Source organism: Shewanella sp. SP2S2-4 (assembly GCF_031932025.1).
Classification (GTDB): domain Bacteria; phylum Pseudomonadota; class Gammaproteobacteria; order Enterobacterales; family Shewanellaceae; genus Shewanella; species Shewanella baltica.
On sequence record NZ_JAUOER010000011.1, the window covers coordinates 112,065 to 162,424 of the forward strand.

41 protein-coding genes and 1 tRNA gene are annotated in these 50,360 nt (G+C 46.5%); 22 read left to right on the top strand and 20 right to left on the bottom strand.

All coding sequences use genetic code 11. The features are described from left to right. The first annotated feature begins 174 nt into the window (after positions 1-174). Together Q4Q54_RS11090 and Q4Q54_RS11095 are read left to right on the top strand one after the other, a co-directional pair. Entirely contained in the window at positions 175-465 is a 291-nt protein-coding gene (locus tag Q4Q54_RS11090) for a hypothetical protein (RefSeq protein WP_311988467.1), read from the top strand. Positions 466-609: 144 nt separating this feature from the next. After that, positions 610-810 (top strand): PspC domain-containing protein, encoded by a 201-nt coding sequence (locus tag Q4Q54_RS11095; RefSeq protein ID WP_107946549.1) that lies wholly within the window; start codon positions 610-612, stop codon positions 808-810. Between the two features lie 137 nt (positions 811-947). Here Q4Q54_RS11095 and Q4Q54_RS11100 read toward each other — a convergent pair whose 3' ends face one another. Continuing rightward, positions 948-1,685, bottom strand: coding sequence for an enoyl-CoA hydratase (locus tag Q4Q54_RS11100; protein WP_006083031.1), 738 nt, complete (start codon positions 1,683-1,685; stop codon positions 948-950). Positions 1,686-1,718: 33 nt separating this feature from the next. On the opposite strand from Q4Q54_RS11100, the gene Q4Q54_RS11105 reads away from it, so the two are divergent. From Q4Q54_RS11105 to Q4Q54_RS11115, 3 genes are read left to right on the top strand one after another with little or no spacing between them, the layout of a single operon-like run. After that, positions 1,719-2,201 (top strand): copper chaperone PCu(A)C, encoded by a 483-nt coding sequence (locus Q4Q54_RS11105; protein WP_311988468.1) that lies wholly within the window; start codon positions 1,719-1,721, stop codon positions 2,199-2,201. 11 nt (positions 2,202-2,212) lie between these two features. After that, positions 2,213-3,181 (top strand): DUF2333 family protein, encoded by a 969-nt coding sequence (locus tag Q4Q54_RS11110; RefSeq protein ID WP_006083029.1) that lies wholly within the window; start codon positions 2,213-2,215, stop codon positions 3,179-3,181. Positions 3,182-3,183: 2 nt separating this feature from the next. Then, a complete protein-coding gene (locus tag Q4Q54_RS11115) occupies positions 3,184-3,921 on the top strand; it encodes a TIGR04219 family outer membrane beta-barrel protein (protein WP_006083028.1) in 738 nt (245 codons plus the stop codon). Positions 3,922-4,011: 90 nt separating this feature from the next. Here Q4Q54_RS11115 and tolC read toward each other — a convergent pair whose 3' ends face one another. Next, a complete protein-coding gene (tolC, locus tag Q4Q54_RS11120) occupies positions 4,012-5,319 on the bottom strand; it encodes an outer membrane channel protein TolC (protein ID WP_006086047.1) in 1,308 nt (435 codons plus the stop codon). Between the two features lie 244 nt (positions 5,320-5,563). On the opposite strand from tolC, the gene nudF reads away from it, so the two are divergent. The 7 genes from nudF to parC are packed head-to-tail and all read left to right on the top strand — an operon-like array spanning position 5,564 to position 13,509. Beyond that, positions 5,564-6,166, top strand: a complete 603-nt coding sequence (nudF, locus tag Q4Q54_RS11125; protein ID WP_006086045.1) for an ADP-ribose diphosphatase — start codon at positions 5,564-5,566, stop codon at positions 6,164-6,166. Between the two features lie 6 nt (positions 6,167-6,172). After that, positions 6,173-6,613 carry a DUF1249 domain-containing protein gene (locus tag Q4Q54_RS11130; protein WP_006083025.1) on the top strand — a complete coding sequence of 147 codons (441 nt, stop codon included), beginning with the start codon at positions 6,173-6,175 and terminating at the stop codon, positions 6,611-6,613. Positions 6,614-6,628: 15 nt separating this feature from the next. Beyond that, positions 6,629-7,468, top strand: coding sequence for a 3',5'-cyclic-AMP phosphodiesterase (gene cpdA, locus Q4Q54_RS11135; RefSeq protein WP_311988469.1), 840 nt, complete (start codon positions 6,629-6,631; stop codon positions 7,466-7,468). A gap of 26 nt (positions 7,469-7,494) precedes the next feature. Further along, a complete protein-coding gene (locus tag Q4Q54_RS11140; RefSeq protein ID WP_311988470.1) occupies positions 7,495-8,070 on the top strand; it encodes a YqiA/YcfP family alpha/beta fold hydrolase in 576 nt (191 codons plus the stop codon). Positions 8,071-8,126: 56 nt separating this feature from the next. Next, positions 8,127-10,013, top strand: coding sequence for a DNA topoisomerase IV subunit B (gene parE / locus Q4Q54_RS11145; RefSeq protein WP_006083022.1), 1,887 nt, complete (start codon positions 8,127-8,129; stop codon positions 10,011-10,013). Between the two features lie 54 nt (positions 10,014-10,067). Continuing rightward, on the top strand, positions 10,068-11,240 hold the full coding sequence (locus tag Q4Q54_RS11150; RefSeq protein WP_006083021.1) for a PQQ-dependent sugar dehydrogenase: 1,173 nt from the start codon (positions 10,068-10,070) through the stop codon (positions 11,238-11,240). Beyond that, positions 11,233-13,509, top strand: a complete 2,277-nt coding sequence (gene parC, locus Q4Q54_RS11155) for a DNA topoisomerase IV subunit A (RefSeq protein ID WP_006083020.1) — start codon at positions 11,233-11,235, stop codon at positions 13,507-13,509. The genes Q4Q54_RS11150 and parC overlap by 8 nt, the downstream gene beginning before the upstream one ends. A 174-nt stretch (positions 13,510-13,683) precedes the next feature. Here parC and Q4Q54_RS11160 read toward each other — a convergent pair whose 3' ends face one another. Continuing rightward, positions 13,684-14,733, bottom strand: coding sequence for a porin (locus tag Q4Q54_RS11160; protein ID WP_063882254.1), 1,050 nt, complete (start codon positions 14,731-14,733; stop codon positions 13,684-13,686). 435 nt (positions 14,734-15,168) lie between these two features. Continuing rightward, a complete protein-coding gene (locus Q4Q54_RS11165) occupies positions 15,169-16,233 on the bottom strand; it encodes a porin (RefSeq protein WP_311988471.1) in 1,065 nt (354 codons plus the stop codon). 426 nt (positions 16,234-16,659) lie between these two features. Between Q4Q54_RS11165 and tcdA the strand changes: the two genes are divergently transcribed. After that, positions 16,660-17,469, top strand: a complete 810-nt coding sequence (gene tcdA, locus Q4Q54_RS11170; protein WP_311988472.1) for a tRNA cyclic N6-threonylcarbamoyladenosine(37) synthase TcdA — start codon at positions 16,660-16,662, stop codon at positions 17,467-17,469. A gap of 86 nt (positions 17,470-17,555) precedes the next feature. Here the strand turns inward: tcdA and Q4Q54_RS11175 are convergent, their stop codons facing one another. After that, complete coding sequence (locus tag Q4Q54_RS11175; RefSeq protein ID WP_311988473.1) at positions 17,556-19,187, bottom strand: ATP-binding protein; 1,632 nt, start codon at positions 19,185-19,187, stop codon at positions 17,556-17,558. 168 nt (positions 19,188-19,355) lie between these two features. On the opposite strand from Q4Q54_RS11175, the gene Q4Q54_RS11180 reads away from it, so the two are divergent. Then, positions 19,356-19,967: a superinfection exclusion B family protein gene (locus Q4Q54_RS11180; RefSeq protein ID WP_063882249.1), complete on the top strand. Its 612-nt coding sequence runs from the start codon at positions 19,356-19,358 to the stop codon at positions 19,965-19,967. Positions 19,968-20,108: 141 nt separating this feature from the next. Here the strand turns inward: Q4Q54_RS11180 and Q4Q54_RS11185 are convergent, their stop codons facing one another. Further along, complete coding sequence (locus Q4Q54_RS11185) at positions 20,109-20,240, bottom strand: DUF3149 domain-containing protein (protein WP_006083014.1); 132 nt, start codon at positions 20,238-20,240, stop codon at positions 20,109-20,111. Between the two features lie 311 nt (positions 20,241-20,551). On the opposite strand from Q4Q54_RS11185, the gene Q4Q54_RS11190 reads away from it, so the two are divergent. Continuing rightward, positions 20,552-22,141, top strand: coding sequence for a bacteriohemerythrin (locus Q4Q54_RS11190; protein ID WP_311988474.1), 1,590 nt, complete (start codon positions 20,552-20,554; stop codon positions 22,139-22,141). Between the two features lie 146 nt (positions 22,142-22,287). Continuing rightward, positions 22,288-22,374: transfer RNA gene (locus Q4Q54_RS11195), tRNA-Leu, on the top strand. Positions 22,375-22,461: 87 nt separating this feature from the next. Here Q4Q54_RS11195 and modC read toward each other — a convergent pair. The 3 genes from modC to modA are packed head-to-tail and all read right to left on the bottom strand — an operon-like array spanning position 22,462 to position 25,041. Next, a complete protein-coding gene (gene modC / locus Q4Q54_RS11200) occupies positions 22,462-23,547 on the bottom strand; it encodes a molybdenum ABC transporter ATP-binding protein ModC (protein ID WP_311988475.1) in 1,086 nt (361 codons plus the stop codon). After that, entirely contained in the window at positions 23,541-24,248 is a 708-nt protein-coding gene (modB, locus tag Q4Q54_RS11205) for a molybdate ABC transporter permease subunit (protein WP_311988476.1), read from the bottom strand. The genes modC and modB overlap by 7 nt, the downstream gene beginning before the upstream one ends. Before the next feature lies 1 nt (position 24,249). Then, positions 24,250-25,041 (bottom strand): molybdate ABC transporter substrate-binding protein, encoded by a 792-nt coding sequence (gene modA, locus Q4Q54_RS11210; protein ID WP_311988477.1) that lies wholly within the window; start codon positions 25,039-25,041, stop codon positions 24,250-24,252. Positions 25,042-25,246: 205 nt separating this feature from the next. Here modA and Q4Q54_RS11215 point away from each other — a divergent pair, with 205 nt between their 5' ends. The 4 genes from Q4Q54_RS11215 to Q4Q54_RS11230 all read left to right on the top strand — a co-directional run bounded on the left by Q4Q54_RS11215 (position 25,247) and on the right by Q4Q54_RS11230 (position 31,161). Continuing rightward, a complete protein-coding gene (locus Q4Q54_RS11215; RefSeq protein ID WP_311988478.1) occupies positions 25,247-26,026 on the top strand; it encodes a TOBE domain-containing protein in 780 nt (259 codons plus the stop codon). Between the two features lie 437 nt (positions 26,027-26,463). Further along, positions 26,464-27,696, top strand: a complete 1,233-nt coding sequence (locus Q4Q54_RS11220) for an efflux RND transporter periplasmic adaptor subunit (RefSeq protein WP_311988479.1) — start codon at positions 26,464-26,466, stop codon at positions 27,694-27,696. Between the two features lie 2 nt (positions 27,697-27,698). Continuing rightward, complete coding sequence (locus Q4Q54_RS11225; protein ID WP_311988480.1) at positions 27,699-29,702, top strand: MacB family efflux pump subunit; 2,004 nt, start codon at positions 27,699-27,701, stop codon at positions 29,700-29,702. A gap of 7 nt (positions 29,703-29,709) precedes the next feature. Further along, entirely contained in the window at positions 29,710-31,161 is a 1,452-nt protein-coding gene (locus tag Q4Q54_RS11230; RefSeq protein ID WP_311988481.1) for an efflux transporter outer membrane subunit, read from the top strand. A 141-nt stretch (positions 31,162-31,302) separates the two neighbouring features. On the opposite strand, the gene Q4Q54_RS11235 is transcribed toward Q4Q54_RS11230, so the two are convergent. The 10 genes from Q4Q54_RS11235 to Q4Q54_RS11280 form a co-directional block, all read right to left on the bottom strand. Then, complete coding sequence (locus Q4Q54_RS11235) at positions 31,303-32,445, bottom strand: site-2 protease family protein (RefSeq protein WP_012586842.1); 1,143 nt, start codon at positions 32,443-32,445, stop codon at positions 31,303-31,305. Between the two features lie 224 nt (positions 32,446-32,669). Beyond that, positions 32,670-33,047, bottom strand: a complete 378-nt coding sequence (locus Q4Q54_RS11240; RefSeq protein ID WP_006083004.1) for a DUF4144 family protein — start codon at positions 33,045-33,047, stop codon at positions 32,670-32,672. A gap of 229 nt (positions 33,048-33,276) precedes the next feature. Next, entirely contained in the window at positions 33,277-34,965 is a 1,689-nt protein-coding gene (locus Q4Q54_RS11245; protein WP_311988482.1) for a FapA family protein, read from the bottom strand. Between the two features lie 479 nt (positions 34,966-35,444). Further along, entirely contained in the window at positions 35,445-36,488 is a 1,044-nt protein-coding gene (locus tag Q4Q54_RS11250; protein WP_311891541.1) for a methyltransferase, read from the bottom strand. 172 nt (positions 36,489-36,660) lie between these two features. Continuing rightward, entirely contained in the window at positions 36,661-37,980 is a 1,320-nt protein-coding gene (locus tag Q4Q54_RS11255; RefSeq protein WP_311988483.1) for an alkaline phosphatase, read from the bottom strand. A gap of 74 nt (positions 37,981-38,054) precedes the next feature. Next, complete coding sequence (gene gshB / locus Q4Q54_RS11260; protein ID WP_063884004.1) at positions 38,055-39,008, bottom strand: glutathione synthase; 954 nt, start codon at positions 39,006-39,008, stop codon at positions 38,055-38,057. A 91-nt stretch (positions 39,009-39,099) separates the two neighbouring features. Then, positions 39,100-39,831 carry a 16S rRNA (uracil(1498)-N(3))-methyltransferase gene (gene rsmE / locus Q4Q54_RS11265; RefSeq protein WP_006082999.1) on the bottom strand — a complete coding sequence of 244 codons (732 nt, stop codon included), beginning with the start codon at positions 39,829-39,831 and terminating at the stop codon, positions 39,100-39,102. Positions 39,832-39,839: 8 nt separating this feature from the next. Next, positions 39,840-40,616 (bottom strand): endonuclease EndA, encoded by a 777-nt coding sequence (gene endA / locus Q4Q54_RS11270; RefSeq protein ID WP_006082998.1) that lies wholly within the window; start codon positions 40,614-40,616, stop codon positions 39,840-39,842. Between the two features lie 173 nt (positions 40,617-40,789). Next, complete coding sequence (locus Q4Q54_RS11275) at positions 40,790-41,449, bottom strand: SprT family zinc-dependent metalloprotease (protein WP_311988484.1); 660 nt, start codon at positions 41,447-41,449, stop codon at positions 40,790-40,792. A 247-nt stretch (positions 41,450-41,696) separates the two neighbouring features. Next, positions 41,697-42,866 (bottom strand): hypothetical protein, encoded by a 1,170-nt coding sequence (locus Q4Q54_RS11280; protein WP_311988485.1) that lies wholly within the window; start codon positions 42,864-42,866, stop codon positions 41,697-41,699. A 333-nt stretch (positions 42,867-43,199) separates the two neighbouring features. Here Q4Q54_RS11280 and blaOXA point away from each other — a divergent pair, with 333 nt between their 5' ends. Beyond that, complete coding sequence (gene blaOXA, locus Q4Q54_RS11285) at positions 43,200-44,087, top strand: OXA-548 family class D beta-lactamase (RefSeq protein WP_311900893.1); 888 nt, start codon at positions 43,200-43,202, stop codon at positions 44,085-44,087. On the opposite strand, the gene Q4Q54_RS11290 is transcribed toward blaOXA, so the two are convergent. Continuing rightward, complete coding sequence (locus Q4Q54_RS11290; RefSeq protein WP_006082994.1) at positions 44,084-44,995, bottom strand: LysR family transcriptional regulator; 912 nt, start codon at positions 44,993-44,995, stop codon at positions 44,084-44,086. The genes blaOXA and Q4Q54_RS11290 overlap by 4 nt on opposite strands. Before the next feature lie 121 nt (positions 44,996-45,116). On the opposite strand from Q4Q54_RS11290, the gene Q4Q54_RS11295 reads away from it, so the two are divergent. Further along, positions 45,117-49,670, top strand: coding sequence for a biotin carboxylase N-terminal domain-containing protein (locus Q4Q54_RS11295; protein WP_012088323.1), 4,554 nt, complete (start codon positions 45,117-45,119; stop codon positions 49,668-49,670). Positions 49,671-50,360: the final 690 nt, after the last annotated feature.

Below are 50,360 nucleotides of genomic sequence, written 5' to 3' on the forward strand. Positions count from 1 at the left end.
TTTGAGTAGTATTTTTCACCACTTGTTATTTTCCAATCCATCCCTATATCTCATCTTATCCACATAAAATTTTTTTAAATGATTAAAATCATAGTCTTAAAAATATTTTTATAAGTTGGCACGCAGTTTGTAATACTCCTTTCGTCAAGTTAATTAATCGAAAGGGATGCCATCATGTTTACGTTAACCATTAAAAAATCAGTACAAATGAGTGTGTTATTAGGTGCGTTAGTCGGTAGCGTTGCAGTACACGCAGAAGCCGCGCCAATATCGGATGTTGTCGGAACCATTGAGCAAACGCTAACTACCCAAACACAAGAAATGTTAGTCAGTGCTAAGCATGAGTTTGTGATGTCATTGCAAACACAACTCGCTGAAAGTATTTATGACTTCAACAGTCAACTTGGCTTAAGCGCTGAGAATGAAGGTGAGTCGGCAAGTGCCGATGAATATAGCGCTAAGTAGGGGATCTGCTTATGTGGTTTGTAGCACCTTTAATGACTTTGCTACTGTTACCTGTAATTAGTCTTGCGTTGTTTTCAGGCATTATTTGCTGGTTTCAGTGGCATAGTGATAAATAAATTACAATCAATTGAGTCGAGGTTTGAGATGAAACGAGTAAAAGCACGTATGGAGAGCCCAGAGCGATTAGTGTGTGGTGTTGCCGCTGGTATGGCATGGAAATTTGGTTGGTCTTGCTTTTTGACTCGAGTGGTGTGGGCTGGCGCGACGGTATTTATGCCTGGCGTGAGTTTGTTGATTTACTTTGTTTTAGCACTGTTAGTTGATCAATGGAAAAGACCCGTTTAAGCCCGCAGTGATACTTATATTTGAGGCTTGTCTTGATTGAAAAATTGAAAGAATATTTTAAAAAATAGGGTGTTAAACCTATCAACAAGAGGGCACTTTGACCCTCATGCGACATGTATGTGCATACTGCTTGCAGACTACTTCTTCAAAAAAGCCTGAAATCTGCTCTTGGCTTCATCACTTTTTAGCCTAGCGCTAAATTGTTCTAATTCTTGATGCATTTGGTGTTGTACACGATTTTTATGCGGACGCATTAATTGACGTGTGATTTGTAGGGCTTGTGGCGGTTGATTTGCCAACTTTTTAGCCTGAGACAATGCATAACTGAGTAGGTCTTCATGGGCCACAATTTCGTTGATCATATTGAGTCTGTGGGCCGTCTCGGCATTAAAACTTTCGCCGAGTAGCAATAGCTCTGCCGCTTTTTGATAACCCACGAGTTCAGGTAACAGTAGGCTAGCCCCCGCTTCTGGCACCAGTGCTAAGTTGACGAAGGGCAGTTGAAACTTCGCCGTGTTATCGGCGTATACCAGATCGCAGTGCAGTAGTACGGTAGTGCCAATGCCGACGGCGGCGCCAGAAACGGCGGCAACCAGTGGTTTTTTGAGTTCCAGCAGGCAAAATAGGAAACGTACAGCGGGGTGATTTGGCCCTAAGTCACTATTTTTCAAAAAGTCTGCAACATCATTGCCTGAGGTGAAGCAATTATCTTGGCCATGGAGCATAAAGGCACGAATGTCGTTGTCTGCTTCACCTTCGATCAGGTATTCTGTCAGTTGTTTATACATATTAAGATCAAGTGCATTGCGTTTATCGGGGCGATTAAAGCTGATAATACGTACGCCCTGATCATCCTGAACCTGTATATGACTCATGGGTTGTTTCCTTTACGACGACATTGGGTAGACATGGAGTTTAAGACATTGAAACCAATATTCAAACAGCTGTTTAATTGTCTAGTTTTATCTTGTGCATCATTTTCAGCGTTGGCGAGCGTGATAGTGACAGAAGGCCATGTACGCGCCATGCCTGAGACAGTACCAAATACTGCCGCTTACTTTACGCTTGAAAACCACACAGATAAAGCGGTTCGTCTTATCGGCGTCAGTACTAATGTGGCAAAGGATGCCCAATTACACACTATTATCGAAGACCAAGGCATGGTGAAGATGCGCCATGTTGAAGGTTTTGATATCCCATCCCATGGCGCATTAACGTTAACGCCGTCAGGGGATCACGTCATGTTGCTAGGTTTAAAAGCGCCATTGGTGTTAGAGCAGCAAGTTGAACTGCAATTAGAGTTTGACGATGGCGAGAAAATGGCGATTACACTGCCTGTCAGTAAAGAAGCAGAAAACGCCGCAGAGCAAGAGCATCATCACCATCATTAAGGAGTCGCTTGATGCAAATTACATGGAAAAAAGTTACCGGTGTCGGTTTATTTTTAGTATTAATCGGTTATGGCCTGAGTGTATGGTGGAGTATCGAGCCCGATCCTATCAATCCTCAACAATTGACGGCTACCGATAAAAATGTGGTCGGATACGCAACCACCACTTCGCTGATCCTCACGGTCGAAACATTACTGGATAAGCAAGGCGGTTGGTTATCAAACGATGTGATGCCACCTTCTATCTTTATGGATAACATGCCCGCATTTGAATACGGCGCATTAGAACAAGCCCGCGATTTAGCCTTGATTATGCGTAAAGAGTTTAGTCGCTCGCAGTCTCAATCGGCAGCGGATAAAGATTTAGGCGAAGCCCAATCTAAGCTCAATATCGATCACACGAGCTGGTTAGTGCCAAGTGCTGAAAGCGAATACCGCGATGCCATTAAATTGCTGAAGCTGTACCGTGCTCGCATGATGGACCCTAACAATCAAGATGCACAGTTTTATGCCCGCGCCGACAACCTCAATGAATGGTTGAAAGAAGTGCAGAAGCGTCTGGGCAGCATGTCACAACGTTTATCGGCCAGCGTTGGCCAAGAGCGTTTAAATACCGACTTAGCCGGCGATAATGCGGCGCGTCAATCCACACCTAACTTGGCAAGCCATCAGGTGAAAACCAGCTGGTGGAAAATTGATGATGTTTTCTATGAGAGTCGTGGTGCTTCATGGGCCTTGCTGAACTTTATGCGCGCCGTTGAAGTCGATTTTGCCGACGTCTTAAAGAAGAAAAATGCTGAAGTGAGCCTAAGACAGATCATTCGTGAACTGGAGGCGACTCAGCAAACTGTCTGGAGCCCTGTTGTGCTTAATGGCAGCGGTTTTGGCTTAGTCGCTAATCATTCATTGGTTATGGCTAACTATGTGTCGCGTGCGAATGCCGCGGTGATTGATTTAACGAACTTGCTATCTCAAGGTTAATTATGAAAAAAACTCTCCTCGCCAGTGCGGTATTAGGATTATGCATGGCCACATCAGCCCAAGCGGCCACTGTGGTCGGTTTCACAATTGGCGGTGACTACTGGCGCGCCGATACTAGCGGTACTTTTGCCGATAAAGGTCAACCACAGCAAACATTTGATTACAGTTCATCGGCTCAAGGTAGCTACTGGATTGCGGTTGAGCATCCATTGCCATTTGTCCCTAATATTAAAATCCGTGAAAATAGCTTAGATCAGAAAGGCAGCATGTCAGGTGCTGATTTCAACTTCAATGGTCATGATTTTAAAGGAAATGTGACTGCTTATACCGATCTAAGCAACACAGATTTCGTGCTGTATTACGAAATATTGGATAACGACATAGTGTCATTGGATCTCGGTGCTGCTTACAAGTTAATGAATGGCTCACTGCGCGTGCAAGACCCTGGTCACCCTGAAGAGAAAGATGTCGATAGCGGCATTGTAATGGGTTATGCCAGTACGCATGTGGGTATGCCTGGCTTAGGTTTGTACGGTTTTGCTGATTTGATGCAGGGCGTAAATGAATCAAGCGTTCACGACTATGCGATTGGTTTAGGCTGGCAGTTCGATGGTTTGGCTGTCGATACCCGTGTACGTGTAGGTTACCGTGAGTTTTTATTCGACGTGAGTAACTTCTCGGGTGTGAGTGCCGATACTAAATTTAAAGGTTACTTCGCAGGTGTTGAAATCAACTTCTAATCTGTTGATTTAGCGTTTGAGTATAAAAAAACCGCCTATCGGCGGTTTTTTTATCTGACAACTTTATATAGCTGAGAACCGAGAGTGAGATTACTCTGCAATTAAGCCATTGTTGATGGCAATCACGTCATCTTCATTCAATGTACCCGCTGCTTGCTTCAAGGCAATGACCGAGTTGATGTAGCTATAACGTGCATCTGATAATTTACGTTTTGAGTCGTACAAGTCACGAGTACGGTTCAATACGTCAACTATAGTACGCGTACCGACTTCGAAACCCGCTTGAGTGGCTTTCAGTGCACTTTCTGATGAAATAACCGATTGCTCATAGGCTTTGATTGAGCTGATAGAAGCGCCTACGTTGTTGTAGTTATTACGGACGTTTTTCACTACACCGCGGTAAACTTGCTCAAGTTTTTCACTCGCTTCAACATATTGAAATTGCGCTTGATTAACTTGTGAGCTCACTTTAAAGCCTTCGAAAATCGGAATGCTTAAGTTGACACCGACACTGACGTTATCAAAGTCAGGCTCATTGATATTACCGGTTTTTTGCTCAAGACCTTTGTTGTAACCTGCATTCAAGCTTAAAGAAGGCATGTGGCCTGCTTGATAAAGCTTAATGGTTTCTTGAGCGATATCTTTACCGATACGTTGAGTCATCAAATCGACGCTATTGGTTTCAGCAATCTTCAACCATTCGTTTGACGACGTTGGCGCTGGCGTAACGGCCGAGAAACGGTTGGTATCTAACACGTTAATTGTCTTGTGATCGATGCCAGTGATTTCACGTAAGGCTTCATAGCTATTAGCGAGTGTGTTTTCAGCTAAAATTTCAGTGGCTGAGGCTAAGTCATATTGAGCTTGGGCTTCATGCACATCGGTAATTGCGGTTAACCCCACTGCAAAACGTTGTTTAGTTTGTTCAAGTTGGCGTTCGATCGCGCGTTTTTCTGCACCTTGGAACTCGTAGTTGTCTTTCGCCGTTAATACGTTGAAATAGGCTGTAGTGATACGAGTAATCAGGTTTTGTAATGCTGAAGCATAGGCAGAATCAGCTTGAGAAGCGGCTTTCTCAGCAAGGCTTAAACCGACCCAAGCACTGTGATCATAGATAACTTGATTTAATTTCAGGCTACCTACTAGACCACTTGAATCATCCTTCGGATCATTCCAAGCTTTGTCGTAACCGACGTTTGCACTAATGGTTGGCAACAGCGGTGCACGGTTTTGTTCAATTTGTTCAAACAAACCATTACGCTGGGCTTGGGCTTGCAATACGAGCGGGTCGCTGGTCAGTGCTTGTTGATAAATTTGCAACAAATCATCTGCTTGCACCGCTGAAGCGGAAGCCGCAAGTGTTAATGCTGCGCATAAATTATGGATCTTAAATTTCATTTGCTGTCCTTATTAGACAAAATCCCCCCACGGAGGAATATTTTAACTTCGTTTAGACTAAGTAATGCCTTTACCAAGGCGGTTTGCGCTTCCCGACGCTTCCCGATACAGCTAAAACTTAATGACCTAGAGTCTAAGAACTCTGACACTTTCAAGTCAAATTCGAAGTGTAACAGATTTTATTTTAAAAATGTGCTCAAATTGCCTTGATTATAAGCGCAAATTTAACTTTTAAGGATAGAGTATGAAACCCCCTGTTTTTTCGCAAACGGATATTGAGATCTTAGAAAAAAAATCCCTATACCAAGGATTTTTCTCAATGGACGAATACACTTTCAAACATAAATTATTTGCTGGCGGCTGGAGCAAACCTGTCACTCGCGAAGTGTTTGAACGGGGTCATGCCGTGGTCGTTCTGCCCTATGATGCCAGACAAGATAAAGTGGTACTCATCGAACAGGTACGTTTTCCTGCATTAGCAACCACTAAATCTCCTTGGCTTCTCGAGTTGGTCGCGGGTATGATTGCGCCCGAAGAAACGCCTCTGGACGTTGCGCACCGCGAATTAATGGAAGAAACAGGCTTAGTTGCTAAGCAAATGCACAGCGTGAATAGTTATCTTGCCAGCCCAGGTGGCAGCACAGAACGCTTCTATTTCTATTGGGCCGATGTCGATTCTAACGACGCCCGTGGATTGCATGGATTAGCTGAAGAGCACGAAGATATTCGATTGCATGTCATGAGCCGTGAGCAAGCTTATAATAGTGTGGTTGCGGGCGAGATCGATAATGCGTCGACCGTCATTGGATTACAATGGTTACAATTAAACTATCAACAACTGGTTTAAGTTGGGATGAATTTGGCTACTTCGAGTCTAAAACAGCGCTATAAACCTAACGTCAGTGATTTTCTAGCACTGTGCGGGCGAAATTATGGTTACATGTTGAAATGGTTACCGTTAGAGATAGCTATCGGTGAGTCATGGCGACTCGAAGGTGAGTTTGGTATATTAGTAGTACGAATTTTAGAAAATACCAAATATACTCAATTAGTTGAGATATCTCGTCCCATCGCAATTAAGGAGTTTGTCAATACTCCCAAGGTGTTAGTGAGAATTTATCACGATGCTAAATTAGCAGAAGTGTTAACTGGTCAACAGATTTACCAATTACGCCCAGTGTATGATTATCCCAATGTCCGTATGTATCAAAGTGATGAAAAGTACCAGGTGAATGCATTCCTGGAAGAGTTATTAAAGATTGGTTACCACCATAGTGTCGTGTGCCAGTCTTAGAATTGGGTATTCAATGTGCTGAAAGAGGCTGTCTCTTACTCCATAGCTGAAGGGGAAAGCGTGCGTATCGTGCAAGTCACAGATCCGCATCTTTTTGCTGATCCTGAAGCTCAGCTATTAGGAGTCAATACTGGCAAGAGTTTTGCTGCCGTATTAAATACAATTAGAGCTGTGGACTATCCCGCTCATTTGATGCTTGCCACGGGTGACTTAAGTCAAGACTACTCGGCTGAGTCCTATCAGCAATTCGTGAAAGCCGTCACGCCTGTTGGTTTACCTTGCCATTATCTTCCAGGAAATCATGATGATCCGCGGATCATGTATCTGCACATGCAGGGGGAACAGATTTTTGGACAGCAGCGTATTCTGGCGGGAAACTGGCAAATCCTCATGTTGGATTCAACTGTGCGGGGAAAGCCCGGCGGCAATATGGCCGAGACTCAGTTCGAATTAATTGATAAAGCCATTGCCGCACATCCCGAATGCCACACTTTATTGGTGATGCACCACAATCCCATTGTCGTGAATTGCACTTGGCTGGATCAGCATTGCATGGACAATGGCGCTGAGTTTATCGCGCGAGTGGCAAAGTATCCGCAGGTCAAAGGATTGCTCTGGGGCCATGTGCACCAATGTATCGATACCCACCACAACGGCCCCCATGGCAGTATGCAGCTGATGGCGACACCTTCCACTTGTATTCAATTTAAGCCGTTATCGCCTTATTTTGCCTTGGATAGCGTCCAACCGGGTTATCGTTTGCTGGAGTTGAAAGCCGATGGTAGCATCAACACTAAAGTGTATCGCGTACCGGGTAACCATTTTTCCCCCGACAACAATTCAAGCGGTTATTAACGCGAATAACCGCAGCCTGAGGAAATATGCTGCTTTATATTCACGGATTTAATAGCTCACCCTTTTCAGATAAAGCTGTGATAACGGCTAAGTACATGGCGCAGCATCACCCGAGTGTGCTCTTTCATCAGCCGCAATTGCCCAATACACCCAAGGCAGCCATGGCGCTGTTAACCACTTATGTTGAGGCGGCTCTCGATGCCAAAGAGCCATTAGCTTACATAGGCTCATCGTTAGGCGGATATTTTGCCAGCTATTTAGCCGAAACTTATGGCGGCAAAGCAGTGTTAGTCAATCCAGCGGTAAAACCCTTTGAATTGTTTGATGAGTTTATGGGGCCGCAATTTAATCCCTATACCGAACAGCATTATCTTGTCGTGCCCGAGCATAAGCGGGAAGTTGCTGAATTTAATACGGCTGTTATCCGCAATCCGGATCGTTTTTTGGTATTATTGCAGACGGGTGATGAAGTGCTTGATTATCGCGAAGCGGTCAATAAGTACCATCACTGCCAATTGCGAATTGAAGCGGGAGGCGATCACAGTTTTGTTGGCTACGAATCGCATCTGCAAACTGTAAGCCAATTTTTACACTTACCTTGACAAACAGACATGCCGAGCCGCAACATGGCCGGATATAACAACCTATAGCGTGCCCTATGACGAATCAATACACCTCTGACGCCATTGAAGTTCTCAACGGACTCGATCCTGTTAAACGCCGTCCAGGTATGTATACCGACACCTCCAGACCGAACCATTTGGGCCAAGAGGTCATAGACAACAGTGTCGATGAAGCATTAGCGGGCCACGCGACCAAAATTGAAGTTGTTCTACATACAGATAACTCCCTCGAAGTCACCGATGATGGCCGTGGTATGCCGGTGGATATCCACCCTGAAGAAGGCATTCCTGGAGTCGAGTTAATCCTGACCAAATTGCATGCCGGCGGTAAATTTTCGAATAAAAACTACCAGTTCTCTGGCGGTTTGCATGGTGTGGGGATTTCAGTAGTTAACGCTCTGTCGCGCCGTGTTGAAGTGACAGTTCGCCGTGATGGCCAAGTGTATGATATCGCATTTGAAAATGGCTTTAAGGTTGAAGAGTTACGCCCAACGGGAACTTGTGGTCGTAGAAATACCGGGACCCGAGTGCATTTTTGGCCCGACGCCAGCTATTTTGATTCGGCTAACTTTTCTAATTCAAAACTGATTTATCTGCTGCGGGCTAAAGCGGTACTGTGCCCAGGCTTACGGATTAAATTCACCAACAAACAGACAAATGAAGTCCATGAATGGTTCTATGAAAGCGGCCTAACTGATTATTTGAAGGCGGCGATTGGCGATAATTTAAGGTTGCCAGATGAGCCGTTTGTCGGCTGTTTTAAGGGCCAGCTAGAAGCCGCTGATTGGGCGATTACTTGGTTGCCAGAAGGCGGTGAATCCATTGGAGAGAGTTATGTTAACTTAATTCCGACTCCGCTCGGTGGTACCCATGTGAATGGTTTCCGCCAAGGCTTATTGGAGTCAATGCGCGAATTTTGTGAATTCAGAAACTTAATTCCTCGCGGCATTAAACTTTCACCCGAAGACATTTGGGATCGCGCCGCATTTATTTTGTCGGTGAAGATGCAAGAACCGCAGTTTGCTGGCCAAACCAAAGAAAAGCTTTCTAGCCGTCAATGCGCTGCGTTTGTGTCTGGCGTAGTACGTGATGCCTTTTCACTCTGGTTGAACTCAAATACCGAACTCGCTGAATCGTTAGCCGAAATGTGCATTAATAATGCCCAGAGTCGGTTAAAGGCCGCCAAAAAAGTTGCCCGTAAAAAGGTGACTTCAGGGCCTGCACTGCCGGGTAAGCTGACAGACTGTAGTGGCCAAGATCCAATGCGCGGAGAGCTATTCCTCGTGGAAGGGGATTCTGCGGGTGGCAGTGCGAAACAGGCCCGCGATCGTGAGTTTCAAGCCATCATGCCGCTGCGTGGGAAAATCTTAAACACCTGGGAAGTTGATGCTTCCCAAGTATTAGCCTCGCAGGAAGTCCATGATATTTCAGTCGCAATTGGTTGCGATCCCGATAGTAGTGATATCTCAGAACTACGTTATGGCAAGATTTGTATCCTTGCGGATGCCGACTCGGACGGACTGCACATTGCTACCTTGTTATGCGCGCTATTTTTGAAGCATTACCGTATCTTGGTTGAACAGGGTCATGTGTATATTGCCATGCCGCCGTTGTTCCGTATCGATATCGGCAAAGAGGTGTATTACGCCTTAGATGAGGCCGAAAGAGCGGGGATTTTAGATCGCATTGCCGCTGAGAATAAAAAGGGTAAGGTACAAGTCACCCGCTTTAAAGGCTTGGGTGAGATGAATCCTTTACAACTTCGTGAAACAACGATGGATCCGAACACCCGTCGTTTAGTACAGTTGACCATAGATGATATCGAAGAGACAGATGCTTTGATGGATATGTTGCTCGCTAAGAAGCGTTCGCCGGACCGTAAAAACTGGCTTGAAGATAAGGGTGACATGGCTTTACTTTAATGTTGTGCACTATATTGCCGATAACAATAAAACATAGGCATAAAGAAAATTACAATGTTGTGTATTAAAACTAATAATTATAATTGCTTAAAGGTGTTTTCTGCCGGTTTTACGCTCCTAGCGAGTGTAACGTTATTGTTCTGCAATAGCGCCTTTGCGGGGTCCCAATCGATCATGATTACCGTCGCTAAGGGGTTTGGCTTATCGCTATATGCTTCGGATATTGGAGATGCTAAGCAAATGGCGATGGGCGCGAATGGCACTTTATTTGTCGGCTCCCATAAGAGCGGCACTATTCATGCTTTAGTCGATAGCAATCAAGATGGTCGTGTCGATAAGCGCTACGTGATAGCCAAAGGGCTTGAATCACCCGATGCGATTGCATTTCACAATGGCGACTTATATGTCGCCACTGAAAATCAGATAGTGCGCTTTGTTGATATTGAGCAAAGATTGCGCCGCCCGAGTCGACCCAAAGAAATCTACAGTGACTTGCCTTACTCTGAGAAGAAGAGTTCTCGGTCAATTAATTTTGGTCCAGATGGTCGCTTATACGTGTCTATTGGTGCGCCCTGTAATGTCTGTGAAGCGCCAGTGCCTTACAGCAGTATCATAGCAATCAATATCGATACTGGCGCGAGTGAGCAGATTGCGGCCGGTGTACGTGATGCGAGTGGGTTTGATTGGTCGCCGCTTGACGAAAAATTATGGTTTGCCGATCAAGGCCGTGATTGGATGGGAGATAACCTGCCACCCGATGAGATTAACCGCGTCGATGTGATAGGGAGTCATTATGGCTTCCCTTACTTACATGCCAGTACTGTGGTTGAGCCTGCCTATGAAAAGCCAAAAAATCTAAAAATCACGCTGCCAGTATATGAACTGCCAGCCCATGTTGCACCCACAGGGCTCGCATTTTATCGCGGCAGTCAATTTCCAAATATTTACCATAATCAGTTGTTTGTCGCCGAAAATGGCTCGTGGAATCGTTCGAGTAAAGTCGGTTACCAAGTGGTTATGCTTAAGATTGAAGATCAAAAAGTGGTGAGTCGTGAAACGGTTGTCAGTTTCCTTGACGGTGAATTTCCCGTCGCTCGTCCCTTTGCGCTGTTATCGGCAGCCGACGGTGCTATGTACATCTCAGATGATTTAAAAGGTAACGTGTATCGCTTGTTCTACAAGGGCGATAGTACTGAAGAACCACAGGAACTAGAAGAAAATGAGTGACGCTATCAAGTTAAGTCTCGATGGGGTAGAGCAAATGCCATTACGGCGCTTTACCGAAGAGGCTTATCTGAACTATTCCATGTACGTCATTATGGACCGAGCCCTGCCACACATTGGTGATGGGCTTAAACCGGTACAGCGTCGAATTATTTATGCGATGAGTGAGTTAGGTTTATCGGCTCAATCTAAGCATAAAAAGTCGGCCCGTACGGTCGGTGACGTATTGGGTAAATACCATCCCCACGGCGATAGCGCCTGTTATGAGGCTATGGTATTGATGGCGCAGCCATTCTCTTATCGCTATCCGTTAGTCGATGGTCAAGGTAACTGGGGGGCGCCCGATGATCCTAAGTCATTTGCGGCTATGCGTTACACCGAAGCGCGTTTATCTAAATTCTCAGAAGTGCTGCTCAGCGAGCTGGGGCAAGGCACGGTCGAGTGGGGCGCTAACTTTGATGGCACGTTAAAAGAGCCAAAAGTACTGCCGGCACGTTTACCGCATATTTTACTTAATGGTATTACCGGTATTGCCGTGGGCATGGCGACGGATATTCCGCCGCATAACGTCAGGGAATTAGTCTCGGCCTGCGTAGCATTGCTTGATGATCCTAAGCTTGAGCTCGAGCAATTGATGGCCTTTGTTCCTGGGCCAGATTATCCGACCGAAGCCGAGATCATTACCCCGTCTGCCGATATTGCAAAGATTTATGAATCGGGCCGTGGGTCATTAAGAGCGCGCGCGGTTTACACTGTCGATGGTGGTGAAATCATCATTACTGCGCTGCCGCATCAAGCCAGTAGCGGGAAAATTTTAGAGCAAATTGCCGGTCAAATGCAGGCGAAGAAATTGCCTATGGTGGCCGATTTACGCGATGAGTCGGATCATGAAAACCCTGTGCGGCTGGTGGTCGTGCCGCGCTCAAATCGTGTCGATTGCGATCAGTTAATGGCGCATTTGTTTGCTACCACGGATTTAGAAAAGAGCTTTAGAGTTAACTTAAACGTGCTGGGTCTCGATGGCCGTCCACGGGTTAAAGGGCTAAAAACCTTATTAACTGAGTGGTTAGAGTTCCGAGTCGACACGGTTAAACGTCGTTTGGAATACCGTTTAGATAAAGTCGTGTCGCGGTTACACATACTCGAAGCTTTGATGATCGCTTTCCTCAATATTGATGAAGTGATTGAGATTATTCGTTTTCACGATGAGCCTAAAGCCGAGTTAATGGCCCGTTTCTCACTCAGTGATAAACAAGCTGAATCGATCCTCGAGTTAAAGTTACGTCATTTAGCTAAGTTAGAAGAATTTAAGATCACGGCCGAGCAGAATGAGCTTGAAGCCGAGCGCGAGAAACTCGAGCAGTTATTGGGCTCAGAGCGTCGCTTGAAGACCTTGATCAAGAAAGAATTAATTCAAGATGCCGAAACCTACGGTGATGATCGCCGCTCTCCAATAGTGCTGCGCAACGAGTCTCGCGCCTTAACTGAACAAGAGTTAACGCCGACTGAGGCTGTGACAGTGGTCTTGTCTGAGAAAGGTTGGGTGCGTTGTGCTAAGGGCCATGATATCGATCCGTTATCGCTCTCCTATAAGTCTGGCGACCAATACTTGTGCAGTGCCATCGGGCGTAGTAATCAGGCGGCGGTGTTTATTGATTCGTCTGGGCGGGCATTTGCGACCGACAGTCATACTTTACCATCGGCACGCAGCCAAGGTGAACCTATCACGACTCGCTTCAATATGGCGCCTGGCGAAACCATGCAGCATGTATTGATGGGTGAGGAAGACCAATGTTATCTGTTGGCAACTGACGCGGGTTACGGTTTTATTTGCTCGTACAATGATATGGTGTCGCGTAATAAGGCGGGTAAGGCCTTGCTGAGTTTGCCGACAAACGCTAAGTCATTAACGCCTAAGTTGATTGATCGCACTAAGGAAATGTCGCTCTTGGCGATCACGAACGAAGGTCGAATGTTGTTGTTCTCCCTTGAAGCCTTACCGCAATTATCCAAGGGGAAAGGTAACAAGATTATCGGCATTCCTACGGAAAGAGCCAAGAACCGTGAAGAGCTGATGACGCACTTACAATTAGTGCCGAGTGATACGCCAGTCACCTTGTGGGCGGGTAAGCGCAAACTCACACTTAAGCCTAGCGATCTTGAGCATTATCGTGGAGAACGTGGTCGTCGTGGCGCTAAGTTGCCTAGAGGCTTACAACGTGTCGATAGCGTTGAATTAGGTGACGGCGGCGAGCCATTACCGAGCATTTAATATTTTGATGGACTCAATGCTATAAAGCATTGAAGACATAAATGAAAGCCACCTGAGTTTACTTGGTGGCTTTTTTGTTTTTATCGCCTGAGTCTCGACTGCTTTTAGATTCGAGACATAAAAAAACCTACTGTATCGCTACAGTAGGTTTTTAATTATCTCTTGGTTAAGAGATTAGAAGTCGTAACGTACGCCTACAGAGAATACGTTGTCATCTTGTAGATCTGTTTTAGCATTAGCAACAGTAAAATCACCACGGTACATAGCGTATTGGCCGTATACCATAGTTGATTTAGAAATGCGGTAGTCAGCACCTACGTTGAAGTTTTGGAAGCTGATATCATCAGCACCCTTAACTCCACCTAATTTAGTATAGGTACTACTTAAACCTGCATCGTCAGCGCCGTATTCAGCTTTCAGGTTTACACCGTTCAGATCGTAAGAAACGTTTACGAAGTACGTATTACCATCGATATCATTGTTGAGAATATCTTCAGAGTTTTGGAATAAGCCACCGATTTTGAATTGGCCTAATTTAACTTGAGCGACACCACGATAAGCATCAACACCAGCAATACCTTTGTTATAGGCTACAGCGACGTAGTAGTTTTGTGCTTTAAATGCTTTATCGCCTAAAGTTGCGCTTAATGCATATAGACTTTCAGACGTTTTTTTGTCTTTAATAGATTGATTATCATCAAAAAGATAAGTCGCGTTCAGTGTTACTAAACCAGCGATTTTTGGCGAGTAGTACCAAACACCATCAGCGCTACGGGTTTGTGCAGTCACTAAGCGATCGATATCGGCGTTAGTGTTACCGAAAATATCCACACCGCCTTCGGCTTGTTTGAATACTGTGTCGTTACGGCCAACTAATACACTACCAGCATTAGTTTTTAAACCTAAATAAGTATTACGTGCTTTTAGAACATCGCCAGAACTAGAAGTATTTTCAACTTCGAATTCCATTTGGTAAATAACATCATAACCATCAGCGATTTTTTCTGAGCCTTTAACACCTAAATGTGAAAAGTTATTTTCTAGATAAGTACCGCTTTCACCAAGATCTACATTATTAGTTGTGCCTTGTAGGGTAGCACCAGTGTCCGTGTTGGTTAAAGCAAGCTCTAAACGACCATAAAAGCTTGGGCCTTCGGCTAGCGCACCGAATGAAGCCAATGCCAATACTGATGCAACTGATGCAGAGATGAATGTCTTTTTCATGTTTTGTGCTCCCTCGAACCTAAGTTCTTTTCCATTTTTCATGGTTTTTGTGTGGTTTAACGCATTTGTCACCTGAGTCGGTAACAAAGTTGCCGCCGATTTTTACAGTTTTACGACTCGCAGGCTGTGGTGCAGATCATGTTTTTGGCTCTCCTTGTCCATATTCGGGCTATTTCTAGGATATTTCCTTATACCTTGACTGCAAATTTACCTGAAAGGTGCAAAACTGTATTTTTCACTTACTACTTAAGTGGTAGGTAAGGCGGATTGCCTTAGACAGTGGGTCGGCGAGGGTAACTGTAGCATATACTAATACTGTAGCAAGTCTGTCATATCGGCTATGGATATGTGTTTGGGGACGATATCTAAGCAGAAAAAGCGGCCGAAGCCGCTTTTTTATCAAGAAATAACCTTATGGTTAGTTGATTAATCTATTTAAAAATCAACGCGTAAACCAACAGTAAAGATGTTGTCATTAAGGTCTTGCTTCACATCGGCCAACATAAGATCACCATCGAAGCGGGTGTAGTGACCATAGACCATAGTCTTAGTGCTCAGACGGTAATCGGCACCCACACTGAACTGTTGCAGGTCGACATCGCGAACCTGTTCCAAACCGCTGTTGTCTTGGTCACCGACATAACGGCTCACGTATTTACCTAAACCTGAGTCATCTTTGCCGTACATCATCTTCAATTTCAAGTCGCCAATTAAGTAGGCTGCGTTGACGAAGTAGGTATCACCTGAGAGATTGGCAAACTTATCATCCACATGTTCACTGTGTTGATATAAGGCACCTAAGATCACGTCACCGAATTTAGCTTGGGCCACACCACGGTAGGCTTCGACGTTATCAATACCATCACTATAGGCGGCAGCGACATAGTAGTTTTGTGCTTTAAAGGCTTTATCCCCTAAGGTGGCGCTCAGTGCATACATGTGATCTTTGCTGTACACCTCGTCGCCATTGCTATCGACTTGATCATAGTTATCGCTCATCAGATAGGTGGCATTAAGCGTCACCAGATCGGCAATTTTAGGTGAATAGTAAGAAATGCCATCGGCGGAGCGAGTTTGGCCTGCAACCAGCAAGTCGATATCGGCGTTGGTGTTGCCAAAGAGATCGAAGCTACCTTCAGCTGCTTTAAATACTGTGTCGTTACGGCCCACTAAGGCAGTACCAGCCGCGCTTCTGATACCAAGGAAAGTATTACGGGCGTTGAACGTCTTGTTTGAGTTATCAAAGTTTTCGACGCCAAATTCCATTTGATAAATGATGTCAAAATAGGGGCTTACAGCCTCAGAACCTTTTACGCCTAACCATGAGAAGTTGTTTTCAAGGACAGTGCCGTCCTTTTGGTTCTGAGTTGCGTAACCTGTGTCTGAGTTGGTAATGGCAAGATCAGCATGACCATAGAATTCAGGGCCATCGGCGAGTGCTGTGAATGAATAGAGTGTGAGGCTAGAAATAATAGCCGTAGTCAGCAGAGTCTTTTTCATCTTCATTTTCCTGTGCTTATCGCTGTTATATGCATGGATAACTTAAGTATCTATGCATGCTGTTGAGCTTTTGTGTGGCAAAGTCTGCACAGACTGTCAGCAATAAAGTGTGATCTGGATCAAGTTTTATATAAAGAGTGGTTTATTCAACATATTGTTTTACAAGTGAAATACAGGTTTTCATTATGTTGATTACCGAGTTGTTCGGTCATGCATTATGAGTCTTTGCATTTATTACGCTTGCTTGGCAATCGTATCTCTTTGCATCTGGCGTTATGTGTCTGCGGATCTGATTTCGATTTATGTCCAGATCGTTTAGAATCCACCGCACATTTTTAGTGCTGCTATTAAGCTGTCCCTGCTGGCATCACTTCGATGCTAGGGCAAGCGCTCCTGCTGTTATTGAGTAATATAAGGTAAGTATTTATGACTGAGGCCTATCTAAATCGATTTGGCGGAATTGGCCGTTTGTATGGACAAAAGGCTCTGGCTAAATTTGCTACATCCCACGTGGTGGTGATTGGTATTGGTGGCGTAGGTACTTGGGCGGCAGAAGCCTTAGCGCGAAGCGGCATTGGGCAGATAAGCTTGATGGATTTAGACGATATCTGTGTCACTAACACTAACCGTCAAATTCACGCGCTCAGTTCCACTATTGGCAGCTCTAAAGTCGCTGTGATGGCGCAGCGGATCCGTGAAATTAATCCCGATTGCCAAGTGAATGAAATAGAAGATTTTATTACATTGGGTAATTTAGGCGAGTATTTGCTCGGGGCTAAAGAGGGCGGCAACATTGATTATGTTATTGACTGTATTGATGCCGTTAAGCAAAAGGCTGCGTTAATTGCCTGGTGTAAGCGTCAAAAAATCAAAATTGTTACTGTCGGTGGTGCGGGTGGCCAGACAGATCCGACTCAAATTCAGTTAACTGATCTCGCTAAAACTTACCAAGATCCTTTGTTAGCCAAAGTGCGCAATATTTTGCGCCGTGAATATAACTTCTCTAAAAACGTGCAACGCCGCTTTGCTATCGATGCGGTTTTTTCCAGTGAGCAGTTAGTGTATCCGCAAGCCGATGGCTCAGTTTGTGGTACTAAAGCCGCGGCCGATGGCAGCATGAGAATGGATTGTGCGTCGGGTTTTGGCGCTGTCACTATGGTCACTGGGACATTTGGTTTTGTGGCGGCAAGTCGAGTATTAACGCGTTTGGCACTACAGGCTCAAGAAACGCTTTAAAGGGTTAAGGTTTTTCTACTCATGATTTCACCGCTCGTATGAGCGGTGAGTATCACTTCAATATTGGTCATTCCACTGCGTTATATCTAGATATAAAAATCGTGTTGGACACTGGGGGCCGTAGGCTCACATTGAGTGTACGGAAATTTGATATCAAATTGCGGGCCACCAAGTGTTGAGTCTGCGCGATAACTCATAGTGCCTTTCAACAGCGTCGCAGCATTAAAGGCTGCTGATAATCCTAAGCCCGTGCCGCCTTTATTACGATTGGTGGTGAAAAATGGCTCGAACATGTGTTCAGCGACATCGGCTGGAATTTCTAAACCATTATTTTGGATGCTAATTAGAATCGACTCTTCATCCACTGTGGCGCTGATGTGGATAAGATTATCTTCGCGTCCATGGAAAGCATGGGTAAAGGCGTTCGACAGAATATTGCTAACAATCTGATTCAATAAGCTGATATTGGTTTGAATATTGAGTGTGGGTTCTATGCTGATTTCAGTAACGGCGTTGACATGCGGATGCATAATCAATGTTGACTCCAAAATCTCGTGGAGTTGCTGACTTAAGTTACAAGGTTGGTGTTCTTCATGACTGCGATCGATGGCGATCGTCTTAAATTTTTGGATCAAACTACTGGCTTTGGTGATATTGCGGACTATGAGTTCACAGCTTTCTTGATACTCATTAAGGATCTCATTGATTTCGTCTAAGGTGGCTTGATCGCTGTGGATCAGATCGATCAGTTCTTCAATATGGCTCAGCTGTGCACTCGCCGCCGTCAAACAAATGCCAATCGGCGTGTTGATCTCGTGGGCAACACCTGACACCAAACCTCCCAAGGCCGCCATTTTCTCTTGCTCAACCAGCACTTGTTGCGCCCGTTTTAGCGCGCTAAGGGATTGTTCTAACTCTATGGTTCTCTCTTTAACTTGCCTGGCGAGTTCTTCTTTATAGCTACGTTCGAGCTTGAGTAGCCGCTCTCTGTCTTCTAGGGCCGTTTGCAGTTCAGCCTTAGATTTCTTTAAGGCGCCAAAGGAGCTTCTCAGTTGTACTTGCATGCTGTTGATGGAGTCGGCGACTTGTTTAAACTCATCAATTTTTTCTTGGCGGGCAAATTGCAACGGCTCGTATTCTTGATCTAGGTCGATATCTTTGCAGTATTGACTGAGTTTATCTAAGTGCTTGGTGATATTGAACCATACTAAAAACAGAATAAATCCAGCAACTAAGAAGGTCTTTATTCCATTAGAGAGCAGAATGATAATGGCTTTATCATACAAGCGCTGATAGATGGCATCGACATCGACTTGTATTTCAAGTGTGCCGACATTAATGCTCTCAGTCGGGGATTTATAAACTAGCGGGAAGGTTTTATCTAAGGAGTGTTCTTGTTTTTGCTCGCCTGCATTCCATGCTTGGCCGCTGTCATCTTTAATCGAAATGTAGTTAATATCGGGCAGCTGAATTAAGCCATTGAGCTGAGTGTTAATCAGCCGCTCGTCAATCACCCAAATACTGGCGGCGAGCACATCTAAATTCACTTTTTCCATATTGGAAAACACTCTGTCGATACGCACAACGTCATTGCGATAATCACTGATCAATTGATACGCAGTGGTGATTAAGGTGATAACAGAGCTAAAAAGTACAATAGACAAGGTCAGGTGCCTGCCTATGGGACTTTTGATAAGTTGGCTAAAGAATGTCAGCATCTTAAATTTTCTTTATGCAATAGCGGCTTGAGATGCTTATAAGCATAGACCTACAGATCCAGAAAGTGCATTTTCTCGCAGATAAAATCAATGAAATATGTCTTCATTTGTGGCATTAAATTTGCTTTGTAGCCAATAAGTTCAATTTTTTGTCACTGGGATAGCACTATGTTTAAACTCAAGCTGGATTCAGTTAAGTTTTTTAGCCCGAAGAAAATGATGTTTAGAGTCATGCTGTGGCTAATGGTGAGTTGTACTGTCTTACTCCTTATTCCTCCTAATGCGTTGGCAGTGCTGGCGCTCGATAAATTTGTGCCCGAACATGCTCATTTTGTTGGATTAGGTCTAATCATCTCTATCGCCTATTTTTTGAGTCAGCTGATTAACTTAGGCTTAGATGAATCAATTCGTCATTTAAGTGATAAGCGCGTTATTGAGACGATTGAAGCTAAAGTGAACTTGCTTGATCCCGCTGAGCGAGCATTAGTCAGAGAGTTTTTTCTTCAGGGCGCCACGATTTTGACTCTGCCGCAAAATGAGCCTGCCGTAAAAAGTTTATTGAATGCCTGTATCTTAGAAAAGCTAGGTAACGAGCGCCATTATGCGATTCAGGGACCGACAGCCGATTATAAGATTGCTATGAAGGCTCGCATGTACCTCAACCGCGATGTGCTGCGTTTACCTGCGGGTGAGCCGAGCCAAGAGGAAATGCAGTCGTTGATTAAGGCACGTCCGCAGTTTTTAAATGGCCTAGTACAAAACAGAAAACACGCTGCATAGGCGTGTTTTGTCTCGCTCGCATGAGTACTGGCTTAGGTAAGTTGCACTAATCGGAAAAGTGAGATAACAAAAAATGGGGGTGATAAAAACCCCCTAGATTTTGCATTTATACAAGAACATGAAGAACAACTGGAGCAAAAACTATTGTTTCGGTGCCGACTTCACAATGAACATCCAAGTGATATAAGACACTATCCCTATTGTGCTAAAGATAACGATCATTGAAAGTAAGCCTATGGGGTTACCAAACATTAGATCTAACCAAAATGCCATGACTGAAATCCTCTTTCCTGTGAAGTCCTCGCTAAATTAGCGGTATTCGATAGCTAAAATACTGATCTCGATCAATAAAAAATCGACATAGGAATACAAAGTCATAACCCTTAGTTAACTCTGTGATCTTGGTCAAATTTAAGGATGTGCTTAACAGCGACGAGTTCAAATAATTTAGTTTTGTTTCTTCTTCCGTTAGCGTCTAGGATTAACCTATTCAACTCGATCGATATTCAGTTAACGCGCTATTCCATTTATTCGTTCTTGTTTTTATATGAAGGCGCGATATTAGTTTTTTAAAGGAGTAAAAAATGGATTCTAAAAAAAGTCACAAGGATTCAATGGGATATAATTCTATCTTTGCGCCACTATTGTTGCTGATTTATCCCCTCTATTGTTTGGTGATCACTGGGCACTTTGTCGCCATTTTATGTTTAAGCGCGCTCGCCGCCATTTTAGTGTTCAACATCAATAAATTAATTCGTAATTTGAGACAACTTGAGCGTGCAGCACACCACTTAGGCGAGGGAGATTTGAGTTATCAATTGGAAGAGAAAGATGCGGGTGTGTTCATTAAGGTAGTACATAACATTAATCGCATGGGTGAGGATGTCAGCCGTACGATTTTGTCTTTATCTGATACTTGTGAAGGGATGAAAAAAGTCGCCTCGGATATCAAGGTTATCAGTGAACAGGCAAAGCAAGGCGTGTTAGAGCAAGAGCATCAAACGGAACTGGCAGCCAGTGCGATGACGCAGATGGTTTCAAGCGTGCAAGCGGTATCGCAGAATGCAGTCAGTGCGGCCAAGGCCGCCGATATTGCCCAAAGTTCTGCTAAGCGCGGTGATCAAATCATGAATGGCATAGTCACTAAAATTGGCGCTATGTCGCAACAAATCCATGATACTCGAACCGTGATCGAGCATTTGGCCGCCGATAGCAACAATATCAGTAGTATTATTGAAACCATTTCGCAGGTGGCCGAACAGACTAATTTACTCGCTTTAAATGCTGCCATTGAAAGTGCGAGAGCGGGTGAACATGGTCGCGGTTTTGCTGTAGTCGCCGATGAAGTGCGTAATCTCGCTAAACGAACATCCGAAGCCACGGTTGAGATCCAGCAGCAAATCGCCGCATTACAAAAAGGTGCACAACATGGTGTTGAAGTCATGTTGAAAAACGTGGCTATTGCCGACGAAACCGCTGATATGGTTGATCAAGCCCACAGCGCGCTCGGGCAGATTGTCGCTCAGGTGGAGACCATTACCGATATGTCCCATCAAATCGCCACGGCATCGGGGCAACAACACACAGTTGCTGAAGAGATTAATAAAAATATCACTGTGATGGCAGAACTCGCGCTGAGTAATGCATCTCACACCAACAACACTAACTTATCGAGCTTGAAAGTGTATAACATGTCGCAGGAAATCGGCTCCTTGTTGCATCGATTCCATGTGAATGCGGCTTTCTTTAATTCGACTCAGGCACAAAATAAACTGTTTGTGAAATGGGGGCCTGAATTAGACATAGGGATGCCAGAGATCAATCGTCAACATCAGCGCTTAGTCTCATTGATCAATGAATTACACCGTACATTAAATGAAGACTATGGGCTCGAAGCCATCAAACGTATCGTGCAAGGGCTGGTGGATTACACCGCCAATCACTTTGCCTATGAAGAAGAGCTCTTTGCCCGTTTTGGCTACCCACAAACCGACAGTCATAAGGAAAAACACGGCAAGTTAGTCGGGCAAGTACTTGATTTTCAAAAGCGGGTTGTAAAAGGGGAAGATGTTGCCGACGAATTAATGACTTTCTTGAAGGCTTGGTTGGTTAACCATATCCAAAAAAGTGATAAAGAATATACCGCCTTTTTGTTATCCCATGGCGCAGAATAACCCCAAGAGCATGATTTTTGAGCGGTTAAATGCAATTTGTATTAAAGTCGCGGCAAAAGACTTGCCATTGTCATGGGCAAAGGTATAATTCCCAGCACTTAGAGACAGCCAGTTGTTTTGATTGCTTCTAAGTGCATATTTGATATGCCAGTGTGGTGAAATCGGTAGACACAGGGGATTCAAAATCCCCCGCCCTTAAAAGCGTGCCAGTTCGAGTCTGGCCACTGGTACCAAATCCTTCTGATGAAGGAACTAAAACCGACCTAGAGTCGGTTTTTTTGTGCCTGAAATTTGGTTTTTGCTCGGTGCTTTAGGGTGAGCTAGTGAGATTCGGCGATATCAATTTGCGTCATAGTCACACCTTTGATTTGTGCATAAATCGCTTTGCCATGGGTGAGTTGCAGTTCATCGCAGGCCCAAGGTGTGATGTTGGCCCAAAGTTCATCGCGGCCTAGGGCGATTTTTAATTGGATTTGCTCACCATTATCGCTGGGGTATAACTCTTTAATTTCTCCCTTCAATAGATTACGGATACTTGATCCTTTGGGGACCTCAGTGCAAACCGAGACATGGTTTGCCTGAATACGTACTTTGAGTTTCTTAGTCGTTTCAGCCAGATAACCGCTTACCCATAGATGGTTACCATCATCCATCACGAGTCGCGTCATGGGGTAGTCGGGATGTCTGTCGGCAACCTTAGCACTGAGGAGTGAGCTGAGTTCCTGCAATGGCACCCAAGGGCGCATTTGCTCGCTATTCCACACTTCACTTAAGGCCCCTTGGGCGATCAATTTTCCCTGATGCAGCACCAGCATATAATCCGCCAGTTGTAAGATCTCATCTAGGCTGTGGCTCACATACACTATCGGCAGTTTTAGTTCCTGCGATAAGGTTTGCAGGTAGGGCAGTAACTCGCGTTTACGGGGTAAGTCGAGTGACGCCAGCGGTTCATCCATCAACAGCATGTCGGGCGATGTGAGCAGGGCACGGCCAATGGCAACCCGTTGTTTTTCTCCGCCCGATAGCGTGCTGGGATAGCGAATGAGCAGTTTTTCAATTCCCAGTAGTTGCACAATTTTATCGAATAACACTGGGTTGGCTTTACGCACACCGTAGTTGAGATTGCCCTTCACGCTATAGTGTGGAAACAGCCGTGCCTCTTGAAATACATAGCCAATATGGCGCTTTTCTGGGGAAAGGTTCACTTTGCCTTGCTGATAAAGCAGTTTGTCACCGAGGCGGATTTCACCGCTATCTGGGGTCGAAAGCCCGCCGAGCAGGTTCACGAGCGAGGTTTTACCCGCACCCGAGCGGCCAAAAACGGCGGTCACGCCTTGCAATGGCAATTGGGTATCGACTTTCAGTTGCAGTTGTCCGAGTCGTTTTTCAATATTGATTGTTAACATACGCTTGCCGTCCTCTGCAGGACTTTTTTACTCAGCCATTGGGAGGCAAGTAAAGACGCGAGTGCGATCACTATCGAGATAATGCACAAACGCATGGCCTGATATTCGGCACCCGGAGTTTCAATAAAAGAGTACATGGCGAGCGGAATCGTACGAGTTTCACCGGGAATATTAGAAACGAAGGTAATGGTCGATCCAAATTCCCCTAGGCTGCGGGCAAAGGCGATAATCATGCCCGACACTATCCCTGGAGAGGTAAGCGGCAGTGTGATGGTGAGAAATACCCGCCATCGACTGCTACCTAACGTGCGTGCGGCCTGCTCGAGTCGAATATCTACAGTTTCAAAGGATTGGCGTATGGCTCTGACCATCAGCGGGAATGACACGATCGCCGCCGCGAGGGCCGCACCGCGCCAACTAAAGCTAAAACTGATGCCAAACCAATTATATAACCACTGGCCGATAAAACCTTGGCGGCCCATGCTGATTAGCAGGAGGTAACCCACTACCACGGGCGGTAACACCAGTGGTAGATGGAGCACACTGTCGAATATAGCCTTGCCAGGAAACTCGACTCTTGCCAGCACCCAAGCACATAAAATGCCCAAGGGTAAACTGGCGATAACGGCAACGGATGACACCTTTAAGCTGAGCAGCAGTGCGGCAATTTCATAGTCGCTTAGTAGAGAACCACTCAGCACCCTAATTCACTCCAAAGCCATATTTTTCAAACACATTTTTTGCGCTTGGGCCTTGCAGATACTCATTGAACGCTTTGGCGCTTGCCGTCGATTCTTGTTTGACTAAGGCGATAGGGTATTCAATTGGGCTGTAGCTCGTCTCTGGGAAGGTGGCCACGATTTTGATCTTCTGGGCGACTTTCGCATCGGTTGAATACACTATGCCTAGCGGCGCTTCACCTTGTTCAACTAAGGCGAGTGCGGCGCGGACATTGTTAGCGCGGGCGAGTAATGGCTCAGCAGCTTGCCACAGCTTGAGATTTTCTAGGGCTTGCTTGGCATATTGTCCTGCGGGCACATGATCAGGATCGCCAACTGCCATACGGCTGCCTTTTAATGCGGTTTTGATATCCCAATCGCCATTGAGCACCACCTCTGTGATGGGGCTATTTTTTTCGGCAATCAAGACTAAGGTGTTTTTTAGCAAGGTTTTACGGCTGTTAACATCGACCGCTTTGGCATCGACCAGATAATCCATCCACTTTTGATTGGCCGAGACAAACAGATCGGCGGGCGCACCATTGGCCACTTGTTTTGCCAGTGTTGAAGAAGAGGCGAAGGAGAAAACCACCTTAGTATTGTGTTCCTTTTCATATTGCTGGCCGATTTCGTTAAGTGCATTGGTGAGTGATGCCGCAGCAAAAACAGTCACTTGCTCATTGTCTGCCGCAAAACTTGGGCTAGATGTCAGTGCCATTGTGAATAATGAAGCCGTGGTAAAACGCAGTAATTGCTTAAGGTGAATGGATTTCATTGTGTTCCTCCGTGATAAAAAGTGATCGTTATATACCAATCTATATATCGATTATTCAAGCCCTAAGCAATCAATTAGTGATCTGTGTGCGGTTTCTTGCGGATTAATGGTATTAATCCGCTGAAATATCTCGGCAATCTTATTGGTATCCTCAAGGTGATGGAGGACAATAGGGCTCAAGTCAGACTTGGGTGCAGGATAAACGATGGATTTACATGCATTACTTACGCTTTCCCTCGGGGATAAGCCCTTCGCCAATCCTAGGCGGATAAGCCTGCTCGAGCAAGTCGCCAACACAGGCTCGATAAGCCAAGGCGCCAAGCTTGCGGGGATCAGTTATAAAGCGGCTTGGGACGCGATCAATGAGATGAACACCGCCATGCCCGAACCCGTAGTGTGCAGCGAAAAGGGCGGCAAAGGTGGTGGTGGCGCTAAACTCACCGAATTTGGCGAGCGTTTGCTCAAGGTGTATTCCATCACCTCCCAAGTACAAGAAATGGCCTTGGCCGCCTTGCTCGATGAGTCCGTCGACATGCACAGTTTATTAGATGTGATGGCGCATTTCTCCCTCAATACTAGCGCCCGCAATCAGTTAACGGGTCGTATCAATGGTATTGATTCATTTGGATTAAATGACAACATCAGCGTGACCTTAGCGGGCGGACAACAGATTCAGATTTCAGTGACCCATTCGAGCCGCGAACGCTTGCAGTTAGCCATGGATAAATCTGTGTTGTTACTGTTTAAAGCGCCCGCTGTACTGGCGACGACTCATGCTTGCGAAGTAGATGGGCAAAATTGCCTCAGCGGCCGTTTGCTGAGCGTGACTGAACTTGGTGGTAAGGCCGAATTAACCATAGATATTGATGGTAAAGACATCATCTATTCAGTGATGCCACTGACTCAAACGCAGGCGTTGGCTGTCGGCGAACCATGTTTTGCCTGTTTTGATGCCACGCAGGTGATCCTCGCCAGCATGAATTAACCGAATGGAGTGATTCATTCGGTTAATCATGGGTCATTCTCTGTGTACGGCCAGTGACTTGGCGTGATTGTTTTCGCAATGGGTTGGTGGGGAATCTAATGGTTTCTTTTGTTTGCAAACACGATGTTGATTTTTATTGAAAAATAATTAAGCGAAGAATAACGAGTATTGCTTAAATTATACGACTGTAAAATATAGACCCCAACAATTTACCACCTAACGATTTGGTATCGCACTAAATCGGCATTGCAGCCTAAGCCCCACTCAGCCGTACTTGGCATGTAAATTTCTACACAGATATTTGCAAATCTTTACCTGTTAACGACACTTCCTTCGTCTACTGTCTTTGGCTAACTCTATATACTGTTGGAACAATTTCTGTTCCTTAGCAAGATGAATGCTTGCTGTCTTTAGCATTGATGGACACGACAATACCGATGAAAAAATCCTCAAAGCGTAAATTGCTGCTCGCGTTAAGCGGCTTAATCCTCCTGGGTGGTGGTGCTTATTTTATGTGGCATAAGCCTGAAACGGCACCTGCCTATGTGACAGAAGCGGTGCGCCGTGGTGATATCGAAAACTCAGTGTTGGCCAATGGCATGTTGCAGGCCTCTAAACTGGTGAGTGTGGGCGCGCAGGTATCGGGGCAAATCTTAAGTTTGCCGCTGGCACTGGGGGATGAAGTAAAGAAAGGCGATTTGATTGCTCAGATTGACAGCCTAGCGCAGCAGAATAATTTGAAGGATGCCCTCGCATCACTCAAGAGTATCAATGCCCAGTTCCGCGCCAAACAGGCGCAGATCCGCCAAGCCAAGTTGGAGTTTAGCCGCCAGCAGCAAATGCTTGCCGATAAGGCCAGTTCCCGCGCAGATTATGAAGTGGCCGATGCTAATTTAACGGTTTATCAAGCCGAGCTTGAGCAATTAGAAGCGCAAAAACAACAGGCTGAGATTAACGTCGACAGTGCCCGAATCGATTTAGGTTATACCAAAATCACCGCGCCTATGGATGGCACTGTGGTGTATTCGGCGGTGGAAGTGGGGCAAACCGTTAACGCCAATCAAACGACGCCGACAATCGTGGAAATGGCGCAGCTGGATACCATGACAGTTAAAGCACAGATTTCCGAAGCCGATGTCGTCAATGTCCATCCGGGTCAAGCTGTGTATTTCACGGTACTTGGCAAACCAAATCATCCCTACCGTGGCATCTTAAGGGCGATTGAACCTGGACCGATTTCGATGGATGGCGACGATAGTAATATGAGCTCTAGCGACTCAGACGCCATTTATTACCATGGGTTATTCGATGTTGAAAACCCAGACCGCACCTTGCGTATCGGCATGACGGCGCAGGTATCCATAGTGTTAGCTAAGGCCGATGATGCGCTATTAGTACCTGCGCAGATATTGCGTATAAAGCCGAGGGAGAAATCCGCGGCGCCAGAGGCTAAGTCTGGCGAGCGTAAAGCCCGCAGTGGCCCGCAATATCAAGTGCCTGTGTTAGTTGATAACCAAGTGCAATATGTGGATGTCACGGTTGGGATTAACAACAAAATCAATGCCGAAATCATCGCGGGCTTGAAGGAGGGCGATCAGGTCGTGCTTGGCATGCCGTCCGCCGATGATGGCAGCAGCAAATTCCGTCGTCCACCTAGCGTGAGGTTTTAACAGTGACAACGGCATTACTTGAAATTTCAGGTTGTTATCGCACTTTTCATGCGGGTGAGCAGCAACTTACTGTGCTGAAAGATGTGAACCTGTCGATTGGCCGTGGCGAGATGGTGGCGATAGTAGGCGCTTCTGGCTCGGGTAAATCGACCCTAATGAACATTCTTGGTTGTTTAGATAAACCGTCAAAGGGCGCGTATTTTATCAATGGCCAAGATACCTCAACGATGGACGTGGATGAGTTAGCCCAGCTGCGCCGCGAGCACTTTGGTTTTATCTTTCAGCGTTATCATTTACTGGGCGATTTGACCGCCATAGGCAACGTCGAAGTGCCCGCCGTGTATGCGGGTAAAGAACGCACGGTGCGTAAAGACAGAGCCGAGCATTTGTTGACGCGTTTAGGCCTTGGCGACAGGCTTGACCATAAACCCAATCAGCTCAGTGGTGGTCAACAGCAGCGGGTCAGTGTGGCGCGCGCCTTGATGAATGGCGGCGATGTGATCCTTGCCGATGAGCCGACTGGTGCGCTGGATAGTCACAGTGGTGAAGAAATGATGCAGTTGTTGCAGGAGCTGCACAGCGACGGTCATACCATCATTATCGTGACCCACGATATGCACGTGGCCCAATATGCCGACCGCATTATCGAAATCAAAGACGGCGTGATCATCAGCGATGAGCGCAGTCAGGATAAACAGACGGCTAAGCCGCAAAGCTCAACGTTACAAAATACGGCGTCACAAAAGCCTAACGGCGCAGTACTAGCGAAAGACTGCTCGCGTGCGCGGTTGGCTTCGTGGGACAGATATGTCGAGGCGCTTAAAATGGCGCTGGTGGCGATGTCGACCCACAGGTTACGTACCTTTTTGACTATGCTCGGGATTATTATCGGTATCGCCTCAGTGGTTTCTGTGGTGGCCTTAGGTGAAGGCTCGCAGCAGGCCATTCTCAAAAGTATCAGTTCGATGGGAACCAACACGATTGATATTCGCCCGGGTTCAGGTTTTGGCGATCGACGCTCGGCGCGGGTGCGTACCTTAACGGCGACCGATGCCAATGCCCTTAAAAATCTGCCCTATGTCGATAGCGTGACCCCTAGTATTGGCTCTAGCGCGACGGTACGTTTTGGTAATAAAGCGGTATCGGCCTCGGTGAATGGGGTGGGGCCGGAGTTCTTTCGCGTGAGAGGTTATGAGTTAGCGCAGGGGCAGTTTTGGGATGATGCCAGCGTTGCAACACTCGCCCAAGATGCGGTGATTGATGACAACACCCGTAAGGAGCTCTTTCCTAACAGTGCAGGCGCGAATAACTCGGCCATCGGCCAAGTGATTTTCCTCGGGGATTTACCCGTGCGCATCATAGGTGTGACGCAGCCAAAAGAAAGTGCCTTTGGTAACAGCGATGCGCTCAATGTGTGGGTGCCTTACACCACAGTTTCTGGCCGTATGATAGGTAAAAACTATTTGGATGGCATCACAGTGCGACTCGATGAAACTGTGCCGAGTAATGCGGCGGAGCAGGGCATTATCGCGCTACTTAAAATGCGCCACGGCACGCAAGATTTCTTCACAATCAATACCGATACCATTAGGCAGAACATCGAAAAAACCACAGCAACCATGACCTTACTGATCTCGGCGATCGCGGTAATTTCCCTTGTCGTTGGCGGAATTGGGGTGATGAACATTATGTTAGTGTCTGTGACTGAGCGGACTCGTGAAATCGGGGTACGTATGGCAGTGGGCGCGCGTCAGAGTGATATTTTGCGCCAGTTCCTTATCGAAGCCATCTTAGTGTGTTTGTGTGGCGGAACCTTAGGCATTGCTTTGTCCTACTTAATTGGCGTGGTGTTTGCTCAAACGGGAGGCAGTTTCCAAATGATTTATTCCACCACCTCCATCGTTGCCGCCTTTGCCTGTTCGACCTTAATTGGTGTGCTATTTGGTTTCTTACCCGCCCGCAATGCGGCGCAGTTAGATCCCGTTGACGCATTAGCCAGAGAGTAATAACACCATGAATACAAAAATATTTAATCGACACTTTTCGCCTCGTAGCTGCGCGATTGCTGTGGGCATAGCTTTAGGAATCGCCTTGCTGAGTGGCTGTGGCAGTTTCATGCGTTCAGACTTTGAACCACCCGCATTGGCGATTCCTGAACAGTGGCAAAACACCACAGTGAACGAGCAAGTTAAAGTCGATCCTTGGTGGCAGCAGTTTCATCAGCCTGAGCTCGATAAGCTGGTTAGCCAAGTGTTGAGCACCAACAATGACTTAACGCTGGCGACTTTAACGCTGCGTAAAGCGCGCTTGCAGGCAGGACTAACACGGGACGATCTGTACCCGCAACTATCGGCAAACCTTGACGCTTCCCGTAATCAGCCATTTGAGGGTGGCGATGCGACTAAGAGTTATCAAGCGAAATTGTCCGTGAGTTATGAGGTGGATTTGTGGGGCAAAGTGTCGGCCAATATCGACCAAGCCCAATGGGCGGCGCTGGCGAGCGCTGAAGATAGGGAAAGCACCACCCAAAGTCTAGTGGCGACCACAGCATCGCTGTATTGGCAGATAGGTTATTTAAATCAACGGGTTAATTTAAGCCAAAAGAGCATAGCGTACAGCAAACAAACGTTAGATTTAACCCAAAGGCAGTATGATTCTGGCGCCGTGACGCAAGTGAATGTGCTCGAAGCGCAGCGCAGTATGGCGGGACAAGAGGCGGCCCATAGCCAGCTTATCCAGCAATTAACTGTGGCTAAAAATGCCCTCGCGATATTACTGAATCAGGCACCAGCTGCTGATCCTGCGCAGAGCTTAGCCTCAGGGGAGACTTGGGTTGAGATTAAACAGCTCCCTGACGTGGCAGTGCCGGACGTTAGTGTGGGCGTACCCGCAGATTTGTTAGTCAGACGCCCAGATGTGAAGGCTTCCTTGTATCAACTGCGCTCCGCCTTGGCGAGTAAAGACGCCACCTATGCGAGTTATTTCCCCAGCCTGAGTTTAACGGGTGGTATTGGAGAGTCGACTTCAGAGTTAAAAGAGCTGTTACGCAATCCTGTTGGTAGCTTAGGCGCTGGGCTTGTCTTGCCCTTTTTGCAGTGGAATCAAATGCAAATCAATAACGACATTGCCGATATCGATTATCAAACTGCGGTGGTGAATTATCGCAAGACGCTCTATTCCGCCTTTGAAGATGTCGATAATGCGATTTCGGCTAAGCAGCAATATCGCTATCAAGGGGAGAAGTTGGCGCAGCAATTTAGCGCCGCGGCAGCGGTTGAAGCCATTTACGAGAGTCAGTATCGCAATGGTGCTATCGGTATTCAGAATTGGATTGATGCCCAAGAGAATCGTCGTAGCGCCGAGGCTGCTTTGCTCGAGAATCGTTACAACCAACTCACCGCCCAAGCGACGCTTTATCAAGCCCTTGGCGGCAGCGATATCGCCCCGCCTTTGGCAAAGGAATAATGCATTGTTGTAAAGCATCACAGCACTATAGAAAAACGAAAAACCGCTATTAATAGCGGTTTTTCGTTTTTATATAACTCAGGCAAGCGCAAGCCTCTGAGTTGCTAGTGCCTTTGCGCTGTGTTTAGCCGTTAAGCCACATTAGCTGCGCAATATTTGCAGCGGCAGGCTGAGCATATCATCGCCCGTTCCAGCTAAGTGCCAGATGATGCCGACTAAGGCGCCAACTGTGAGCAAATACCAAATAACCGAGAAGATTTGCCCGTATCTGTCTAATGGCAGCAGATGGCTTTGATGGCGAGTACGCCACTCGAAAATAATTTCTAGGCTGCCAATTAACAATAAGAAGCCCAATAGCGCTAAGCCTAAGGTGTAGCTGATATACACTCCGAAAGCGGCACCGGCGGCGCAGGCGACCAAGCCCATGATGCTGTTCATTGAAAAACTAATGCTCTTTAAAATATGCCCGCCATCGAGTGGCAAAATAGGCAATAAATTGAATAGGTTAAGTAGCGCATTAAAGGCGGCAAGGCCTGCAAAAAACACATTGCCCGTGGCGTGGTAAGCAATCAAGGATGCGATGGACATCAAGAGTCCAAAGGTTGGCCCCATGATAGAAATCACCACATCTTGCCAACGCGTATTAATTTTCTCATCGGAGAGGGCAAGTCCGCCCATAAAGGGAATAAGGTAAATTCCTTTGGTTTTCATCCCAAAATATTTCATCGCGCGGATATGGCCGTATTCGTGGAACACTAAGCAGGCGATGAGCGCGAGGGCAAATTGGAAGGAGAATAGCCAAGAATAAGCGGCAACGCTGGCGCCCGCTAACACTACTTTTATGACTTTGGCGCTCTTTAACAGTTTAAAACCAAGGGAGGCAAGTCCTACCATGCTCAGTTTTTGCTGCTTCACAATGGGCGTTTCTGGAGTTTGGCGTTCAATATCTTTTTCGGTGCGTCGGCCTTGGTCGATGATTTTGTCATCCAGCAGCAAGCAGTAATCAAGGCGGAAAGGCTGCCAAACGAGATCGGTTTCGAGGCGAACTTGGATTTTATTTTCTGTCATGGCGATGGCTTGCTCGCCACTTTCGGTCGCCAATGGGCTGCTGTGGTGGGTGAGCTCAAAGACATGAACCTTGAGGCCGCCATTGTCGACGGAAGCTTCTTTTTGTGAGACTAAGGTATTGTCCCAGAAGAGTTGTTGCCAGCCCGCGAGTGAGCCTTCTAAGCGCAGTTGTTTGCCTAAGCAGTCAATCTTAAGTAGTTCCAATTTCGGTTCCATCTGTTTGTATATTTAGTGCCAACTTAAACGTCATCCCTTGAGTCGACGAAGAAGATGGTCATTTTGAAGTGTATTTTAGCCGCGCTTTGCCAGTGGACTCGGCGCTGCTACACAGCGGCAAATTATGCCTGTGAATTCACTATGAGGATATTAGCTTTTAAGGTCATAGTGTTTTTTATTGAGCAACTGAGTTGTTGGTAGATAGTATCTCAGCTGCTTGCCGTTTATTCATCGAGGGTGCGTACAATTTCAATCCCTTGGGAAATCGTTGTGAAAGCCAGCTTAGCAACGCAGCATTGCCCCAGTGCTTGGGCATGGTTTTGAACCCACTTGATAAATTCATTGAGCGGTAAATCTTGTTTTTGGCGCAGTAATTGCGGCAGTTCGCCGACGGGATCTTCATGGATTTTCTGCGGACAGGCACTGATTAGATAACGCTGGCCTTTAGAGTCGAGTAATTGATCGGTATCGATAAAATGATGCTGATAGAGACAGGCGAGTTCGAGCCAATCCCTTTGGTGTTCTAGGTAAAGTAATTCGTCACTTTGAGTCAGTTTTACAATGGCTGGCCATTCAATACTCGACATCTTAACGCTAGTCATTTCAGATCCTTAGGAAGTTTAAAATGGGCTCTGAGACAGTCTCTGAGAACAATCATTGGCAGTAGACAAGGATTAGGATTATACAAGAAGATACTTGGCATGCTGCTGCGTGAGTTTATCTGACAGCAGTATGCCACGCTGAGGGAAGATTGATAGAGGCCAGAACAAGTTCACTGAGTCTGGCTGAATGAGGAAGGCGTGACGACTGAGTCATCACACCTAGCCAAGATCATGCGGTCGGTGCGGCTTTGGCTTTGGCGTTATAGTCAAAGTTAATCTCTTGACTGACATTGGCAATGCAGCAAGTGCCGTGTTCACGGGCGGTGCGATGATTCGCTGGACCTATATGTAACTCAACATTGAGGAATACGTGTTTAAGCACTTCGATACGGTATTTCTCGTAATAGCCTTCGACTTCTTGTTTTAAGGTATCGAACTCGAGTTCTTCACGGGTGCGCTCATCCAAAATGCGATTCTTCTGGTCGAGCATCATCTTGATTTGCTCGATCATCGCCGCGTCGCCTTGCCATTCTGACTTTGGGGGTAATTTATTGAGGCGAGCCTCAATATCTAAACTGGCGACAACCATAGCTTTAACGCTTTCATCGAGTAGCTTGAGATCTTGTTTGAGTTCGGCATGTTCCATCGCGCAATAAACGTCGGTTTTGGTTCCCGCCGTTGCCCCTATGACAACCGCCGTGATGCCTTTCTCTGCACGTGCGACACCGCCCACCAGATCGCCACGACGACCACTCGGATCGCTGACCGTTAAACTGCCGGCGGTTTTGGTATGGCTGTGCAGTAACTGTTTAGTGACTAAGATATTGCCCTTGGCCACTAAGTTTGAATATTGCACAAACTGGGCGCTGATCTGCCCTTGAGAATGGATATTGGTAGAGTATTCATTGGCTTTGATTTGTCTGCCAATGATGCCTTTACTTACTGTGACGTCACCTTCCGCCTCTAGGGTAGCGGAGTCCACAAAGCCCATTACGGTTATATCCCCTGAACTTTTAACGACCATGCCCTCGTGGACATCGCCGGTGATTAAAATACTGCCCTTAAAGCTGATATGACCTGTGCCGATGTCGACATCTTTAAGCTGTAAAATATCATCGACATTCATACCTGTACGGGTTTCGACGGGTTGCCCTGCTACTGTGGCGATGAGTTTATTGGGATCCTGCGGATGCAAAGCTGTGCCTGTACCCGCTTGAAGCACGGCATCTTTACCCGGTTTTTGTTTAAGCACTTCGCCCTTAATGTTGTAACCCGGAGTGCCTTCGGTGGCGGGGTGCTTAACCATCAAGAGATCATTGGCTTTGACGACGATAAGCGAGCCGAGATTGCGCATATCGACACTGCCATCTTCCCGCTCTTGTGGCTGGAGTAAGCGTTCGCGCGCGAGGAACACTTTGCGTTCTAATACCGCATTGAGTCCATTGACTGGCGCTTTACCTTGGGCGATGTCACTTTGGCAAACTTCGCCGGCCTTGAGCGTACCGAGTTGTTTCAGTAGCGCTTGAATTTTGAGCTTGCTCAACCCCATGCAGACGTTGTTCTTTTTGAGATGGGTAAGGATCTCTGGTAAATCTATCTGTTTACCGCCCCATGCTGCGGTCAGTTTGAGGCTGGCTTGCATTTTATCTGGGCTGATTTCGATTGCTATGGCGCCATCGCGGCGTTCGGCTAAAACAGTGAAGAGCTCAAACTTCCCCTCATCTTGGCTGCACAGAGCGTTAATTTTAGCGACGGTTTTAGTAATAGCTGGCTCTAAAGGAAACAGGGAACCGAATTCAGGTAAAGACAGCAGGCGCATTATGTCTTCATGGGTGACTGGGCCATGGACATTAGGGATCAGGCGCAATTCAGCTTTGGTCTTATCGCTGTTTAGCTCTATGAGTTCAGGGTCCAGCATAGGGGCATTCCTAGTAATTGCGTTTTATTATTGTTTAAGAAGCTGATTTGAGTATAACAGTAGAAACTTAGGGTAAAGAAGCCTTTTTGGCTGCAAAAACAGCAAATGTTGTAATTTTGTTGATTGTGGTCTATGGGGTGATTTGTAAATAGTTTTTTATAATAAATTTAATGGGATAGGCAGTGTTATCTCTGGTTTATTCCTACTAATCGCAGTGTAAGTCGCAACTTAATGCTAACTTTCGCTTTAGCGATTATTTTGGTGTTTTAAATCAAATTCCTATGCTAGGAACGGCAATTTGAGGTAAATGGAAGTGTGTTTACGGGAATCGCTGACATGCGGCAGATCACAATATTGAGTTTTGTAACACGAGGAAAGATAAGCTTTATCTGAAAAAATGGGATAGTGACATGAGTGAGTATGAGGCGTAGTCAATAACGCGCCTATAACCAAAGCATAAGCGCGTTATCTGTAGAGTTTTACTTGTGTTGGAAGTAATACAGCTTGTACTTGTTGTTATCGGCAACCACTTTTAATTGGCCAAATTCGGCGGCAATGATATCGGAATAGGGCAAGTGGCGGTTGGCGACAATTTGCCAAATACCGTTATGTTGTAATTGCTTGGCACTATCAGTGACAAAGTTCTGCGCTATGCTGGTGGTGCTTGCAAGGCCATCGTGGAACGGCGGATTAGAGATAATGCCGTTAAATTTCCCCGTGGTTTGCGCCAGTCCATCGGAAGGATAGACTTTGGCCGTCATGCCATTGGCGGCTAAGGTGAGTTCGCAGGAAGCCAAGGCCATCGCATTAATATCGACACACTCTAAGGATAAGCTCGGCTGTGCCTTGAGTAGGGCAGCGGTAATCACGCCGGCGCCGCAACCAAAATCGAGCACTCGGCCCGAGAGTGTCGGCAGGTGCGACAGTAACAATTCAGTACCCAGATCTAAGCGTTTTTCGCTAAACACCCCAACTAAATTGCAGATACTGATTTCGCCCTGTGGTGTAGTCAGTTGATACTGACTGACCCAGTCGCTGAGCTTCATCGCTGGTGCGCTACTTTCCAAACTGCTGCCAAATAACAGGCAGTGGCGAGCGTTATCGAGCTTCATTCCAGTCGCAAAATACTCAGGCAACAGCTTCACTAAAGACTTAATCCCGCCTTTGTTTTCTCCAACGACTAACAGTTGGCCGTTAGGCACAAGATGATTGGCGGCGAGGTTAAACAAATAAGGTGCTAAGGGTTTGGCTTTGGGGAAATAAACAATAACCGTATCGTACTTTTCTCGTTCAAGCGGGTCTTGGTGCGGCAGGTCATGGCCGAAATAGCAACGCAGCTTTGAGTTGGCGTGCGGCGCTAAGTGCAAGTAATGGTGGTAATCCAAGGCGAGTGCATCGACCGATGCCGCGACATCGAGCAGGGCTTTTGGCAGTAGATCGGCTTCATGATTGAGCACTAATACTTTATGTTGGCTTAGGCTGTCTTGATTACGAATAATGACTTGCGATGGATTGGTTAACACGGTTACTGGCACCTATAAACTTAAGTGTGGGCATTATACCCGTTATTCACGCCTGAGCCAGTTTGCATCGAATCCCTGCGCTAAGACCTAATAAAAAGACCCAATAAAAAAGGCAACTGCATTATGCGGTTGCCTTATGTGATTACCTTTAATGAACGGTATCGATTAACGCTTAGCTTTTAGGTTTCTTCGGTTTAGGTAATAAGCTAAAAATCTTATTGGCGATATCGGTATTATCTTGATGGCCGTTAAACAGCTCAGACGCCGGACCTGCGGCAAAGACTTGTACGTCTGTGCCTGTGTGACCGTCGGTTGTCCAACCTGTATCAGTACGTTTATCAATAACATGGCGAATCGCCACCGCCATGGTTTCTAATCCCTGCATTCTGGCGACGTTCAATTTGGCGACTTCTTCTTCGCTAAGCTCAAAGCCTAAACCACGGGCGAGATCGGCTTGCCATTGCTCACCAGTGATGGCGGCTAAGGCCAAAGTGTCTGTGCTTGCCGAGATATTACGCAGGATTTCAGGGTTCCAGTTGTAGTTACCATCGACGCCAATCGATAGGCCACCGGTATTGTGATCGGCGGTGATCACCATCAGGGTATCGGGATGTTCACGCACAAATTGCTCAACTACTTCAATGGCATTGGAGAATTCATCCATCTCACCCATAGCAGTGGCGATGTCGTTATTGTGGCCCGCCCAGTCGATGAGACTCCCTTCGACTAATAGCACAAACCCTTGCTCATTCTGCGACAGCAAGCTGAGTGCTTTTTGGGTTAAGGTACTGAGTTTTTTCGCATCTTTTTCATCAATTGCCCAAGGCAATTGGACTTCAGCAAACAGGCCCAACACTTTAGGTTGGGTGATGCTGGCGAGATCCTCAAAACGGCTGATGTGCTGATAGCCCTTGGCTTTGAACTGCTCTAACAGCGCTGGGGGGAAATACTTTTGACCACCGCCTAAAAATACATCGGCGTTGGTTTCTAAATAGCTGAGTGCCAGAGCGTCGTAGTTTTTACGGCTCTCGTTGTGTGCCAAAAAGGCGGCTGGCGTGGCGTGGTTGATTTGCGACGTTACCGCGACACCTGTGCTGAGGCCAAGGGATTTGGCTTTTTCGAGTATGGTCGGCAGTGGTTGCTTTTGGGTATCGACCGAAATCGCCCCATTATACGATTTAACCCCTGTGGCTAGGGCTGTCGCGGCCGCGGCTGAGTCAGTCACATAACCACTGACGCTCGCGGGATAGGTACTCGCCATGCCCACCAGTAAACGGTCAAATACGGTTTGCTCGACTTCTTCGGTGTCAGGATTATCTTTGTAATAGCGGTAGGCGCTAGTGTAAGACGGCCCCATACCATCACCTATCATGATGACGATGTTTTTCGGTCGCGATGGCGCTTTCGTTGGACCCGTTTCATCTGCCCAAACTGGCGTAGATAACAGCAAACTGATGCCGAGTAACAAGAGTGGCGCTTTGGTGAAACTCATATCACATCCCTAGAAGTGGTTCGGCGCTCGCGATTTGCTCGCGCCTTACAATCAACAAACTCGTTGGTAAATTCTTATGCTTTGGCGTTAATGCGTGCTTCGATAGCATCCATTAACATGCCCGTGATGTCGACATCAAATGCCGCTTGGATTTCACGGATACAGGTTGGGCTCGTCACATTGATCTCAGTCAGCTTGTCACCAATCACGTCTAACCCGACAAAAATCAGTCCACGTTTTTTAAGCTCAGGGCCAATAGCGCGGGCAATCGCCCAATCGCTGTCGGATAAAGGCTGCGCCACACCGCTACCGCCGGCGGCTAAGTTGCCACGGGTTTCACCTTTCATTGGGATACGTGCCAGCGCGTAAGGTACAGGCTCGCCATCGACCACTAAAATGCGTTTATCGCCTTTGGTAATTTCAGGGATAAAGGCTTGCGCCATCGCATATTGTTGGCCATAGCTGGTCAAGGTCTCGATGATCACCCCAAGGTTAGGGTCATCCTGCTTCACGCGGAAAATCGAGGTGCCGCCCATGCCATCTAAAGGCTTGAGAATGATATCGCCCTTAGCTTGGTGGAAAGCGCGGATACGTTTGGCATCACGGGTCACGATCGTTTCTGGGGTGAATTCGCTAAACCATGCGGTGAACAGCTTTTCGTTAGCATCGCGTAGGCTTTGTGGCTTGTTGACGATTAACACGCCTTGTTCTTCGGCGCGCTCAAGCATGTAAGTGGCGTAGATGAACTCAGTATCGAATGGCGGGTCTTTACGCATTAAGATCACGTCGAGTTCGCTCATTGGCGTGTCTTGAGATTCGCCTAGCTCATACCATTTGCTCGCATCATTGATAACAGTTAACGGACGCATATTGGCCATCGCCACGCCGTTGACCATGGCAAGATCGGCCATTTCCATATAAAACAGTTGATAACCTCTGTCCTGCGCGGCCATTAACATGGCAAAACTGGAGTCTTTCTTAATGTTGATCTCACTGATGGGGTCCATCACTATGCCGAGTTTTATCATTAATCTGTTCCTTATTTGTCGCCGTTTGCAGGCAAAAAAGCATTTATTGGATAATGGGGTCTGTCATGCCAGCGCAGCTTGCGGCTGCGGTTTAGCCTAAATCACCAAATCTGAGTTGCAGCGCCGTAATGGCCGTGAGCGAGGCGGTTTCAGTGCGAAGCACTCTAGGGCCAAGCAACACATCGGTAAATTGATAGGTTTCTGTCATGGCGATTTCTTCCGCCGACAAACCACCTTCTGGGCCAATTAACAGGCGCACGCGGGTGTGCGCTAAATCTAAGCCATTGATGCCGTGTGCGGCACGTGGATGTAAATTGAGTTTCAGTGCCGAGGTTGGCTCACTGCACCAATCGTGTAAGTCCATCGCTGGGCGAACCACAGGCACTTGGCTGCGGCCCGATTGTTCACAGGCGCTTACAACGATTTTCTGCCATTGCTGAATTTTTTTCTCTAGGCGTTCGCCATTAAGCTTTACACCGCAGCGATCGGAAAACAGCGGCGTAATGGTATTCACACCCAGCTCGACCGATTTTTGAATGGTGAATTCCATTCTATCGCCACGGGAAATCACTTGGCCTAAGTGCAAGTTGAGTGGCGACTCAGATAAATTGGCCTCACAGGAAAGCAGTTTTACTGTGACATGCTTCTTACCTGCATCGACAATTTCAGCAAGATAATCATGGCCATCGCCATTGAATAGGCTAATATGTTCGCCGTTACCCATGCGCAGCACTTTGCCGATATGGGCTGCGCCATCTTCGTCTAAGTTCAACTGTTGATTGATGGCTAATGGTTGAGGTTGATAAATTCTTGGGACTCTCATTGTCGACCTTACTCGGCTAATTGTTGACGCAGTGGTGGCGCATTACAGGCATTCTGCACAAAGGGATTATGGTTGCCTTGAGTTTGCGCTATAGCGTTATCGCGTTTGCACTCAATAGTATCAACTGGATAGGTTTTATCCCATGCCTTAAACAATTTTAATTGGCTCGACGCGATTTTAAGCCCATAGGTCTGCTGCATATAGAGGTAGGTTCTGGCTATCTTACCGCGAGCGTTTACGGGCGGCTGCGCCTGACGATTCTTAAAATCGACCACCATAGCGCATTGGCCATATTGGTCGGCTTTACCGTTCCATTGGCTAAAACGGAAGTTACTGCGATCGCCGTTCACTTCACCGATGGCGGGCACTAAGTTGTGCATGTCCGCTTCCATCTTATTAAATTCGTTACTGTTATCGGCGCAGTTTTTACGCCCGCCCTTTTGCCAGCATTGGAGCTGATGGCCAAATTCCCAGGCGGGCACTATGTGTTCCCACTCGATACGATTGGCGCGGGTTTCCTGTTTACGGACTTGATAACCGCAGCTGGCGAGATCGGGTTTCCACGATTTGCCTTTGATCTGAATATCGCAGCCACAGTAAAAACTGGTGGCGGGTAGAGTACCTTGGCGACTTCCGGCGTAGAGCGCCTGCGACTTAGTTTTCGCTTGGCTGAAACTGCTGGGGTGTGACACTGAGGCGCTAGCGGGCACAGATGAGGTCGCGGCCCAAGTGATTAGGCACAACAAAAGTCGCCGCGAATTAACGGTTAAAGAAGTTTTGTTCAAAATTTATCCCAAAATAACAAACACTACGCGAGCCTTTGGCTCGTCTTTTATGGCGTGATGGTAAGGGAAATGCCGCTGCTTATGCAAATTGCGTCGTACTTTTTACTCACGCAATTCCCAAATGCTGAAATTCGAATTGTGGAGTGGATGTGAGGATTGTGCGCGAAGAGTGCTTAGATCGCCGTTACATGGGTCTTACAGCGTTTACAGATATAACGGCTTTCACCGCGTAGCACCTTGTTATGGCGGCGAATACTTAACCGAATCGGTCCACAGGCGCAGCGATACTCCACGTCGCGACCTGCCACAGAAGTGGTATTGAAGCTGTGGGTGGTACTCGGGTTAACCTTAAATACCGTTAACATCAAAGATTGCCATTCTTTACCGTGGGGCTTGGTTTTACCAAAAAGCTGAAAACACAGTAAATGACAAATTTCGTGCGGTACAACTTCAGTTAGAAAAGCTTCGCTGTTTTCGCGTAGCAACACCGGATTGAATCGCAAACGATTCTGCTGCAGATGAGCCGTACCCGCGCTCTTTCCCCTGAGACTAAATTGTGTAACTGGGCGCGGGAAAGCGCGCTTAAGCGATATCTCCGCTTCTTGATAACAAGCTTCAATTCGCTCTAGTACTTGTATTTGCAGTGATGAGAGTGGGCGTGATGAACCGGTGAAAATATGCGCCTGAGCCGGATCTTGTACTGGTGGACTCGTTATCAGCTGCGACTTATCTTGGCTTTGGCCTAAGGCTGCGTATGTCGATTTTGTCAGTGGGGCGAGTGCTTCACTGCTGCGACGACGTAAAGCATTGAGTAAGTCTGCAGGTTTCAACATAGGGTTAGCGTTGGATCTCGTCGGTTAAAGGTAAACATTGAGTGCTTAACACTCATTTAGTTATGAAGCATCAGCTATTGAAGCCAATCCTAAGTATGGCGCTTGGCTTCTGCGTTCGAACGCTTGTTCTTGTTATCCGCTCTTATACTCAGCCTTCCAAATCAACGCTTGAAATAAGAGTCAGGCCAAGCGTTCGCATCATAGCGAACGCTATCTGACAATGCCAGTTTCAGCCAGTGTGGCTTGGTTATAAACTCGCCGCCGCTTGCATCACCATAGTGCGCACTTGTTCGACTATGGCTTGCTCTGTATCGGCGTCATAGCCTTTGACTCTTGGGGTGTGAATGTGGCCGACTTTCGCATGGCTATTGAACTTTTGCTGCAACACTATGGCGCGATAGGAAATTTCATTAGAAAGATAACCGCCGCCAGAGCCTTCGACCGACGTTTCGTTTTGCAGCTCATTCAATGATGTTGCACTAAACTCACCGCGAGCAAGGGTAGTGACAGTGTGGTTATCGTTGACTTTCCATTGGCCATCTTTTACTTGCATGGCGGCAACAGGCAGCGAGAATTCGACAAATTGCGGGCCGATAAAATCTTTGCCATTGAGCTTGGGGGCAACCGGTGCGGTTTTAGTGCCGCCAGTGAGGACGTTTTGGTTATCGGGCGCCGCGGCACTGCGATTTCGGGCAGGGAAGCGTTCAATATCAAAGTCAGTTCGGCCCATGCTGACGGTAAATACAAATTTGGTTTTAGGATCGCGGTATATCGGGCTCAGTAGCGATTCGATAAGTCCTTGGTCAAAATCCTCAAAACGCACTGGCACCATAGCAGTTTCGATTTGCGCCGTTTTGCCATTTACATCAAAGCGGAAACCATCCAAGGCGAGGGCGACTAAGCCGGAAGGATTACTCTGGGTGATATCTTTATCGAGGAAGAAGGGATCGAAACCCGTGAGGAATATTTTGATTTGAACATCATCAGCATATTGAATATCGCTAAATCCCCGTGAGGCCTTTTCAACTGCACTCATTAATATGTCATTTTGCCAATCGGCCATTTTAAAGTTGGCGCTGGTGCTCTTAAGACTATTAAGCATGGCAAGGCGCGCCCAATATAAAGGTCGGTCGTCAACATGACCGGACTGCACATCGCGTACTGCCTGTTGCCATAATCTGTGACCTTGGCGCGCGGCTAATTGGGTGGCATCGACTTCGTTTTTCTTGGAACTTAACTGCTGGGTCAGGCCATCATCGAGTGCTTGATAACGAGTCACGACTTCGCCCATGGTTGTTTCGGCTGTTGGAAGGCGGGAAACTTCAACATCACCCAATAGCTGCACAGCACTGGCCGTATTGAGCAAGCTACTGGCGAGGATTAGCGTTAACACTGGCTTCAATACTGGCTTCAACATTTTTGATTTCCCTGTAGTGACTAGACCTTATTGATTGGAAATGATGTTCATCTCGTCCACTGGAAGGCTCTTATGCCAAAAAGTATGCACTACAAGCTGAGGGTAATAAAGTTATGCTCAGTGATCTTCGTCATCTTATGCCAATATCTTCTATCTCAACATCTTCTATTTCAAAGGCGGCGGAGCTGGCATCAGTCCTTCTATGGCAGAACTTACTTGCCTCTTTTTTGCCACAATTGGTCAGCAGTTTGCTAGGGCATGCAAACACGCTAAGTGATAGCCTTAATCACTTTTTTAGTTCATTGGATTTTTTGTTTTCTACAAGGAGACTTTATGCGTTCGTTCGCCATATCGACTGTGTTGGTGATGTCCTCACTGTTAGCGTCGTCAATCTTTGCTGCCCCAGCTTTTGCCTCAACAGCGGCGAAGACGGAGTGGCAAGAAACCCGCAGTTGGGATGCCATTTTTACTCAGCACCAAGTTGAACCGCAACTAGCTAAGCAACAACAAGCTAAACCGCAAAAAACTAAGTCCCAACAAGCCTCGGGCGTGGTGGTGCTGTGGAACGAAAACAAGCAACAGGGATATACCAACAATCTTAAACGTGCCAATCAAGGTTTTTTACCGGCATCGACCTTTAAAATCCCCAATAGCTTGATTGCGCTCGAGTTGGGTGTGGTGAAGGATGAGCACCAAGTGTTTAAATGGGATGGTAAAAGTCGTGATATCGCCACTTGGAATCGTGATCATAACTTGATTACTGGGATGAAGTATTCGGTTGTGCCCGTCTATCAAGAGTTTGCCCGCCAAATTGGTGAGGCGCGGATGTCGAAGATGATCGCCTCCTTCGATTATGGCAATGAGGATATCTCGGGTAACTTAGATAGCTTTTGGCTCGATGGCGGTATTCGGATTTCGGCCACTGAGCAAATTGATTTCCTGCGTCGGCTTTATCACAACAAGATCCATGCCTCAGAGCGCAGTCAACGAATCGTTAAGCAGGCCATGCTCACTGAGGCGAATTCTGACTATATTATTCGCGCAAAAACCGGCTATGCGGTCAGAGCTGAGCCAAGTATTGGCTGGTGGGTGGGTTGGGTAGAACTCGATGATAATGTGTGGTTTTTTGCAATGAATATGGATATACCCGACGCCGCAGGTTTGCCATTGCGTCAAGCCATTACTAAAGAAGTGTTAAAACTGGAACACGTAATTCCTTAGCCCATGAGGGATTGCAGACTTTCTTGGCTGCTAAAGCGTTTTACGAAGAAGTCTAAGAAGACGCTGATGTTGGTGGCCAGTTGGCGTCGACTCGAATAAACCCCGTAAACCTTAAAGGGTTCAATTGGCCATTCCTGTAAAATCGGTACTAGCTGTCCATTGGCTAGTTCGGTCTTACAGGCCGAATTGGATAGCATGGCGATGCCAAAATCATCCATGGCTAATTGCTTCACCATGATAGGGCTGTTGACCCGCACTTTACGCTGGAAGTTCGCCATAGTTTTACGTGAACCTTTACCCAGTGGCCAAATCGGCGCCGAGCGAGAAGTCCCCAATAAAATACCACTGTGCAGGCTGAGTTCTTTTGGCGTTGCGGGCGTGCCTTTGAGTTTTAAGTAACCTGGGCTTGCGACTAAAATCGGTTGGCGTTCAAACAGTAATCGTGCGACTAAGTCCGATGATTGAAGTGGGCCATATTTGATGGCTATGTCATATCCTTCGCCGACCAAACCAATATCGTTGTCGGTAAACTGGACATCTAATTCAACATTGGGATATAAACGCATAAATCCGCTACAGAGATTAGCGATTAATTCTTGGCTAAATGACACAGGGATCGCAATCCGTAATGATCCTGACACATCATCGTGAGTATTCTCGATAACAGCCTTGGCCGCTTCCACCTCATTGCGAATGGAATCACAGTGTTGGTAAAAGAGTGCCCCGACTTGGGTCAGACTCAAGTTACGGGTGTCGCGCTGTAGCAATCGCACGCCAAGTTGTTCTTCAAGCTGCGCGATTTTGCGACTTATGGTGGATTTTGGGTGGCCGGTTTCACGTGCAGCTTGGGAGAATCCCTTAGCTCTAACTACGGCTGCAAATAGCATCATACCGTTTAAATCTGGCATGTTTTTCCCACTGTCTCATATTTGGAACATAGCGTCTTATGCAGTTTAATGGCATTTGACGGGATAACAAAGTTATATTTATTGGCTAAAAATTTTCAGAGGCTAAGCAGAGGATCTTTTGATGACCAGCAATAATCAGCCCACACACATGACTCAAGCCCAAACGCCCGATCCGCTTTTTTTACAAGCCGAGCATTTGGCAAAGGATTTTTCTCTGTTTCCTAAGCACAGTAAGCAGAGTTTATCGGAAGAAATTAAAGGTCTTTTAAATGAGGATGCCATTCAGGCAAACTTGAAAGACTTGGCATCGTTAGATGTCGACGGTTACGTTACTAAAGTGATCCAGCCGACCCAAGATAAAGGTCGTCCTGGTGCAAAACGTATCATTGCCGATCTTAAAGGTCGCTTGATTACTGAAACTCACTTGGGCTCTTTTTACAGTGCTGAGGTCGAGCTGAACTTTGGTTCACGCACTCGTCGTATTGGCTTTATCGCCCAAGAACGCACTACCGCAAACGGTGCTTGGATGCCTGAGCATCATTACGCCGCCTGTAAAGCAATTCGTCATTTTGCCGAATTGTCTATGCCTATTATCTATTTAATTGATACTCCTGGAGCTGATGCTGGCGAAATCGCTAACAGCCAAAACCAAGCGCATTCAATTTCTAAAGCTATCGCAGAAAGCGCCAACGTTGACGTACCGACAGTCGGTATTGTGATCGGTGCCGGTTATTCTGGTGGTGCGATTCCATTAGCGGCGGCGAACATTCTGTTGTCGTTGCGTGACGGTATTTTCAACACGATCCAGCCACAAGGTCTGCAAAGTATTGCCCGTAAGTACAACTTATCTTGGCAAGAATGTGCGAAATCTGTGGGTGTATCACCAGAAGAGCTTTATACCTCAGGCTGTATCGACGGTATCATCGACTTTTCACCGGGTGACCGTGATGAGCGTCAGCACAATTTGCGCCGCGCTATTATTAGCAGCGTAGAAGCGGTTGAGCGTGCAGCGATGAATTTTGTGCGTGAATCTAAAGATTTACGTGAGCATTATGACCGCAGCTTAACTCGTTTCCTAAATCCATCTAAAAACTTGATGGCTTTGGAACTGAACGCCGAATTGGCTGTGGCAACGAGCCCAACCAGTCACCACAATCTGTTTGGTAGTGCTTATCGTTATTTGCGTTATTTAACGCTGCGTAGCCGTATCCATTCGATTTCTCAAGAGCAATACGGTCGTCTGTCACGTGCTAGTGTGCCAGAAGGTGATTTGTTGGCGCGTATCCAACAGGAACAAGATCGTGTGTTCCAAGCTTGGTTATCTAACCCAGATAAACTGGTTTATGACGAAGAACTGAATAAATTGTGGACTACTTTTGTCGCTAAGCGTGATGAAGTGTCTACCGAGCGTAACATGTTGACTCGTTTGATTTTGGGTGAACCAAAAGAGAACTATAAGAAAGCACGTAAGGCGCTGTTATTTAACATCAGCTGGTCTTTGTATCACCGCTGGAAGAGTAATGCGGCCAACAACTTCAAAGGGCTGATTCAGCACTTAGAAAGTTTGCCAAAGTCTGTAACTCAAGCTAAATGGCCTGAGCTGAATCAGCTGACCGTACTCGATGTGGTTGTGAATGAAGAGCTGCGTGAAGACTTTATTTGGCAATGCCATAACATTCTGATCTTCAATGCCTTGTACGACAACGTTGTTGGTAGCTTAGCGTCAATCGCGAAAGAAGCCATGATGTCGAAGAGTTTGTCGCGTAATTCAGTGAACAACTTGCTGCACAAGTCAATTGACCATGCAATGTCGACACAAGATACCTCGAACGACAAAGCTAAGTTCTACAAGTGGCTAAAATACTTCATGGGTCAATCGAACCGTGCCGATTTATTAGTCCGCGTAGAGCAGTGGAAGAGTGTGGGTTTCCCTCAACTTAACGACAGTCTATTCGTGGTACTGACTTACTTCTTCGAACGTCTACTGCCTGAGTATTTCGATAGCGAAAGCGATACCAGCAAGTACACTGGCGCGATCAACCCTGTGCGTATCGGTCGTCGTAAGGACTTCTGGAACCGCTTGACCATGGGTTATCAGGATTTATTGATCCAAAAAGTGCTGCGTGACGAAAAACGTAAAGGCAACATGACTTGGGAAAATGTGGTTAAGCAGTTCTTTACCCATTTCGAAGAGATCAATGGCGACAAGATGTCGGCTAACTTGCTCAACTTCCCGGGCTTCCGTTTATCGATTGAAGACGCGTTAGATAAAGGCATTCGCCCATGTGGTTTGATCACAGGTATTGCTGACTTTAAAGAAAAAGGTCAAAAAGTGCGTGTGGGTGTGGCTGTGTCTAACACCGCATTCCAAGCCGGTGCATTCGATATGGCCAGTGCCGAGAAATTCTCAGCGCTGTTGATCGAGTGTGCTAAGCGTAAATTACCCGTTGTGTGCTTTATCAGTTCTGGCGGGATGCAGACTAAAGAAGGTGCTGCGGCACTATTCTCTATGGCTGTGGTGAACGACCGCATCACGCGCTTTATTCGTGATAACGAATTGCCTGTACTGATGTTTGGCTTTGGTGACTGTACTGGTGGTGCGCAGGCGAGTTTTGTGACTCACCCATTAGTGCAAACTTACTACCTGTCTGGCACTAACATGCCATTCGCAGGTCAAATGGTAGTGCCAGCTTACTTGCCATCAACGGCAACCTTGTCTAACTACTTGTCAAAAGTACCTGGCGCAATGGCGGGCTTAGTCCATAACCCATTCAGCGACAATTTAGACTCTCAGTTAGCAGGTATCGATCCTCTGATGCCAATGCCTTCGGCAAAAATTAACGACGTGATCATCAATGCACTGTCGACCTTAGTGGTTGAAGCAACTGTTGAAGAAGAAGTGATCGTGCAGAACGATCCACGCCAGTTAATGAAGCCAATTAACAAAGTATTGGTTCACGCCCGTGGTTGTACTGCGGTGAAATTGATCCGTAAGGCGCATGACAATAATATCAATGTGGTATTAGTGGCGTCGGATCCTGATATGACATCAGTGCCAGCGGACATGCTCAAAGATTCTGACAAGTTAGTTTGTCTCGGTGGTAACACCTCGGATGAAAGTTACTTGAATGCTTACTCAGTGCTGAAAGTGGCCGAGTATGAGCAAGTGGATGCATTACACCCTGGTATCGGTTTCCTATCAGAAAGCCCGCAGTTTGCTGCACTGTGTGTGAATAACGGTGTTAACTTCGTCGGTCCTAGCGTGCATTCAATGACGACTATGGGTAACAAGTCGAACGCAATTAAGACATCGCAAGCGCAAAATGTACCTGTAGTGCCAGGTTCTCACGGTATTCTGACCAATGCAGAGCAAGCCGTTAACGTGGCGAGCGAGATTGGCTATCCAGTACTGCTTAAAGCGGTACAAGGTGGTGGCGGTAAAGGTATTCAGGTTGTGAAACGTCCTGAAGACATGATTGGTCTATTCCAAAAAACCGCAACCGAAGCGGCAGCTGCCTTTGGTAACGGTGACTTGTACTTAGAGAAATATGTGACATCACTGCGTCACATCGAAGTGCAGTTACTGCGTGATAAGTTCGGTAACGCGAAAGTATTAGGTTTGCGTGACTGTTCGGTTCAACGTAATAACCAAAAAGTAGTCGAAGAATCTGGTTCAACTATGTTGCCAGATGAGCTGAAGCGACAAGTGCTGGCTTATACTCGTGCCTTAGGGGACGCGACCGATTACATGGGCGCAGGTACCGTTGAGTTTATCTATAACTTAGATGCCAACGAAGTGTACTTCATGGAGATGAACACGCGTCTGCAGGTTGAGCATCCAGTCACGGAAGCGACTTCAGGTATTGATATCGTTAGTGCGCAGTTTGATATTGCCGCTGGCCGTTCAATTGAAGCATTAGAGCCTAAAGAAATTGGTTATGCGATGGAAGTACGTGTAACCGCTGAGAAAGCGGCGCTCGATAGCCATGGCATACTGCAGTTGATCCCAAATCCGGGCAAGATCACTGAATGTGTCTTCCCTGAGCATCCAGATGTGGAAATCATTTCGATTGCAGCGCCAGGTAAAGAAGTATCGCCATACTACGATAGCTTGATTGCGCAAATCATCATGCGCGGTGAAAACCGTGAGGATGTGATTGCCAAACTGTACGAATACTTAGACAGCGTAGTGCTGAAAGGCATCGCGACTAACATTCCGTTACTCAAGCTTATTCTGAAAGACGGTACCTTCAACGAAGGTGTTTACGATACTAACTATCTGCCACGTTTAATGGCTGAGCTGGACATTCCTGCGTTGATCGCTGAAATGGAAGCCGCCGCTGAAACTGTGGAAGTGGACACTGAGTCACTGCGCGTTGGTGAAAGTAACGAACTGAAAGTGTTAGCCCAAGGCGCAGGTATCTTCTATACCTCTTCTGCACCGGGTGAAGCGGATTTTGTGAAAGAAGGTGACATAGTTACCGTCGATCAAACGCTAGCACTCACAGAAGCGATGAAGATGTTCTCGCAAGTGACCTTAGCCGGCTTTAACCGTCAGAGTGCGATTTTGTACCCTGAGGATAAGAAGTATCGCATCGAGCGCATCCTGAACAGCAATGGTCAGCAAGTGTCTCAAGGTGACTTACTGTTCGTGGTCTCGCCAGTAGAAGAATAAGCTCAGCGTTTAACGCCATAGCTAAATAAGAAAATACCCGCCACTGGCGGGTATTTTTTTGCTTCAAAATTATTGTCACTAAATATAGGTAAGCGAACATGCCGCTCATAATGTGCATGACGTCTTTGATGAATCAACTTAGCTTTAATAGATAAGCTCATAACTAACAAGTGGCCAATATCAGCTTTGTGCAATACAACCTGTATTTCTGATTAATTCGGCAAAGAGTTTCTTTAATCTGTCGTTCGCCCATTTATTAGAACAAGCTGCATCAAGAATCCACCTCTAGTCTCGAGAATCAACGGAATCTCCATGCTTTATTCGTAGTAATAGAGGCTCATCAAACCTCATTTTAAGTTGAAACTGAGTCTAAAATGAGCTGTGTGTGGATAACTTTGGGGGTAAGTGGTGGGTATAGTGTGGCTAGATTAGATAATTAGAATTAACTGCAAATTTCCTTGAAATAGGGGTTGCACAAAATCTCCTGCTCCCTATAATGCGCATCCACTGACACGGCAGACAGCGAAAGCAAGCTGACGAGTTAGGTTGAATTGAGTCGCTTTTAAGCATTTAATTCAATCCAGCAAGAAGTTGAAAATACTCCTTGACGCGAAACGGGAAATGCGTAGAATACGCAGCCCTAGCCAACTGGAAGCGTTCGGCGCTCAGTGTGGTACTCAAGTTCTCTTA

Coding starts and splice junctions, on each gene's coding strand:
- Q4Q54_RS11090 (WP_311988467.1), top strand. CDS start 175: ATGTTTACGTTAACCATTAAAAAATCAGTACAAATGAGTGTGTTATTA.
- Q4Q54_RS11095 (WP_107946549.1), top strand. CDS start 610: ATGAAACGAGTAAAAGCACGTATGGAGAGCCCAGAGCGATTAGTGTGT.
- Q4Q54_RS11100 (WP_006083031.1), bottom strand. CDS start 1,685: ATGAGTCATATACAGGTTCAGGATGATCAGGGCGTACGTATTATCAGC.
- Q4Q54_RS11105 (WP_311988468.1), top strand. CDS start 1,719: ATGGAGTTTAAGACATTGAAACCAATATTCAAACAGCTGTTTAATTGT.
- Q4Q54_RS11110 (WP_006083029.1), top strand. CDS start 2,213: ATGCAAATTACATGGAAAAAAGTTACCGGTGTCGGTTTATTTTTAGTA.
- Q4Q54_RS11115 (WP_006083028.1), top strand. CDS start 3,184: ATGAAAAAAACTCTCCTCGCCAGTGCGGTATTAGGATTATGCATGGCC.
- tolC (WP_006086047.1), bottom strand. CDS start 5,319: ATGAAATTTAAGATCCATAATTTATGCGCAGCATTAACACTTGCGGCT.
- nudF (WP_006086045.1), top strand. CDS start 5,564: ATGAAACCCCCTGTTTTTTCGCAAACGGATATTGAGATCTTAGAAAAA.
- Q4Q54_RS11130 (WP_006083025.1), top strand. CDS start 6,173: ATGAATTTGGCTACTTCGAGTCTAAAACAGCGCTATAAACCTAACGTC.
- Q4Q54_RS11140 (WP_311988470.1), top strand. CDS start 7,495: ATGCTGCTTTATATTCACGGATTTAATAGCTCACCCTTTTCAGATAAA.
- parE (WP_006083022.1), top strand. CDS start 8,127: ATGACGAATCAATACACCTCTGACGCCATTGAAGTTCTCAACGGACTC.
- Q4Q54_RS11150 (WP_006083021.1), top strand. CDS start 10,068: ATGTTGTGTATTAAAACTAATAATTATAATTGCTTAAAGGTGTTTTCT.
- parC (WP_006083020.1), top strand. CDS start 11,233: ATGAGTGACGCTATCAAGTTAAGTCTCGATGGGGTAGAGCAAATGCCA.
- Q4Q54_RS11160 (WP_063882254.1), bottom strand. CDS start 14,733: ATGAAAAAGACATTCATCTCTGCATCAGTTGCATCAGTATTGGCATTG.
- Q4Q54_RS11165 (WP_311988471.1), bottom strand. CDS start 16,233: ATGAAAAAGACTCTGCTGACTACGGCTATTATTTCTAGCCTCACACTC.
- tcdA (WP_311988472.1), top strand. CDS start 16,660: ATGACTGAGGCCTATCTAAATCGATTTGGCGGAATTGGCCGTTTGTAT.
- Q4Q54_RS11175 (WP_311988473.1), bottom strand. CDS start 19,187: ATGCTGACATTCTTTAGCCAACTTATCAAAAGTCCCATAGGCAGGCAC.
- Q4Q54_RS11180 (WP_063882249.1), top strand. CDS start 19,356: ATGTTTAAACTCAAGCTGGATTCAGTTAAGTTTTTTAGCCCGAAGAAA.
- Q4Q54_RS11185 (WP_006083014.1), bottom strand. CDS start 20,240: ATGGCATTTTGGTTAGATCTAATGTTTGGTAACCCCATAGGCTTACTT.
- Q4Q54_RS11190 (WP_311988474.1), top strand. CDS start 20,552: ATGGATTCTAAAAAAAGTCACAAGGATTCAATGGGATATAATTCTATC.
- modC (WP_311988475.1), bottom strand. CDS start 23,547: ATGTTAACAATCAATATTGAAAAACGACTCGGACAACTGCAACTGAAA.
- modA (WP_311988477.1), bottom strand. CDS start 25,041: ATGAAATCCATTCACCTTAAGCAATTACTGCGTTTTACCACGGCTTCA.
- Q4Q54_RS11215 (WP_311988478.1), top strand. CDS start 25,247: ATGGATTTACATGCATTACTTACGCTTTCCCTCGGGGATAAGCCCTTC.
- Q4Q54_RS11220 (WP_311988479.1), top strand. CDS start 26,464: ATGAAAAAATCCTCAAAGCGTAAATTGCTGCTCGCGTTAAGCGGCTTA.
- Q4Q54_RS11230 (WP_311988481.1), top strand. CDS start 29,710: ATGAATACAAAAATATTTAATCGACACTTTTCGCCTCGTAGCTGCGCG.
- Q4Q54_RS11235 (WP_012586842.1), bottom strand. CDS start 32,445: ATGGAACCGAAATTGGAACTACTTAAGATTGACTGCTTAGGCAAACAA.
- Q4Q54_RS11240 (WP_006083004.1), bottom strand. CDS start 33,047: ATGACTAGCGTTAAGATGTCGAGTATTGAATGGCCAGCCATTGTAAAA.
- Q4Q54_RS11245 (WP_311988482.1), bottom strand. CDS start 34,965: ATGCTGGACCCTGAACTCATAGAGCTAAACAGCGATAAGACCAAAGCT.
- Q4Q54_RS11255 (WP_311988483.1), bottom strand. CDS start 37,980: ATGAGTTTCACCAAAGCGCCACTCTTGTTACTCGGCATCAGTTTGCTG.
- gshB (WP_063884004.1), bottom strand. CDS start 39,008: ATGATAAAACTCGGCATAGTGATGGACCCCATCAGTGAGATCAACATT.
- rsmE (WP_006082999.1), bottom strand. CDS start 39,831: ATGAGAGTCCCAAGAATTTATCAACCTCAACCATTAGCCATCAATCAA.
- Q4Q54_RS11275 (WP_311988484.1), bottom strand. CDS start 41,449: ATGTTGAAACCTGCAGACTTACTCAATGCTTTACGTCGTCGCAGCAGT.
- Q4Q54_RS11280 (WP_311988485.1), bottom strand. CDS start 42,866: ATGTTGAAGCCAGTATTGAAGCCAGTGTTAACGCTAATCCTCGCCAGT.
- blaOXA (WP_311900893.1), top strand. CDS start 43,200: ATGCGTTCGTTCGCCATATCGACTGTGTTGGTGATGTCCTCACTGTTA.
- Q4Q54_RS11290 (WP_006082994.1), bottom strand. CDS start 44,995: ATGCCAGATTTAAACGGTATGATGCTATTTGCAGCCGTAGTTAGAGCT.
- Q4Q54_RS11295 (WP_012088323.1), top strand. CDS start 45,117: ATGACCAGCAATAATCAGCCCACACACATGACTCAAGCCCAAACGCCC.